At 63.5% G+C, this 57,671-nt stretch carries 42 protein-coding genes, 1 tRNA gene and 1 pseudogene (2 of these 44 only partly in view); 23 read left to right on the forward strand and 21 right to left on the reverse strand.

Annotated elements, in window-relative coordinates:
• From ACYG9Y_RS17910 to ACYG9Y_RS17945, 8 genes are all read left to right on the forward strand, one after another.
• On the forward strand, positions 1-371 hold the 3' portion of the coding sequence (locus ACYG9Y_RS17910; RefSeq protein WP_023692792.1) for a L,D-transpeptidase. Its footprint begins 439 nt before the window's first position; 371 of the gene's 810 nt are visible here — the last part of the coding sequence; its start codon lies off the left edge, out of view; the stop codon is at positions 369-371.
• A 292-nt stretch (positions 372-663) separates the two neighbouring features.
• Positions 664-864 (forward strand): hypothetical protein, encoded by a 201-nt coding sequence (locus ACYG9Y_RS17915; protein ID WP_023684556.1) that lies wholly within the window; start codon positions 664-666, stop codon positions 862-864.
• 808 nt (positions 865-1,672) lie between these two features.
• A complete protein-coding gene (locus ACYG9Y_RS17920; protein WP_460223137.1) occupies positions 1,673-2,608 on the forward strand; it encodes a helix-turn-helix domain-containing protein in 936 nt (311 codons plus the stop codon).
• A 233-nt stretch (positions 2,609-2,841) separates the two neighbouring features.
• Positions 2,842-3,261, forward strand: coding sequence for a hypothetical protein (locus ACYG9Y_RS17925; RefSeq protein WP_023738538.1), 420 nt, complete (start codon positions 2,842-2,844; stop codon positions 3,259-3,261).
• 1 nt (position 3,262) lies between these two features.
• Positions 3,263-8,212 (forward strand): YadA-like family protein, encoded by a 4,950-nt coding sequence (locus ACYG9Y_RS17930; protein WP_023738537.1) that lies wholly within the window; start codon positions 3,263-3,265, stop codon positions 8,210-8,212.
• Positions 8,213-8,221: 9 nt separating this feature from the next.
• A complete protein-coding gene (locus tag ACYG9Y_RS17935; protein ID WP_023670757.1) occupies positions 8,222-8,797 on the forward strand; it encodes an invasion associated locus B family protein in 576 nt (191 codons plus the stop codon).
• Between the two features lie 13 nt (positions 8,798-8,810).
• Positions 8,811-9,506 (forward strand): hypothetical protein, encoded by a 696-nt coding sequence (locus ACYG9Y_RS17940; protein ID WP_023727661.1) that lies wholly within the window; start codon positions 8,811-8,813, stop codon positions 9,504-9,506.
• The gene (locus tag ACYG9Y_RS17945) at positions 9,503-9,979 is read left to right on the forward strand and encodes a DUF4189 domain-containing protein (RefSeq protein ID WP_023687219.1); all 477 of its coding nucleotides are present in this window, start codon (positions 9,503-9,505) and stop codon (positions 9,977-9,979) included. The genes ACYG9Y_RS17940 and ACYG9Y_RS17945 overlap by 4 nt, the downstream gene beginning before the upstream one ends.
• A gap of 4 nt (positions 9,980-9,983) precedes the next feature.
• Here ACYG9Y_RS17945 and ACYG9Y_RS17950 read toward each other — a convergent pair whose 3' ends face one another.
• Both ACYG9Y_RS17950 and ACYG9Y_RS17955 read right to left on the reverse strand, forming a co-directional pair.
• On the reverse strand, positions 9,984-10,853 hold the full coding sequence (locus ACYG9Y_RS17950; protein WP_023705454.1) for an aldose 1-epimerase: 870 nt from the start codon (positions 10,851-10,853) through the stop codon (positions 9,984-9,986).
• A 70-nt stretch (positions 10,854-10,923) separates the two neighbouring features.
• Complete coding sequence (locus ACYG9Y_RS17955) at positions 10,924-12,468, reverse strand: helicase HerA-like C-terminal domain-containing protein (RefSeq protein WP_023715684.1); 1,545 nt, start codon at positions 12,466-12,468, stop codon at positions 10,924-10,926.
• A 348-nt stretch (positions 12,469-12,816) separates the two neighbouring features.
• Here ACYG9Y_RS17955 and ACYG9Y_RS17960 point away from each other — a divergent pair, with 348 nt between their 5' ends.
• From ACYG9Y_RS17960 to ACYG9Y_RS17970, 3 genes are all read left to right on the forward strand, one after another.
• The gene (locus ACYG9Y_RS17960) at positions 12,817-14,259 is read left to right on the forward strand and encodes a methylmalonyl-CoA mutase subunit beta (protein ID WP_023715685.1); all 1,443 of its coding nucleotides are present in this window, start codon (positions 12,817-12,819) and stop codon (positions 14,257-14,259) included.
• Complete coding sequence (gene scpA, locus ACYG9Y_RS17965) at positions 14,256-16,376, forward strand: methylmalonyl-CoA mutase (protein ID WP_023738536.1); 2,121 nt, start codon at positions 14,256-14,258, stop codon at positions 16,374-16,376. The genes ACYG9Y_RS17960 and scpA overlap by 4 nt, the downstream gene beginning before the upstream one ends.
• A 64-nt stretch (positions 16,377-16,440) precedes the next feature.
• Positions 16,441-16,677 carry an AbrB/MazE/SpoVT family DNA-binding domain-containing protein gene (locus ACYG9Y_RS17970; protein WP_023670750.1) on the forward strand — a complete coding sequence of 79 codons (237 nt, stop codon included), beginning with the start codon at positions 16,441-16,443 and terminating at the stop codon, positions 16,675-16,677.
• A 7-nt stretch (positions 16,678-16,684) separates the two neighbouring features.
• Here the strand turns inward: ACYG9Y_RS17970 and greA are convergent, their stop codons facing one another.
• Positions 16,685-17,158 (reverse strand): transcription elongation factor GreA, encoded by a 474-nt coding sequence (greA, locus tag ACYG9Y_RS17975; RefSeq protein ID WP_023738535.1) that lies wholly within the window; start codon positions 17,156-17,158, stop codon positions 16,685-16,687.
• A gap of 140 nt (positions 17,159-17,298) precedes the next feature.
• Here greA and ACYG9Y_RS17980 point away from each other — a divergent pair, with 140 nt between their 5' ends.
• Complete coding sequence (locus ACYG9Y_RS17980) at positions 17,299-18,654, forward strand: TIGR03808 family TAT-translocated repetitive protein (RefSeq protein ID WP_023738534.1); 1,356 nt, start codon at positions 17,299-17,301, stop codon at positions 18,652-18,654.
• Here ACYG9Y_RS17980 and ACYG9Y_RS17985 read toward each other — a convergent pair.
• Together ACYG9Y_RS17985 and ACYG9Y_RS17990 are read right to left on the reverse strand one after the other, a co-directional pair.
• Positions 18,647-19,651 carry an asparaginase gene (locus tag ACYG9Y_RS17985; RefSeq protein WP_023738533.1) on the reverse strand — a complete coding sequence of 335 codons (1,005 nt, stop codon included), beginning with the start codon at positions 19,649-19,651 and terminating at the stop codon, positions 18,647-18,649. The genes ACYG9Y_RS17980 and ACYG9Y_RS17985 overlap by 8 nt on opposite strands.
• Positions 19,652-19,678: 27 nt before the next feature.
• Positions 19,679-20,845, reverse strand: coding sequence for an acetyl-CoA acetyltransferase (locus tag ACYG9Y_RS17990; RefSeq protein ID WP_023738532.1), 1,167 nt, complete (start codon positions 20,843-20,845; stop codon positions 19,679-19,681).
• 189 nt (positions 20,846-21,034) lie between these two features.
• Between ACYG9Y_RS17990 and betI the strand changes: the two genes are divergently transcribed.
• Genes betI through betB form a run of 5 tightly spaced genes read left to right on the forward strand, consistent with a single transcriptional unit; the run spans position 21,035 to position 27,335 of the window.
• Positions 21,035-21,625, forward strand: a complete 591-nt coding sequence (gene betI, locus ACYG9Y_RS17995) for a choline-binding transcriptional repressor BetI (protein WP_023738531.1) — start codon at positions 21,035-21,037, stop codon at positions 21,623-21,625.
• Positions 21,626-21,633: 8 nt separating this feature from the next.
• Positions 21,634-23,163, forward strand: coding sequence for a choline-sulfatase (gene betC / locus ACYG9Y_RS18000; RefSeq protein ID WP_023738530.1), 1,530 nt, complete (start codon positions 21,634-21,636; stop codon positions 23,161-23,163).
• Positions 23,160-24,164 carry a threonine/serine dehydratase gene (locus tag ACYG9Y_RS18005; protein WP_023738529.1) on the forward strand — a complete coding sequence of 335 codons (1,005 nt, stop codon included), beginning with the start codon at positions 23,160-23,162 and terminating at the stop codon, positions 24,162-24,164. Before betC ends, ACYG9Y_RS18005 begins: the two co-directional genes overlap by 4 nt.
• Positions 24,165-24,167: 3 nt before the next feature.
• Positions 24,168-25,820, forward strand: a complete 1,653-nt coding sequence (gene betA, locus ACYG9Y_RS18010; protein WP_023687207.1) for a choline dehydrogenase — start codon at positions 24,168-24,170, stop codon at positions 25,818-25,820.
• Positions 25,821-25,871: 51 nt separating this feature from the next.
• Entirely contained in the window at positions 25,872-27,335 is a 1,464-nt protein-coding gene (betB, locus tag ACYG9Y_RS18015) for a betaine-aldehyde dehydrogenase (RefSeq protein ID WP_023709830.1), read from the forward strand.
• A gap of 73 nt (positions 27,336-27,408) precedes the next feature.
• On the opposite strand, the gene ACYG9Y_RS18020 is transcribed toward betB, so the two are convergent.
• Positions 27,409-29,646 (reverse strand): mannose-1-phosphate guanylyltransferase/mannose-6-phosphate isomerase, encoded by a 2,238-nt coding sequence (locus ACYG9Y_RS18020; protein WP_023732060.1) that lies wholly within the window; start codon positions 29,644-29,646, stop codon positions 27,409-27,411.
• Positions 29,647-29,657: 11 nt separating this feature from the next.
• Positions 29,658-31,178, reverse strand: coding sequence for a phosphomannomutase/phosphoglucomutase (locus ACYG9Y_RS18025; RefSeq protein WP_023738528.1), 1,521 nt, complete (start codon positions 31,176-31,178; stop codon positions 29,658-29,660).
• A 200-nt stretch (positions 31,179-31,378) separates the two neighbouring features.
• Between ACYG9Y_RS18025 and ACYG9Y_RS18030 the strand changes: the two genes are divergently transcribed.
• A tRNA-Pro gene (locus tag ACYG9Y_RS18030) sits at positions 31,379-31,455 on the forward strand.
• 168 nt (positions 31,456-31,623) lie between these two features.
• Positions 31,624-31,962, forward strand: a complete 339-nt coding sequence (locus tag ACYG9Y_RS18035; protein ID WP_023705463.1) for a hypothetical protein — start codon at positions 31,624-31,626, stop codon at positions 31,960-31,962.
• Between the two features lie 42 nt (positions 31,963-32,004).
• Here ACYG9Y_RS18035 and ACYG9Y_RS18040 read toward each other — a convergent pair whose 3' ends face one another.
• The 14 genes and pseudogenes from ACYG9Y_RS18040 to ACYG9Y_RS18105 all read right to left on the reverse strand — a co-directional run bounded on the left by ACYG9Y_RS18040 (position 32,005) and on the right by ACYG9Y_RS18105 (position 54,057).
• Positions 32,005-33,624 (reverse strand): ABC transporter ATP-binding protein, encoded by a 1,620-nt coding sequence (locus ACYG9Y_RS18040; protein WP_023738527.1) that lies wholly within the window; start codon positions 33,622-33,624, stop codon positions 32,005-32,007.
• A gap of 47 nt (positions 33,625-33,671) precedes the next feature.
• Positions 33,672-34,799, reverse strand: a complete 1,128-nt coding sequence (locus ACYG9Y_RS18045; RefSeq protein WP_023670736.1) for an ABC transporter permease — start codon at positions 34,797-34,799, stop codon at positions 33,672-33,674.
• 9 nt (positions 34,800-34,808) lie between these two features.
• Positions 34,809-35,732 (reverse strand): ABC transporter permease, encoded by a 924-nt coding sequence (locus tag ACYG9Y_RS18050; RefSeq protein WP_023738526.1) that lies wholly within the window; start codon positions 35,730-35,732, stop codon positions 34,809-34,811.
• Positions 35,733-36,158: 426 nt separating this feature from the next.
• Positions 36,159-37,526 (reverse strand): annotated as a pseudogene (locus tag ACYG9Y_RS18055) (peptide ABC transporter substrate-binding protein); the annotation flags it as partial.
• Between the two features lie 422 nt (positions 37,527-37,948).
• Complete coding sequence (gene bglA / locus ACYG9Y_RS18060) at positions 37,949-39,598, reverse strand: beta-galactosidase BglA (protein WP_023738525.1); 1,650 nt, start codon at positions 39,596-39,598, stop codon at positions 37,949-37,951.
• A complete protein-coding gene (gene glgX, locus ACYG9Y_RS18065) occupies positions 39,598-41,598 on the reverse strand; it encodes a glycogen debranching protein GlgX (protein WP_023738524.1) in 2,001 nt (666 codons plus the stop codon). Before glgX ends, bglA begins: the two co-directional genes overlap by 1 nt.
• A gap of 157 nt (positions 41,599-41,755) precedes the next feature.
• Positions 41,756-43,384: an alpha-D-glucose phosphate-specific phosphoglucomutase gene (locus tag ACYG9Y_RS18070; protein WP_023684576.1), complete on the reverse strand. Its 1,629-nt coding sequence runs from the start codon at positions 43,382-43,384 to the stop codon at positions 41,756-41,758.
• Positions 43,385-43,387: 3 nt separating this feature from the next.
• A complete protein-coding gene (glgA, locus tag ACYG9Y_RS18075; RefSeq protein ID WP_023692759.1) occupies positions 43,388-44,833 on the reverse strand; it encodes a glycogen synthase GlgA in 1,446 nt (481 codons plus the stop codon).
• 19 nt (positions 44,834-44,852) lie between these two features.
• Positions 44,853-46,118 carry a glucose-1-phosphate adenylyltransferase gene (glgC, locus tag ACYG9Y_RS18080; protein ID WP_023715696.1) on the reverse strand — a complete coding sequence of 422 codons (1,266 nt, stop codon included), beginning with the start codon at positions 46,116-46,118 and terminating at the stop codon, positions 44,853-44,855.
• An 83-nt stretch (positions 46,119-46,201) separates the two neighbouring features.
• Positions 46,202-48,415, reverse strand: coding sequence for a 1,4-alpha-glucan branching protein GlgB (gene glgB, locus ACYG9Y_RS18085; RefSeq protein WP_023738523.1), 2,214 nt, complete (start codon positions 48,413-48,415; stop codon positions 46,202-46,204).
• Positions 48,416-48,485: 70 nt separating this feature from the next.
• Positions 48,486-50,948: a glycogen/starch/alpha-glucan phosphorylase gene (locus ACYG9Y_RS18090; protein WP_023738522.1), complete on the reverse strand. Its 2,463-nt coding sequence runs from the start codon at positions 50,946-50,948 to the stop codon at positions 48,486-48,488.
• Between the two features lie 140 nt (positions 50,949-51,088).
• Entirely contained in the window at positions 51,089-51,871 is a 783-nt protein-coding gene (locus ACYG9Y_RS18095; RefSeq protein WP_023670726.1) for an ATP-binding cassette domain-containing protein, read from the reverse strand.
• Positions 51,868-52,929, reverse strand: coding sequence for an ABC transporter permease (locus ACYG9Y_RS18100; protein WP_023670725.1), 1,062 nt, complete (start codon positions 52,927-52,929; stop codon positions 51,868-51,870). The genes ACYG9Y_RS18095 and ACYG9Y_RS18100 overlap by 4 nt, the downstream gene beginning before the upstream one ends.
• 150 nt (positions 52,930-53,079) lie before the next feature.
• Complete coding sequence (locus ACYG9Y_RS18105) at positions 53,080-54,057, reverse strand: sugar ABC transporter substrate-binding protein (protein ID WP_084014307.1); 978 nt, start codon at positions 54,055-54,057, stop codon at positions 53,080-53,082.
• A 263-nt stretch (positions 54,058-54,320) separates the two neighbouring features.
• Here ACYG9Y_RS18105 and ACYG9Y_RS18110 point away from each other — a divergent pair, with 263 nt between their 5' ends.
• The 4 genes from ACYG9Y_RS18110 to ACYG9Y_RS18125 all read left to right on the forward strand — a co-directional run.
• Complete coding sequence (locus ACYG9Y_RS18110; RefSeq protein ID WP_023738520.1) at positions 54,321-55,547, forward strand: ROK family transcriptional regulator; 1,227 nt, start codon at positions 54,321-54,323, stop codon at positions 55,545-55,547.
• Positions 55,548-55,994 carry an RbsD/FucU family protein gene (locus ACYG9Y_RS18115; RefSeq protein WP_023738519.1) on the forward strand — a complete coding sequence of 149 codons (447 nt, stop codon included), beginning with the start codon at positions 55,548-55,550 and terminating at the stop codon, positions 55,992-55,994.
• Complete coding sequence (locus tag ACYG9Y_RS18120; RefSeq protein ID WP_023738518.1) at positions 55,991-56,914, forward strand: carbohydrate kinase family protein; 924 nt, start codon at positions 55,991-55,993, stop codon at positions 56,912-56,914. The genes ACYG9Y_RS18115 and ACYG9Y_RS18120 overlap by 4 nt, the downstream gene beginning before the upstream one ends.
• Positions 56,915-57,212: 298 nt before the next feature.
• Positions 57,213-57,671: the 5' portion of a DegT/DnrJ/EryC1/StrS family aminotransferase gene (locus tag ACYG9Y_RS18125; protein WP_023738517.1), read on the forward strand. Its footprint extends 684 nt past the window's final position; the window shows 459 of its 1,143 coding nt (coding positions 1-459); its start codon is at positions 57,213-57,215; its stop codon lies beyond the right edge, outside the window.

The following is a 57,671-nucleotide window of genomic DNA, read 5'->3' on the forward strand; positions in this document are numbered from 1 at the left end:
CGCCGCCCGATGAGATGGTCGCCCGCCAGCCTGAACTGGAAGAATACAGCGCCAAGAACGGCGGCATGCCCGGCGGCCTCAAGAACCCGCTCGGCGCCCGCGCGCTCTACCTGTTCCACGACAACGTCGACACGCTCTACCGCCTGCATGGCTCGCCGGAATGGAACTCGATCGGCAAATCCGTCTCGTCAGGCTGCGTGCGCCTGATAAATCAGGACATCATCGACCTCTACGACCGCGTGCCGTCGAAGAGCCCGGTCATCGTGACGTCCGACATCGGCCAGCCGATGGCGGCGAGCGCAAACCGCAGAGCCATCCCGATCGATGGTGGGGTGCCGGATGGCTCGGTCCTGCTCGGCCCGGTGACCTGATCGACTTCATCGATGTCATGAAGCGGCAGGTTCGCCGCTCCATGCGGCAAACCCCCGTCAGGATCCCGATAGCTTCACGCGAATGCCTGGGGTTCGCATCCAAGATATGCAATGCCGGCAACAGGAGGCCAAAAAAGACGTCCAGACGAACCATGGAGCCGCTGCAATCGGGGCGGCCATGCCCTGTCAATCTCGACGCTGCTGTGTTTCGTTACCGATTGATGTATATTAGACGGGAGTATGATTGCAGAGACATACATTTCATTAGATCATTGATGGCGGGGGAACGCCGATGGTGGGATTTGATTTCGATAGTCCGCCTGCCGACGGCGCCGAGGCCAACCTGTCGGCCGAATGCGAGCGCCAATTGCTGCCGCTCGTCCGCGGAATTGTCGAGGCGGCGGTTGCCGCCGGGTGGAGCCAGGAAGACGTTCTTCTGGCCATGGTCGAGCTGTCCTGGGATCTGTACGAGAAACGCCGAGGCGATCTTTAGCAGGCCTGCGTGAGCCGGATAATTCCGTAGCGCCGGCCAAGCCAGGCCATGTTTTTCTCGCGCGAACTTTTTTCTTCACTTACAATGTTTTTTCTATCCGCGGGATGCGCTACGCTGCCTTTGGGCAGGACTATGGCGGATACAACTTACCGTCCGGATTTCCGGGTCGGCTGTTTGCACGGCACGGAATTTCGATGGGCTGGCAAAGCGGCTGAGGCAAGGCTGAATGAAAAATGCGGGCGAGGTTCAGGAACGCAGCGCAGGCGCCGATCGGGTCGATCGGCACGCCCTCGACACAATCCCCGAAAATGCCAATCCCAGAAGAGCAACCATGCGGGGGAGCGGGATATGCTCTGTCCGCAGCCCTGGATCGCTCCTGGAGGGAAGCCATCGCCGAAGTCGCCTACCTCGCGGGATTTTCGGATCAAGGCCATTTGGCCACCGCCATGAAGAAGCACAAGGGAAAGAAGCCATGGTTCGGGCGATAACTGCTGCTGGATCGTCCGTGGCAATGACAGATAGTCGACCAGCTCTGTCAATGGCCGCGCGATCTATATTCGGAATACAACGCTGGATTGCGACGGCACACTATGCACAATAACTAGGCAAAATGGTAAGATAAGATCGGAAAATAGTCAGGTAGCCTTGGCTAAAAATTCAAACCTGTAAATTTATAGTCAAAATCCTGGTAAAATTTTCATTTGAGCTCAAATTCTTCTTTGCAATATAGAGCAGCATCTGTAGGATTCGAAGGAACGCCCAGGAGCAAACGTGAATTCTGGGCGCCTCGATACAGCACAGGATTGGATTGATCGGCGCAGCAGTGGCAGAGACGAAGATGCAACATAGAGGCAACGTCCAGGAAAGCGCCGGGACTGAGCGGCGGCGCGCGGATCGTCGCATCTTCGACGGAATTCCGGAAAGCGCGGGGCGCTACCTGGTCACGTTTCGAGGCGGCGCGGCTCATGTCGTTCATGGGCCGGGATCACACACATTCAAAGCGGCGGAACATTTCGCTTCGGTTCTGCTTACACCCTCACCAGGGATTGCGGCATCGCTGGGCAGCGACAAAGTCCACGAATACGACGGCGACGTCGGCATGATCATGATCGTCCCAGCCGACCTCGGCGGCAAGGTGACCCGGTCATCCACCACGGAAAGCGTAATCGTGGCGCTCACCCCCGAGAGTCTCTTCGAGCTGGCAACGCGTGAATTCGACACCGGCCATGCCGAGCTTCAGCCGCCGCCGTACGGGACCGTCGACTTCCAAGCGCTGCAACTCGCGCAGTTGCTGAAGGCGGAACTGACGGATCGGGAAACTCCAAACGAGTTCTATATCAATTCGTTGGTCACCATGTTCGGCGTCCATTTGCTTCGGAACTACGCAGGAGCGCGAAAGTTGCCACAAGCCCCAAAGGGCGGTCTGTCGAACCGCAGCGCCCGGCGGGTGCGCGAATTCCTGGAGGTAAATTTTTCCAGCAAAATCGCGGTGGCCGAGCTGGCCGCACTCTGTGGCCTTTCGCCGAGCCATTTCATCCTGGCATTCACCAAGACCTTTGGCGAGCCGCCGCACAAATACCTGCTGCGGCTGCGTCTCGATTTCGCCGAAAAACTTCTCATCGAGAGCGACCTGTCCATTGCGGAAGTCGCTCATCTCAGTGGATTCTCGGACCAGAGCCACCTGACGGTTACCATGTCCAGATACCGGAACAGAACCCCCAGGCAGGTGAAGCTGCAACGTTAACGACTGTTGCGGCGCGCATGATTGTCCGCGGCGATACCTCGATTGATCTTCAGTATAGTCGAAGGTTGTGTGGCAGAGCAGTCACAGTTGTCGCGCAGGGACCAAATACCGGATTTTCCTACAAAGATTCCGGATTATTCCAAAATACCTGCACCGCGAATGTGCTCATGGTCGCGATTGAAGTCATTTGGGGCGGGGGAGCAACCAGATGATACAGCATGTCGGATTGTCCCATGGACATTCAATTCGCGGAAATCGAGGTCTTCGCGCCTAAGGCCGAAGCGGCCTGGGCTGCACTGCAACGCCAATACGCCAGCCGGATCAGCGCTGCGGAACTCGACCATCTCCTGGCCTGTTTCGTGCTTGGACTGACCTCTCCGGCTTGTGGTGAAGGCGATCCGGGATTTCATTACGATCTCTGCCGCGCGCTGGTGGCGGTAAGCCTGCCGCCGGAACGGACGGAGGCTGCACTGCATACGGTTCCAGAGCCGACGCAGCCATGGGTCGCGAGCGCCTATCAGCTGATTGAAAAACAAGGCGCGAAGGTCGGTCTCTCGTTGCGGGAGAAGACGCGCAATTTCGAAGATTTTTTGGCCACCGAGGCGAATGGTGCGGCACATCAGAGCGCCTCGGCAATTGCAAGGAAAAACTAGCATGACCAAACGCGTCGAGGGGCGGAGAAGGATCGAACTTTCTTCAAGCTTTGTCGGAAACTGGATCGCGGGCGCGGCCGACAGCCGCTCGGTGCGGCGCCGCCTGATGGCGGTGCTGCGCATGGCTCACCGGGTTCTTGGATTCGGTCGCAAGAATATGGGTCTGGGAACATTGAGAAGCGGCACCAGCGTGCGTTCGGCTCTGGCCTGTGGCGTGAGCCCGGCCAGCGTGCTCGGCGGCCTGGCCGCGATCGCCGCGCTCGGCCTCGCCACACCGGCCCAGGCACAATATCAGGCTGGCGGCGGTTCGGCGACCGGCGGCAACGCCGTCGCCATCGGTAACGGCGCCGCGACGAATGGCAATAACAGCGTGGCTTTGGGCAGTTCCAACAGTGCAACGGGCGACGGCACGATCGCCATCGGCTATGCGATGGGTGTCAATGGCCTCAATTCCATAGGCATAGGTGTCTTCGCAGGCGCAACCGGCGTCAATGCCCTCGCCGTGGGCGGGAACGCCAAGGCCAACGGGGACGCAGCAAGCGCTATTGGCGTCAATTCGGTTGCAACCACAAGCGCGGCCGCTTTTGGCAATAATGCGCGTGCCGACGGAGTCAACTCGACCGCGATCGGCCCTGTTACCCGGGCGACCGGATTGCGCGCCACCGCGCTCGGGTTCGGGGCAACGGCATCCGGCGTGGATTCGATTGCCCAAGGTAACAGCGCCGTCGCAAGCAACCAGAATGCCGTCGCCATTGGATTCCAGGCGACCGCGACCAGCATCAACTCCATCAACATTGGCGGGCGCACCCTCGCGGGATCAGGCGCGCTCTCGCAGGGCGCCATCGCCCTTGGTACGGATGTCACGGCAAATCAGCAAAACACCGTTGCCATAGGCGTCCTGACCAAAGCGACCGGAACGAGCGCAACGGCGATGGGCAACACCGCCAGTGCCTGGGGCAACCAGTCCATCGCATTCGGCGTCGGCGCACTGGCGGGTGTTCAGGCCAACACCGCACTGCCCAACAGCATCGCGATCGGCACGAATTCGGTCTCTTCCGGCGCTTCTGCCGTCGCGCTCGGCACCGCCGCGAAAGCATCTTCCGCCGATGCCGTTGCGATGGGAAGCAACGCCAGTGCGTCGACCCAATACGGCGTCGCAATCGGCCTGAATGCGGCAGCCTCCGGTACAGGCGGAGCGATGGCACTTGGCCAAGGTACGATCTCGAGCGGTGTCAATTCCGTTGCCCTCGGCGTCCAGGCCAGTGCCACCGGGGCAGGCGCCAATGCCTTGGGCACCTTGTCCGTTGCTTCGGGAGGCAATTCCACAGCCCTCGGCACCAGTTCCACGGCCAGCAACAACTATGCGACAGCCGCAGGCTGGGGATCTGTCGCCAGCGGCGCCGATTCCGCTGCCGTAGGACGTGAGGCCGTCGCGTCGGCGCTTGACGCAACGGCGATGGGGTACATATCCAAGGCCTCGGGCCAATACAGCACCGCAGTCGGCGCCAACGCAAACGCCACCGCCACGTCCAGCACGGCGATCGGCCAGAACGCGTTTGCAACCGGCGTTCAAGCATCCGCTTTCGGCGTAGGAGCGAATGCCGGCGCCCAGAATGCGGTTGCGCTGGGCGCCCTCTCCACCGCCAGCGCCACGAGCGCCATCGCCGTGGGCAACAACGCCAAGGCGGATTCGGCCGAAGCGGTCGCCATGGGCACCAATGCGGTGGCAACCGGCGGCAAGGCCGTCTCCATCGGTTCGGGCAACACGGCTTACGGCAACGGCGCGGTCTCCATCGGCGATCCGAGCTATGCCAGCGGCACCGGCGCCTTCACCGGCGGCGCCAACAACATCGCCAACAGCGACGGCACGGCAACCGCCACAGCCGCAAACCAGGCCGCAGGCGCGGTTGCCATCGGCAACAACAACAAGGCCGTCGGGCAAGGCTCCGTGGCGCTGGGCAATGGCTCGACGGCGGGTGCAGCCGGCCTTGCCGGCAATGTCGCGCTGGGCAACGGCGCGACGGCGACGGCAAGCTCCGGCGACGTAGCGCTCGGTTCGGGCTCGGTGACCGCGACGGCGGTCGGCACCAGCGGCGCGACGATCGGCGGCACGGCCTACAGCTTCGCCGGCACGACGCCGACGAGCACTGTCAGCGTCGGCGCGCTCGGCGCGGAGCGGACCATCACCAATGTCGCGGCGGGCCGGCTCAGCAATTCGTCGACCGACGCCATCAATGGCTCGCAGCTCTTCGCCACCAACCAGCAGGTGACGCAGAACACGACGGCCATCGCCGCCAACACCGCCGACATCACCAATCTCGGCAACACGATCAACAGCATCAGCACCGGTGGCGGCATCAAGTATTTCCACGCCAATTCGACGGCGGCGGACTCGTCCGCAACGGGCACGGACTCCGTTGCTATCGGACCAGTCGCGACCGCGACGGGGACAAACGCCATCGCGGCCGGCACCAATTCGAGCGCCTCCGACGCCAACGCCTCGGCCTTCGGCAGCGGCGCCGTCGCATCGGCGCTTGACGCAACGGCGATGGGATACATCTCCAAGGCCTCGGGCCAATACAGCACCGCCGTCGGTGCCAACGCCAATGCCACAGCCATGTCCAGCACCGCGATCGGCCAGAACGCGTTTGCAACCGCCTTTCAAGCGACCGCTCTCGGCGTAGGAGCGAATGCCGGCGCCCAGAATGCAATCGCGCTGGGCGCCCTCGCCAACGCCAGCAACGCCGGCGACGTGGCGCTCGGCTCGGGCTCGGTAACCGCCGCGGCGGTCGGCACCGCCGGCACGACGATCGGCGGCGTCGCCTACAACTTCGCCGGCACGACGCCGGCAAGCACCGTCAGCGTCGGCGCGGTCGGCGCGGAACGCACCATCACCAATGTCGCGGCGGGCCGGCTCAGCAATTCGTCGACCGACGCGATCAACGGCTCGCAGCTCTTCGCCACCAACCAGCAGGTGACGCAGAATACGACCGACATCGCCGCCAACACCGCCGACATCACCAATCTCGGCAACACGATCAACAGCATCAGCACGGGCGGCGGCATCAAGTATTTCCACGCCAATTCGACGCTGGCGGATTCGCAGGCGCTGGGGACGGATTCCGTTGCCATCGGCCCGAATGCTGTGGCCAACAATGCCGGCGACGTGGCGATCGGCGCGAATGCGGTGTCGACCGCGACCACGGCGGTCGGCGGCACCACGATCGGCGGCGTTGCCTACACCTTCGCCGGCGCGACGCCCGCGGGTGCATTCTCGGTCGGCTCGGTGGGCGCCGAACGCCAGATCCAGAACGTCGCGGCCGGGCAGTTGAGCAACTCCTCGACCGATGCGGTCAACGGCTCGCAGCTGTTTGCGACCAACCAGCAGGTGACGCAGAACACCACCGATATCGCTGCCAATACTGCTGACATCACCAATCTCGGCAATTCGATCAGCAATATTACCGGCGACACCTCGCTGGCCTACACCGACGCCAATGGCGACGGCATCCGCTATGTGCGCACCAACGACAGGACGCTTGCCGTCGCGGACTCCTTCGCGCAAGGGATCGGCTCTTCCGCCCTGGGCTACCAGGCGACCGCGAGCGCCGACAATGCGCTGGCGCTCGGCCGCGACACCCAGGCCAGCGTCATCGGCGGCGTGGCGCTCGGCGCCGGCTCGGTTTCGGATCGGGCGGTCGCACCCGTATCGGGATCGATCCTCTCGGGCACCGGCCTCATTCCCTACAACACCGCGGACATGAGCCTGCTCGGCGCCGTCTCGGTCGGCACCTCCACCTCCTATCGCCAGATCATCAACGTGGCCGACGGCACGCAGGACCAGGACGCGGTCACGCTTCGCCAGTTGAAGGGCGCGCTGAGCTCGTTCGCGGTGACGGGGAGCCTGTACTTCCACGCCAATTCGACGGCCGCGGATTCGCTTGCGGTCGGCGTCGATTCGGTTGCGGTCGGTCCGCGCACCACCGTCAATGGCGATAATGGCATCGGCATCGGCAATGGCGCCATCGTGCAGCAGACGGCGCCGGGAGGCATCGCGATCGGCCAGAATTCGACGGTCAACCAGGCCGACAGCATCGCCCTCGGCACCAACGCGACCACCAACGGAGCGCAGGCGGTGGCGCTCGGCGCCGGCGCAAAGGCCAACGAGCCGGGCAGCGTCGCGCTCGGCGCGGGCTCGACGACGGCGGCGGCGGTCGCCACCACCGGCACCACGATCAACGGCGTTGCCTATACCTTCGCCGGAACAGCTCCGACCAGCACGGTCAGCGTCGGCACCGTCGGCAACGAGCGCACCGTCACCAATGTCGCGGCGGGCCGGATCAGCGGCACCTCCACCGACGCCATCAACGGCAGCCAGCTCTTCGCCACCAACCAGGCGGTCGAAGCCATGCAGGGTAGCGTCGGCGACCTGAATCAGTTCGCCGTCCAGTACGACAAGGACGGGAACGGCAACAAGTCCAACTCGATTACCCTTGCCGGCGGCGACCCGAACACGCCGGTGGTCATCCACAATGTCGGGCCGGGCGTTGCCAACACCGATGCGGTCAATGTTCAGCAGTTCAACAGCGGGTTAGCACTCAACCTAGACAATTCGAAGAACTACACCAACCAGGTGGCGGCCACCACGCTGCAGCAAGCCAATGCGTATGCGGACTCCAAACTCAGCCAGCTCAACATGGACATGGGAGAGGTCAGGGGCGAGGCGCGCCAGGCTGCGGCAATCGGCTTGGCGGCCGGCTCGCTGCGCTACGACGATCGTCCCGGCAAGCTGAGCGTGGCCGCCGGCGGAGGCTATTGGCGCGGTGAAGGCGCCCTGGCCTTCGGCGCCGGCTACACCAGCGAGGAAGGACGTGTTCGAGCGAACCTGTCCGGTACGACGGCAGGCGGACACTGGGGTGTCGGCGCGGGCGTCAGCCTTACGCTGAACTAGAGCCCGGCCATGATCAGGCAGGCAGTCCTTGCTGTCGCGATATCCATGACGTCAATGCTCCTGTCCGGCCCGTTAGCGGCCGGGCAGGAAGCAATCCCTTCCGGCTACAGGGTAAAACCTTCCGACGTAGCGATCCCTGCGGATGCGAAGCTTGGCGAATATCAACGGACCACCCGTCCGTTCGAGAACTGGACGCTGATCTGCGACGAGAACCTGAAGGCGCGCCAAAAGGTCTGCAATGTCACCCAGATCATCGAGGACCAGGCAGGACAGGTTGCGTTCAGCTGGTCGCTTGCCGCCACCAAGGAAGGCAACCCCTACATGATCTTGCGCGCCCCGCCGATCGCCAAGAGCGACGCTCCTGTCTCGCTGACATTCGAGGGGCGCAAGGAGCCGATAAAAATTCAACTCGACGGATGCAATCAGGCCGTCTGCGTCGGCATGCTGCCGGTTGGTCCGATCATGCGCGAACAGATTTCGAAGGCCGCGGCATCCGTCATCTCCTTCCCGACCACGGATGGCAGGACGATCAACGTAACCGCGACCCTCAAGGGCTTGGCCGCGGCCGTTGCGGCGATCAATTGACGAGGCAATCGCGATGAACCAGCAATCGATCCATGACCGGATAATGTCCCGCAACCAGGGAAAGGATGCTGTCCGGGTCGGCATCGAAGACCGGAGCAGACCGCAACGAAACCGCGCGAGGACCGCTGTCTTCTCGTTGCTCGCCATTGCCGTCGTCGCCACGGCCGGCTTCGCGGCCATGCGCTACGACCTGCTCCACAATTTATTGCCGCAGCCGGCGGTCGCGGAGACCAACCAGCCCAATCCGGCCCTGGCCGAGACGCCATTTCTGCAACACGCCAAAGAGGCAGGCTTGCAGTCTTGTTCCAACATTTTCCCAGCCCTTGGGCAGATGCTGACGACCGGCACGACGTACAGCGTCCAGTCGATCTGGAACAACGAGGCCCCCGACAAACACCTCGTGGAAGCCTTGGTCGGCATGAACTACGCTACACAGGGCTACAGCGGCCCGGCGGCAGGCCTGGTGTTCGCGGCACCCACCGCATCCGTTTGCGAAGGTACGATGGTCAGGGTGGCGCCATTCGCGGCCAATTGCGCCGATGTTCCGGCCCTGCTTCCGAAAGACAGCAAGCTCGCCAACAATCTTGGACAAATCAGCGTCTATGAACTGGCCAATGGAGGGGGCAACGCGATGCTGCTGCCAACCGGCAACAGCTGCGTCGTCATTTCCGTGGCCTCGGCAGCAGGTAAACAAGGAGGCGTACAATGAGGGTGAATTCCGCCATTGCGGCGATCGGCATGCTGTTGCTTTGCGCCGGGCGGCTGGGCGCGGCGGACCTAGCCCCGGCGGCGGACGTGCCCGAGCCGCCGGCCCAGGAGGAGAGAGGCATCTGGGCGGCGATCGCCTATTCGAGCCCCGACGAGAAGCACGGCTTCTTTTGGGGCGCCGACAAGCGGCAGGAGGCGATGGACATCGCGCTGAAGCATTGCCAGAACGCCGGCGGCGGCAGCTGCGCCGTGGTCAGCGTATTCCGCAACCATCGCCATTGGGACGATGACGACAATACCGGCTTTCCCTACAAGCATTGCGGCGCCCTCGCCGTAGGCGAGAAGCCGGAAGGGCGGCTGACCAGTTGGGGCGCCGAGACGGCGCAAACACGCCGGGATGCCGAAGACCTGACACTGCAGGCGTGCGAGCGGAACGGACAAAAATGCAAGATCCGCGAGTGGGTGTGCACATGACGCATCAGAGCGAAGCAGCGGAACGCCAATCGAGGCGCATGTTTGCACTCAGCGTAGCGCCGTGCTCAAGCGGGGTCAGCCCTTTGCCGTGATGCGCATCGACGGTATGCGACACCGGCTCGAAGCAGAAGAAATCGGCATCCTGCGACGGCGAATAGAGGATGAAGACGTCGAGCAATGGCGAGGCGGTGAGCGAGATGGCGATCCTGTCCTCGGGCCGGGTGATCCTGGCGCGGCGGTCCCAGCCGTCGAAGGCGTTGTTGACCCAGCTTCGCGGCAACAGGGAGGCGTTCGAGAAATTCCACGCGGGGTAATCGGCCACCGGCGCCACGCCGACCGGCAGATGATGCTTGTCCTCCAGCCAGACCCGCGCCGCCTTCGCCTCGAGCGTCGTTCCGGCGCTGCGCGGGAACCACGGATGAAAGCCGAGCCCGTAAGGCAGGCGAATGCCGGTGCGATTCTCCACCGTGAGCGTGGCATCCAAGGCCCCGTCATGCAGCGCATAGGCGACCCGCGCCGTATATCGGTAGGGGCCGATTTCACCGGCGTCGAGGACCAGTTCTGCCTCGGTGGCGCTGTGGCTGGCAATCCGCCACTCCCTCTGGAAGCCGTCGCCATGGATTGGAAAGGCCTCCCCCGGCACGTTCGGCTCGATCGCATGGAAGCGGCCGTCGAAGGCGAAACCGCCGCCTGAGATGCGGTTCGACCAGGGAACCAGAAGCTGGCAGCCGGAGGCGCCGGTGCCATCGTCGGGGCGGAGCAGCGGCACCGTTGCCCCGCAGACCAGTGCGTCGAAGCGGGCGATCGCTGCGCCCTTTTGCGGCGCCAGGACCAGACGGGCGCGGTCGTCGCGCAGTTCCAGGAGGCCGGCCATCCCTACCAACCGCCGTCAATAGCGATATTTTGGCCGCTGATCATGTCCGAGGCGGGCTGGCTGACACTTTTCATCGCCCCCTGGACAGGCTGCCCAGAATCCCGCGCACGATCGCGCGGCCGACCGACGAGCCGACCGAACGCACCACCGCCTTGATCGCGGCCTCGGCCACGGTCTGGCGATTGGAGGGCCGGGGCGCCGGGGCGCGGCGACCGCCTGATTGCTGTGGCGGCGGATCGTCATTGCCGAAGCCCGGAATGGTCCAGCGCGAGCGCCCGCTGTCGGCCTGCTGCGCCTGCTCGTCCTGCGCATCCTTGGCTTTCTTCTGCAGCATCTCGAAGGCCGATTCGCGGTCGATGGTCTGGTCGTACTGGCCCGCGACCGGGCTCTGGTCGATCAGCTTGCGGCGCTCGTCCGCCGTGATCGGGCCAAGCCTGGACGACGGCGGCCGGATCAATGTCCGCTGCACCATGGACGGCACGCCCTTGACCTCCAGCGTCGAGACCAGCGCCTCGCCGGTGCCGAGCTGGGTGATGGCGGTGGCGCAGTCGAAATCGGGATTGGGCCGGAAGGTGTCGGCGGCGGTCTTGACCGCCTGCTGCTCACGCGGCGTATAGGCGCGCAGCGCGTGCTGCACACGGTTGCCGAGCTGGGCGAGAACCTTTTCAGGGATATCCAAGGGGTTCTGCGTGACGAAATAGACGCCGACGCCTTTCGAGCGGATCAAGCGAACCACCTGCTCGACGCGGTCGATCAGCACCTTCGGCGCTTCGTCGAAAAGCAGATGCGCCTCGTCGAAGAAGAACACCAGCTTCGGCCTGTCGGGATCGCCGACCTCGGGCAATTCCTCGAACAGTTCCGACATCAGCCAGAGCAGGAAGGTGGCGTAGAGCCTGGGGTTCATCATCAATCTGTCGGCGGCAAGCACGCTGATGGCGCCACGACCGTCGCGAGTGGTGCGCATGATGTCGGCAATGCGCAAGGCCGGTTCGCCGAAGAAATGCGCCGCACCCTGCTGTTCCAGCACCAGAAGCGTGCGCTGGATTGCGCCGACCGACGGCTTGGTGACATTGCCGTAGCGCGAGCTGATCTCGTCGGCGCGCGCTGCGATGTTGGCCAGCAGTGCTTGCAGATCCTTCATGTCGAGCAGCAGCAGGCCATCCTCATCGGCGATGCGGAAGGCGATGTTCATGATGCCTTCCTGCGCTTCGGAGAGGTTCATCAGCCGCGACAGAAGCAGCGGCCCCATTTCCGAGACGGTGGCGCGGATCGGATGGCCCTGCTCGCCGAACAGGTCCCAGAAGATGACCGGGAATTCCTGGAAGTCGTAAGGGTCGAGCTTGACCTGCTCGGCCCGCTTGACCAGGAAATCCTGCGCCTTGCCCATCATGGCAATGCCGGACAGGTCGCCCTTGATATCGGCGCAGAACACAGGCACGCCGGCATTGGAAAACCCCTCGGCCAGGATCTGCAGGCTGACTGTCTTGCCGGTGCCGGTGGCGCCGGTGATCAGGCCATGGCGGTTCCCATATTGCAGCAAGAGCTGTTCGGCGCGCTGATAGCTGTCGTCGGGCTTGCGGCTGGCGCCGAGGAAAATGCTGGTGTCGTCAGCCATATGGCCATGTCTCCGCAAACCGATGTGTTAAAAGCCTGTGGCCGTGCCGCAGGGTATAGTCAGGCCGTTGCGCAGCGACAATGCTATTCTCCAATTGGGTTATCCATCCAGTTGGCTATTCATCCAGATTGGGCCAATCGTCTAAATTGAACCAATCCTCCAAATCGGTTTTTGGAACTTGCGGATTTTGCCGCTGTTTGGCAATCGTTCATGGTTCGTCCACGCAGGCTGCCCTATGTCAGGGAAGCGAATCCCAACCGCGCAAGCGCATTGCATTGCGATATCTGGCAGGGAACCGTAGACTGGACGGCTGACGCTGGTGCGGCCGCATAAAAACGAGGAACATGGATGGGCGCCGGAGCCTTGACCAGGAGCATCGAACCCGCTGACGTCGAGCGCCAGCGTTGGCTGGCCTTGGCCGAAAAGGCGCTCGCCGGCGCCTCCTTCGAGGAAAAACTGGTCTCGCATACCGACGATCAGATTCGCATCGAACCGCTCTACGATCGCGCCGCCGGCGCCGAGCCGCTTGTGCGCGCCAACCCCAAATTGCCCTGGATCGTCAGCCAGCGCATTGACGATCCCGATATCGGCCGCGCCAAGGCGCAGGCCCTGGACGATGTGGCACAAGGCGCCACGGGATTGTCGCTTGTCTTCGAGGGTGCTCCGAATGCGTTCGGCTATGGCCTGCCAAGGACGGCGCAGGCGCTGGAAACGGTGCTGGATGGCGTACCGCTCAACCGCACGCAGATCCGCATCGACGCCCATCCCTGGAGCCGTGCCGTCGCCGACTGGCTGGTGGCGTTCCTGAGCAAGCGCCGCTCCGACCCGGCAAAGCTGAACCTCTCCTTCGGCATCGACCCGGCGGCAATCTTTGCCGGAACCGGCCGGCTGCGCATGTCGATCGAGGCGTTGCAGGCATCGATGCCGCAATCGCTGGCGCATTTCTTCTCGCTGGGCGTGCCGGGTGTGCTGCTGGAGGCCGACGGGCGGGTGTTCCACAATGCCGGCGCCACGGAAGCGCAGGAACTCGGCACCATGCTCGCTTCCGCCGTGTCATACCTCAGGATGTTCGAGGATGCGCGCCAGCCGCTTGTCTATGCCGCTCCCCATATCGGATTTGCGCTGAGCGTCGACCAGGACCAGTTCCTGTCGATGGCCAAGGTCCGGGCCTTGCGCAGGCTGTGGGCGCGCATCCAGGAAACCTGTTCCATCCCGGCATCGACAGCCAACATCCATGCCGAGACGTCGTTCCGCATGATGACGGCGGCGGATCCCGAAACCAACATCCTGCGCACCACCATCGCCAGCTTTGCAGCGGCAGCAGGCGGCGCGGAATCGATCTCCATCCTGCCACACACCATCGCCCTCGGGCTGCCGGCCGGCTTTGCCCGCCGCATCGCCCGCAATGCGCAGTTGATCATGGCCAATGAAAGCCATATCGACCATGTCGCCGACCCAGCATTTGGGTCGGGCGCAGTCGAGGCGCTGACCCTGGGCCTGTGCGAAGCGGCGTGGGAAGAGTTCCAGCGGATCGAAGCGGAAGGCGGCGTTCTGGCAAGCCTGCAGCAAGGGCATATCCAGAAGCGCGTCAAGGCAGCATCCGAGCGCCGCGCCGAGGCCTACCGGTCGGGTGAACGGGCAATCATCGGCACCACGCTTTACCCGCTGAAAAACGATGCCCCGGTCGAGACGCTGGCGGCTGAGCGGCGGCCGCCTTTCACAGAGGGCGTGGCGGTGTGCGAGGCGCTGTTTCCGGTCCGCATCGACCAGGCAATCGGAGCCGCACAGTGATCCCGGATTTCAGCCACATTGGCTGGTCGGCGCCACGGCGCGCGCCGGTCGAGGTCAAGGGCCAGCGGCTGACGCCGGAAGGCATCGCCGTCAAGCATCTCTACAGCCAGGGTGATCTCAAGGGGCTGCCGCATCTCGACACCTATCCGGGAATGCCGCCCTTCGTGCGCGGTCCCTACCCGACCATGTATGTCCAGCAGCCGTGGACAATCCGGCAATATGCCGGCTTCTCGACTGCCGAGGAATCCAACGCCTTCTACCGGCGCAATCTCGCCGCCGGCCAAAAGGGCCTTTCGGTCGCTTTCGATCTGCCCACCCATCGCGGCTATGACAGCGACCATCCGCGTGTATCAGGCGATGTCGGCATGGCGGGCGTGGCCATCGATTCCATCCTCGACATGCGGCAATTGTTCGACGGCATCCCGCTCGACGAAATGACGGTGTCGATGACCATGAATGGCGCGGTGCTGCCGATCATGGCGCTCTATATCGTTGCGGCCGAAGAACAGGGCGTCGCGCAGAAGGATCTCGCCGGCACCATTCAGAACGACATTCTGAAAGAGTTCATGGTCCGCAACACCTACATCTATCCGCCGAAGCCCTCGATGCGGATCGTGTCTGACATCTTCTCCTATACCTCCCAGCACATGCCGAAGTTCAATTCGATCTCGATCTCCGGCTATCACATGCAGGAGGCCGGCGCGACCGCGGACCTGGAGCTCGCCTACACCATCGCCGACGGCATCGAATATGCCCGCGCCGGCGTCGCCGCCGGGCTCGATATAGACCGTTTCGCCCCGCGGCTTTCCTTTTTCTGGGCGGTCGGCATGAACTTCTTCATGGAGATCGCCAAGCTCCGCGCGGCGCGCCTGTTGTGGGCGACCCTGATGCAGAAGAATTTTGCACCGAAGGATGAACGCTCGCTGTCGCTGCGCACCCATTGCCAGACCTCCGGCTGGTCGCTGACGGCGCAGGACCCCTACAACAACATCACCCGCACCATGATCGAGGCGATGGCGGCGACGCAGGGACATACCCAGTCGCTGCACACCAACTCGTTCGACGAGGCGATGGCGCTGCCGACCGACCACTCCGCGCGCATCGCCCGCAACACGCAGCTGATCCTGCAGAAGGAATCCGGCACCACCCGCATCATCGATCCGTGGGGCGGCTCGGCCTATATTGAACGGCTGACGCATGATCTGGCGGCGCGTGCGCTCGCCCACATCGAAGAGGTCGAGGCGCTTGGCGGCATGGCGGCGGCAACCGAACAGGGCATTCCAAAACTGCGCATCGAGGAAGCGGCGGCGCGCACGCAGGCGCGTATCGATTCCGGCGAGCAGATACTGGTTGGCGTAAACGCGCATCGCCCCGAGAACAACATCGAGGTCGACGTGCTGAAGATCGACAATGCCGAGGTCAAGGCCCGGCAATTGTCGAAGCTGCAGAACCTGAAAGGCACGCGCAATGTCGGCGCGGTCGAGAGCGCGCTCGATGCGCTGACCCGCGCTGCGCAGGGTAACGAAAACCTGCTGGAATTTGCCATCCGCGCCGCGCGCGCCAATGCCACGGTCGGCGAGATCTCGCTGGCGCTCGAAAAGGTCTTTGGCCGTCACGTCGCCTCGGTGCAAACGATCTCCGGCGTTTATCGCAATGCGCTTGGCGACAATCTGACGGTCAACCGATTGCTGGAGAAGCTCGAAGCTTTCGAGAAGAAGTCCGGCGGCAAGCCGCGCATCCTGGTCGCAAAGATGGGACAGGACGGCCACGACCGTGGCCAGAAGGTGATCGCCACGGCCTTCGCCGATCTCGGCTTCGACGTCACGGTCGGCGCGATGTTCCAGACACCCGAGGAGATCGCCGGGCTGGCGGTGGCGCAGGACGTCCATATCATCGGCGCCTCGTCGCTGGCGGCGGGGCACCTGACACTGATCCCCGAACTACGCGACGCGCTGAAGAAGCTCGGCCGCAGCGACATGCTGATCGTCGCCGGCGGCGTCATCCCGCCGCAGGATTACGGCGCAGTGCTGGAAGCTGGCGCCGCGGAGATCTTCCCGCCAGGCACGGTTATTCCGGAGGCTGCGGATCGGTTGCTGGACCGGCTGCTGGCGAGCTGATTGAAACAGTTGCACTGCTTATCAAAGTTGCATTACAATATCGGGCGCAACCTATGGTATAGCTATGAACACCATCATTCACGGACTTGAGGACGGATCGGGCGTTGTAATCCTGCCGCGGGAAACGCTCGACAGCTTGGGCCTGCAAGTGGGCGATGAACTCCAGATCATCGAAACCGACGACGGCATCATCCTAAGGCCGGTGCCGTGTGACGACGTCGAACGGCAAATGCGTGCTGCTCGCGATGTCATGGACAAGTATGAGCCCGCGTTGCGAAAGCTGGCTGTGCAAATAGGGTGAGCTGGCGTCAGGCTTCCGACAGCTTGACGATTTCCCATTCCTTGCCGTTGACGCTTGCGACGTCGCCGACCTTCTTGCCGAACAGCGCCACGGCCATTGGCGAGACGTGTGAGATGCTGCCCTTTGAGGGGTCGGCCTCGTCCTCGCCGACGATCTTCCAGTGCACTTTCTTGCCGTCGTCGCCTTCCAGCGTGACACCCATGCCGAAGCGCACCTGATCGCTGCCCGGTTCCGGCACGGAAAGCTCGGCGCTTTCGCGGCGCGCTGTCCAGTAGCGCAGGTCGCGCGAGACAACGGCAATGCGCTCGCGATCGGCTTTTCGCTCGGCTTTCGCCAAGATGTCGCGCAGATCGGCCAGATTGTCCTCGATCATCGCCAGGCCGCGCTCCGTCACCAGATTGCGGTGTTGGCTGATCGGCCGCTCGCCGATGCCGGCAATGGCGTTTTCGCTGTCTTCCTCGCGGGTGAAAGCCCTGCTCATCGGATAAACTTAGGCCCGCTTCGGCGACTGTACAAGCCACTTGGCGGACCCGGTCATTTGGTCGGTCTATCGCCGAGCGGAGACCTATGCGGCTGGCCCAATTCCTGCGAAGAACCATTTCATCGCAGGGATCTGTGCCGATGTTGAACAGACGAACGCTTCTCAAGGGGACTGTCGGCTTTGCGGTGCTCGGCGTTTCGCTGGACAACGCCTTGGCGAAGACGGCAGCGCTTGGCTCGATCAATGCCGCCGAGCTTGGCGTGGAGCCGGACGCACCGGACGACCAGAGCAAGGCCTTCGCCACGATGCTAGCCGAGGCAAGCCAGCGCAATGCGCCGGTGTTCCTGCCGCCGGGCACTTATGTCGTGTCCAACCTGACCCTGCCCGCCCGCGTCAGGCTTTCGGGCGTGCCGGGCGCCTCGCGCATCCTCTATGGCGGCAATGGCCATTTGCTGACGGCCGGACAGGCCGAGCTAATAGAGTTCACCGCATTGGTCTTCGACGGCGCCAACGGCGGGTTGGCCGACGATGCGCAAGGCCTGCTCGACCTGCGCCGCGTCGCCCATCTCGTCATCGACAATTGCACGATCACCGGCAGCGGCAAGCATGGGCTGGCGCTGGAGCATGCGTCGGGCCGCATCGAGCGGTCCGAGATTTCGGGGGCTGCGGACGCCGGCATCTACTCCGTCGAGGCCGCTGGCCTGGCGATATCCGACAACACCGTATCCGACTGTGGCAATGGCGGCATTCTTGTGCATCGCTGGCAGCAGGCCGAGGACGGCACGATCGTCAGCGGCAACCGCGTGCAGCGGATCGGCGCGCGCGGCGGCGGCACCGGGCAGAACGGCAATGGCATCAACGCCTTCCGTGCCGGCAATGTCTCGGTCACCGGCAACATCGTCTCGGACTGCGCCTTCTCGGCGATCCGCGCCAACAGTTCCAGCAATCTGCAGATGACCGGCAACACCTGCTCGCGGTCGGGCGAAACCGCGCTCTATTCCGAATTCTCCTTCGAAGGCGCCATCATCGGCAACAACATCGTCGATGGTGCCGCTAACGGCATCTCGATCGTCAATTTCAACGACGGCGGCCGTATGGGTGTCTGCTCAAACAACATCGTGCGCAACCTCTCGACCACCGGCCCCTACCCCGCCGACGCGCCGGGCTTCGGCGTCGGTATCAGCGTCGAGGCCGACACCACCGTCTCGGGCAATGTCATCGAGAACGCGCCGCTCTACGGCATGCAGATCGGCTGGGGCGCTTATATGCGCAATGTTGTGGCGACGGGAAACATCATCCGTCAGGCCGGAACCGGCATCGCCGTCACTGTGGTAGAAGGCGCTGGAAACGCCATCATTTCCGACAACGTCATCGACGGCGCCAAGAACGGCGCCATCATCGGCCAGCGCTGGGCCGAACGGGCGACCGGCGACCTCGCGCGGTCGAGCGATAGCGGCTATGCGCACCTGACGGTCGAGCGAAACAGGGTCAGCTGAGCGTCGTCGTCGGCCGCAGCGAGCCGACCTTGGCGCCGATGCGGCTTTCTATCGGCGGATTGGTCTGTTCCAGAAGGTTGGCCGCCAGCACGGCGTCGGCGCTGAGAAGTTTTGCCAGCACAGCAGCAATCATCACCTCGGCGGCGCGGCCGGCGCCGTCATCACATTTTAGCGCGATGCCGAGGCCAAGCTCCGGGACGGCGGCGCAATAGACGCCCTCGGCGCCCGTCTTGACGAAGATGCGGCCGGGCGCGGCCTGCATCAGCGCCACATCGGCCTTGCCGGTGCCGGCGACCAGGAAAGGCTCGGCCATGCAGGCAGACAGCAGGCGTTTGGCCGCCTTGGCACGCTCAGGGCCAAAGCTCCTGCCCGTCGCCATGCGGGCAAAGCCAAGGGCAAGACTTTTCAGCGGCACGGCATAGGTGGGGATCGAGCAGCCATCGGTTGCCCGGTGATCCGCATCGTGGGCAGCGCCGGTCACCGCCTGCATGGCATCGCGCACCATCTCCTGCAAACCATGGCCTGCCTTGACGTAGCCTTGGTGGGCAATCCCTGAGTGCACGCAGGTGCAGAGAAATCCGGAATGCTTGCCCGAGCAATTGTTGTGCAGTGCGTTCGGCGAGACGCCTGTGCGGGCCAGTGCGATCGTCGCGTCGTGGCTCGACGGCCAATGCGCGCCGCATTCCAGCGCCGACTTGTCGAGGTCGGCCTTGGCCAGCATCGCCTGCGCCAGTTCGACATGCGCGGGTTCGCCTGAATGTGAAGCGCAGGCCAGCGCCAGTTCGCGGTCGCCGAAGCCATAGGCATCGGCGGCACCCGTTTCGACCAGCGGCAGCGCCTGGATCGCCTTGACCGCCGAGCGCGGAAACACCGGCCGCGCCGTATCGCCGATCTCCAGGACAGGCTTGCCGTCACCGTCAAAGATTGCGACAGCGCCGCGATGGGCGCTCTCGACGATCGCGCCGCGCAAGACTTCGACCAGAACCGGATTTGTCATCACCACCCCGAAAAATACGGGCCGCTTCTACCTGATCCGGTCGAGGATGGAAACGTAGTTGGCGACGGCAGCGCCACCCATGTTGAAGATGCCGCCAAGCGTTGCGTCCGGCACCTGGATGCCGCCTGCCTCGCCGGTCAACTGCATGGCGGTCAGCACATGCATCGACACACCGGTGGCGCCGATCGGATGGCCCTTGGCCTTCAGCCCGCCCGAAGGATTGACCGGCAGCCTGCCGTCCTTTGCCGTCGTGCCATCTAGCGCCAGCCTGGCGCCCTCGCCCGGCTTGGCCAGGCCCATCGCCTCATATTCGATCAGCTCGGCAATGGTGAAGCAGTCATGCGTCTCGATGAAGGAGAGGTCGTCGAGCGTCACGCCGGCCTTCTTCAAAGCCTGGTTCCAGGCCTGCTCGCAGCCTTCGAAGGACAGGATGTCGCGCTTCGACATCGGCAGGAAATCCTGAACATGCTCGTTGGCGCGGAACGCGACGGCGCGGCGCATCTTCAGCGCCGTCGAGGTGTCGGTGAGCACAAGAGCGGCGGCGCCATCGGAAACCAGGGAGCAGTCGGTGCGCTTCAGCGGACCGGCCACAAAGGGGTTCTTCTCGCTTTCCTGGCGGCAGAATTCGTAGCCGAAATCCTTGCGCATCTGCGCGTACGGATTGTCGACGCCGTTCTTGTGGTTCTTGGCGGCGATCATCGCCAGCGCATCCGACTGGTCGCCATAACGCTGGAAATAGGCCTGTGCGATCTTGCCGAAGACGCCGGCAAAACCGGCCGGCGTGTCGCCCTCTTCCGGCAGATAGGAAGCCTTGAGCAGGTTCTTGCCGATCTCGGGGCCGGGCGTCGTCGTCATCTGCTCGGCACCGACCACCAGCACGATGCGGGCGGCATTGGCGTCGATGGCGCGGATGCCTTGGCGGACCGCTGCCGAACCCGTGGCGCAGGCGTTCTCGACCCGCGTCGCCGGCTTGAAGCGCAGCCGGTCATCGGCCTGCAGCACCAGGCTGGCGGTAAAATCCTGAGGGGAGAAGCCGGCGTTGAAATGGCCGAGCACGATCTCGTCGACCTCGTCCGGGCCAATGCCGGCATGGTCGAGCGCGTCGACCGCGACCTTTGTGATCAGGCCCTCGAGCGTCTCGCCTTCAAGCTTGCCGAAGCGCGAATGCGCCCAGCCGACGATGCATCCGGTCATGGCAACCTCCGTTCGCCGCAAGCCTAACATGTCATAGCGCGGCATCAGCCTCTAATATTGTTCAACAGTGAACCGTTTTCCAGTCCAAGGGATGGGCCAGAGCGACACGATCGGTTGATCCGAGCGCGAGTTTTTTATTGATTGATCCGTCAATAAAAAATAATCTCTGTTTTGATCTGGATCTCCCCAATGCCGAAAGTCGGAATGGAACCGTTGCGCCGCAAGGCGCTCATCGACGCGACGATCTCGGCGATCGGCGAGCGCGGCTCGCTTGATGTGACCATGTCGGAGATCGCCGGCCGTGCCGGTGTATCCTCAGCCCTCGCCCATCATTATTTCGGCGCCAAGGACGAGCTCCTTCTGGCGACGATGCGGCACATACTGGCCGAGCTGACCATCGACATGCGGCGCGCCCTGCAATCGGCCGGCTCGCCGCGCGAACGCGTCTCGGCGGTTGTGGCCGTCAACTTCTCCGACATCCAGTTCCGACCGGAAACCATTGCCGCCTGGCTCGCCTTTTATGTCGAGGCCCAGAAATCATCGGCCTTGCGCCGGCTGCTCAGGGTCTATGCGCGGCGACTACAGTCCAACCTGATGAGCGGACTGATCGGCATACTGCCGCGCGACGAAGCCGACCGCGCGGCGGAAGCGGTCGCGGCGATGATCGACGGGCTGTACATCAGGCGCGCGCTGAAGGACGGCGTGCCGGATGCTCAAACCGCGATCGCGCTGGTCGAAGATTATCTCGAAATCAAACTCGGCGGGCGACAGACACAGTGACAGCCTCAGTGATATCAAGGCGACCCAACATCCTGATCGTCATGGTCGATCAGCTCAACGGCACGCTGTTTGCGGACGGGCCGGCGGACTTCCTGTATGCGCCGCACCTCAAGGCGCTGGCCGCGCGTGCCGCGCGCTTCCAGAACAACTACACGGCCTCGCCGCTTTGCGCGCCGGGCCGCGCCGCCTTCATGAGCGGGCAATTGCCGTCGCGCACCCAGGTCTATGACAACGCCGCCGAGTTCGCTTCCTCGATCCCGACCTATGCGCATCATCTGCGCAGCGCCGGCTACTACACCTGCCTGTCGGGCAAGATGCATTTCGTCGGGCCGGACCAGTTGCACGGTTTCGAGGAGCGGCTGACCACCGACATCTATCCCGCCGATTTCGGCTGGACGCCGGATTACCGCAAGCCTGGCGAGCGCATCGACTGGTGGTATCACAATCTGGGTTCGGTGACAGGCGCCGGCATCGCCGAGATCACCAACCAGATGGAGTATGACGACGAGGTCGCCTTCCACGCGGTGCAAAAACTCTACGATCTTGCCCGCACCTCCGAGGACGAGGCCAGCCGGCCCTGGTGCCTGACGGTTTCCTTCACCCACCCGCACGACCCCTATGTCGCACGGCGGCAATATTGGGGATTCTATGAAGACTGTCCGGCGCTTGAGCCGGAGGTGGGATTCATCCCCTATGCCCATCAGGACCCGCATTCGCAACGGCTTTACCGGGCCAGCGACTACGACAGTTTCAACATCACGCCGGAGCAGATCCGCCGCTCGCGGCGCGGCTACTACGCCAACATCTCCTATCTCGACGACAAGGTCGGCGAGCTGATGTCGGTGCTGGAACGTACGCGCATGCTGGACGACACGGTCATCCTGTTCTGCTCCGACCATGGCGATATGCTTGGCGAGCGCGGCCTGTGGTTCAAGATGAACTTTTTCGAGGGCTCGGCACGGGTGCCGCTGATGATCGCCGGCAAGGGCGTTGCCGCGGGGCTGATCGACGCGCCGGTTTCCAATCTCGACGTGACGCCGACATTGTGCGATCTCGCCGGCATCGACATCTCGGCGATCGCGCCGTGGACCGACGGCCAGTCGCTGCTGCCGCTGCTCGAGGGCACGAAACGCGATGCTCCAGTTCTGATGGAGTATGCCGCCGAAGGCTCCAACGCGCCGTTGGTGGCGATCCGCGACGGCCGCTATAAATTCATCCATTGCGAGATCGATCCGCCGCTTCTGTTCGATCTCGAAGCCGATCCGCAAGAACTCACCAATCTTGCCACCGATCCGACGCATGCCGATCTGGTGGCGGCCTTCACGGGAGCCGTACGAGCGCGCTGGGACATGGCCGCCTTCGACGCCGCCGTGCGTACCAGCCAGGCGCGGCGCTGGGTGGTCTATCCGGCGCTACGCAACGGCACGCATTACCCCTGGGAGTTCCAACCGCTGCAGAAGGCGTCGGAACGCTACATGCGCAACCACATGAACCTCGACAATCTCGAGGAACAGAAACGCTTTCCGCGAGGCGAATGATGACAATTGTCCCCTCCCTCGAGCACCTCAGACAGGCCTATGCCGTGACGTCGAAGGCGACGCAGATCACGCCGTTGCTGGAATCGACAGCCTTGGCCAAGGAGACGGGTGCGGCCCGCGTCTTTATCAAGCCGGAATCACTGCAATGGGCCGGCTCGTTCAAGGTGCGCGGGGCCTATTGGCGGTTGAAGCGGCTGTCGCCGGACGAGGCCATAAAAGGCGTCGTCGCCTACTCCTCCGGCAATTTCGCGCAAGGGTTGGCGGCTGCCGGCCAGGCGCTCGGCATTCCCGTCACCATCGTCATGCCGATCGACGCGCCGGCCGCCAAGCGCGATGCGACCACAGGCTATGGCGCGCGCGTCGTGCTGACCGATCATGGCGAGCGCGCCCGTGAAGAGGTCGCAGCCGCCAAGGCCTGCGAGATTGCCGAGACCGAAGGGCTGGCGTTGCTGCATCCATTCGACGATCCGGAGATCGTTGCCGGCCAGGCCGGCGCCGGGCTCGAAGCGCTCGAACAATTCGAGGCAAAGGACGCCAGTGCCGACCTTCTGTTCTGCTCGGTCGGCGGCGGCGGACTGATCGGCGGCATGTCGCTCGCCTTCCACTATCTGTCGCCGGCAACCGAGATCATCGGCGTCGAGCCGGAAGGCTTCAACGGCATGGGTGCATCGCTAGCGCATGGCGCCATCGAGACCATGCCGATCGCGCCGAAATCGATTTGCGACGGGCTGATGTCGCGGCGGCCGGGCGACGCGCCGTTCGCGGCGGTCAAGACCGCTGGCGTGCGCGGCATCACCGTCGACGACCAATCGGTTAGGCGAGCGATGAAGATCGCCTTCGAGCGGATGAAGCTGGTGCTCGAGCCGTCAGGCGCCGCCTCTCTGGCGGCGCTGCTCGGCGGCAAGGTGGATGTGACGGGTAAAACGGTCCTGGTCATGGCTACCGGCGGCAATGTCTCGCTCGCCGATTTTATTTCGCATATGAACGATGGGCGCATGTGAACCATGCTTGAAGCAGACTTCGTCATCATCGGCTCCGGCTCGGCCGGCTCGGCCATGGCCTACCGGCTGTCGGAAGACGGCAAGCATTCGGTGATCGTCATCGAGTTCGGCGGCACCGATATCGGGCCGCTGATCCAGATGCCGTCGGCGCTGTCGATCCCGCTCAACATGAGCCTTTACGACTGGGGCTTTGCCAGCGAACCAGAGCCGCATCTCGGCGGCCGCGTGCTGGCGACGCCACGCGGCAAGGTGATCGGCGGCTCGTCCTCGATCAACGGCATGGTATATGTCAGGGGCCACGCACGCGACTTCGACCACTGGGCCGAACAGGGGGCGGCCGGCTGGGGCTTCGCCGACGTGCTGCCCTATTTCAAGCGCATGGAGGACAGTGACGGGGGCGAGGACGGCTGGCGCGGCCACGGCGGCCCGCTGCACGTCCAGCGTGGCCCGCGCAAGAATCCGCTCTACGGCGCCTTTGTCGAGGCCGGCCGCCAAGCCGGGTTCGAACTGACCGACGACTACAATGGTTCGAAGCAGGAAGGCTTCGGGCCGATGGAGCAGACCATACGCGGCGGCCGCCGCTGGTCGGCCGCATCAGCCTATCTGAAGCCGGCGCTCAAGCGGCAAAATGTCAGCGTGATCAAAGGCTTCGCCCGTCGTGTGATCATCGAGAATCAGCGCGCTGTCGGCGTCGAGATCGAAGCTCACAAACAGATTCAGGTCGTTAAGGCGCGACGTGAGGTGATCGTTGCCGCGTCATCGATCAATTCGCCCAAGATCCTGATGCTATCCGGTATCGGCCCGGCCGCGCATCTCAAGGAGAACGGCATCCAGGTCGTGGCCGACCGGCCCGGTGTCGGCCGCAATCTGCAGGATCATATGGAGCTCTACATCCAGCAGGAATCGACCCAGCCGATCACGCTGAATTCGGTTCTCAACCCATTCTCCAAGGCTCTGATCGGGGCGCAGTGGCTGTTCTTCAAGACCGGCCTCGGTGCCACCAACCATTTCGAGGCCGCGGCCTTCGTGCGCTCGCAGGCCGGCGTCGACTACCCCGACATCCAGTATCACTTCATCCCGGCTGCGGTGCGCTATGACGGCAAGGCGGCGGCGAGGGCCCATGGCTTCCAGGCCCATGTCGGGCCGATGCGGTCGAAGTCGCGCGGCTCGGTGACGCTGCGCTCTCCCGACCCGAAAGCGACGCCGGTCATCCGCTTCAACTACATGTCGCATCCAGACGACTGGACCGAGTTCCGCCACTGCATCCGGCTGACCCGCGAGATCTTCCGCCAGAAGGCTTTTGACGGCTTTCGCGGCAAGGAAATCTCGCCGGGTTCGCACGTCCAGTCGGACGAGGATCTCGACGCCTTCATCCGCGATCATGCCGAGAGTGCCTACCACCCGTGCGGCACCTGCAAGATGGGCCGCGCCGACGACATCATGAGCGTGGTCGATCCGGAGTGCCGGGTAATCGGCGTCGACGGCCTGCGCGTCGCCGACTCCTCGATCTTCCCGCGCGTCACCAATGGCAATCTCAACGCGCCCTCGATCATGACCGGCGAAAAGGCCTCCGACCACATTCTCGGCCGCACGCCGCTGGCGCCATCCAACCAGGAACCCTGGATCAATCCGCGCTGGCAGGTGGCGGATCGATAGGGCATTGTCCGGCGGACTGCTCCGCAATAGCGAATACATCTGGAGAACAGCATGCGCGCCCAGCCAACGGCATCGCACTATGTCAACGGCCGCTACATCGAGGACGAAGGCGGCGCGCCGCTGCCGGTGATCTATCCGGCGACCGGTGAGGTCATCGCCACTTTGCATTCGGCGACTCCGAACGTGCTGGAGCTCGCCATCGAAGCCGCGCGGGCCGCACAACCGGCCTGGGCGCGGATGAAGCCGGTCGAGCGTGGCCGCATCCTGCGCCGCGCCGCCGACATTTTGCGCGCGCGCAACGCCGATCTGGCGCGGATCGAGACGCTCGACACGGGCAAAGCGATCCAGGAGACGCTGGTGGCGGATGCACTATCGGCCGCCGACTGCCTCGAATATTTCGGCGGCGCGGTTGCCGCCTTCAACGGCGAGGCGATCGATCTTGGTGGACCTTTTGCCTATACGCGCCGCGAGGCGCTCGGTGTGTGCGTCGGCATCGGCGCCTGGAACTATCCGATCCAGATCGCCGGCTGGAAATCCGCCCCGGCGCTCGCCATGGGCAACGCCATGGTATTCAAGCCTTCGGAGAACACGCCGCTGTCGGCGCTGGCGCTGGCCGAGATCTACTCAGAGGCGGGCCTGCCCGACGGGCTGTTCAACGTCGTGCAAGGCTATGGCGAAGTCGGCGCCGGCCTCGTCGGCCATGATGTCGTTGCCAAGGTTTCGGTGACCGGCTCGGTGCCGACCGGCCGCAAGGTGCTGTCGCTCGCCGGTTCGAAGATGAAGCATGCGACGATGGAACTCGGCGGCAAGTCGCCGCTGATCGTGTTCGACGATGCCGATCTCGAAAACGCCATCGGCGGCGCCATGCTCGGCAATTTCTATTCGAGCGGGCAGATCTGCTCCAACGGCACGCGTGTTTTCGTACAAAGCGGCATCCATGACCGCTTCGTCGACCGGCTGGTCGAGCGGACGAAAAAGATCCGCATCGGCGATCCGCTCGATCCTGAGACGCAGATGGGGCCGCTGGTCAACAAGGCGCAGCAGGAGAAGGTCGTTTCCTACATCGCGGCCGGCAGGCAGGATGGAGCAACGCTCGCCTGCGGTGGCAACGTGCCGTCGCTGCAAGGGTTCGATGGCGGCTTCTTTGTAGAACCAACCGTGTTCACCGGTGTCACCGATAAGATGCGCATTGCGCGCGAGGAGATTTTCGGGCCGGTGATGAGCGTGCTGAAGTTCGACGGCGAGGACGAGGTGATCGACCGCGCCAACGACACCGAATTCGGCCTCGCCGCCGGCGTCTTCACCCGCGACCTGCAGCGCGCTCATAGGGTGATCGCCGAACTGCAGGCCGGCACCTGCTGGATAAACGCCTACAATCTGACGCCGGTGGAAATTCCGTTTGGCGGGGTGAAGCAATCCGGCATCGGGCGCGAGAACTCGCTGGCGGCTTTAGCGCTCTATTCGCAGCTGAAGGCGGTGTATGTCGAGACCGGGGATGTAGCGAGCCCGTATTGAGGGGTTGGCGCGAGGCACCCCCCTCTGCCCTGCACGGCAGAGGGGGGTGCCTCGCACCGGCCTCTCAACAACCTCACCCCTTCTGCGCTGTCCCATCAAGATACTGCGTCAGCGCGCAGACCAGATGATAGAAGATGCTGGCCGGCACGTCCGATGCCAAGGAGCGGCCGCGTTCGTCGATGCGGTCGATCCACAGGCCGAGCGGCGCCGGGTCGATGTGCCAGCGGAATAGCCGGCCGACGCGCGCCTCGATTTCGGGCTTGAGGTCGGGACCACCCGAGCCATCCAGCGCAATCGCCGCCTTGATCGCTTCGGCCTGTGGCCAGCTCCGCGACACAAGGTCGAGCGGCAGGCCCTGTCTGGAGACCGCGCCGTAGGCAAGGCCGGTGGCGCGGTTGAGGCCGTTGGCGATGGCCGAGGCGTAGAGCTTGCGGGCAAAATTGCTCAACTCGCCCTGGCCGCTGCGGGCGACGAAATCGGTGAGCAGCGAGGCCCATTCGAAATGATGGCCGGGCTCGGTCCATGTGCCCTTCTCGCCGGCGGCCGGCTTCCACCCGGCGTCGAAATATTCGCCCAGCGTCCAGCTCTCGGCATCGAAGAAATGACTGCGGAAAAGGTCGATGATGCGCGCGGCGCGGCGCAGATAGGTGCGGTCGCCGGTCGCCTTATACCAGGCGAGGAAGGCCTCGAGCAGATGCATATGCGGGTTGGAGCGCCGCTCGCCCTCGCCGTCCGACGTCTCGAGGAAGCCGGTCATGCGGCTGTCCTCGAGATGCGCGTCGAGGAACACGAAGGTCTCCTGGCCCAGCCGCAGCGCATCCGGATTGCCGCACATATGCGCATGCGCCAGCGCCAGCAGCACGCAGGAATGGTCGTAGGCATCCTCGGTTGGGTCGGCGACGGAGCCGTCGACATTGAGCGTGCGCACCCAGCCGCCTCTCTCGGTGCGGCCCTTGCCGGCCATGAAGGCGATGCCGTGGCTAATCAACCGGTCCGCCGGACCGTCCCAGCCGCGTGCCCTGGCGACCGCAAAGGCATAGACCTGTCTGGCCGTCGTGCGCATACGCTTGGGCTTCAACAGCGGATTGCCATCGAAACCCAGCGCCTCGTGGAAGCCGCCATGACGCTCATCGACGCCTGAAGTTGACCACAGCGGCAAGGTCTCCTCGAACAGCCAGTGATGCACGCGCCGACGCCAGGCGCCGCTCTCGATGACGCGGTCGTGTGCCGGCGTAAACCTGGTTTCCAGCCGTCCCGATTTCTCCAGCTGCTCGACGATCTTCTTGACGTGCTGGCTGTGGCTGACCGGTGCGACGAAGGTGGCGTCCGCCGTCGAGACGATCGCGACGTCCTTCATGCCGATAGCCGACAAAAGCCGGCCGTCGCTTCTGATGTAGGAGTTCTCGCAATCGATGGCGACAACATCGCCGACGACGACATTGCCATTGGCATCAGCAGGGCCGACATCGAGCAGCGACTGCCAGGAGCCGAGGTCGTTCCAGCGAAAGCCGGCCGGTACCATGACGATGTCCTTGGCCCGCTCCATGATGGCGTAGTCGATCGAGTTCGACGGGATGGCGGCGTAGAGGTCGAGCGGCATATAGAGGCCGGACAGATCCGAAGTCGCTGCCTTGTAGGCCGCTTGGGTGGCCTGCCAGATGTCGGGCTGGAAGGCCGCAAATGCATCGCGCATGGCGCTGGCGCGAAACAGGAAAATGCCGGTGTTCCAGTAGAAGGTGCCCGCACTGAGATAGCTCTGCGCGGTGGCGAGGTCGGGCTTTTCGACGAAGCGCGACACGTCGAAGACGCCGCCGCTTTCGGCTGCGACTTCGATATACCCATAGCCGGTCTCGGGCTGCGTCGGCTTGATGCCGAACACCACCAGACGGCCGGAAAGGGCTGCCAGGCTGCCAGCCTCGACGCTCTGCCAGAACTGCTTGGGCGTGGCGATTTCATGGTCTGACGGCACCACCAGCACCAGGCTGTCGCCGAACTCCGACAATGTGCGCAACGCGGCCAGCGCCACGGCGGCAGCCGTGTTGCGCCCGGTCGGCTCGAACAGCGGGCCACCGCCGGCGAGGTCGAGGCCGGCAAGGTCGGCATGGACACGCTCGGCATGGCGCTCGGCGGCGATCAGGAAGATCGGCGTCTCACCTTCCGGCCGCGCCGTCAGCCGGCGCAAGGTCTTGGCCAGCATCGAGCCGTCGCCGGAGAGATCGTGGAACTGTTTCGGGTTGTCCTGGCGCGACAGCGGCCACAGGCGCGAGCCGACACCGCCGCTCATGACAAAACTGACGATGCGCTCGCTCATGAAAGGTCCAATCAGAACGTCTGGTTGTAAGCGCCGACTTCGGGGCTGCGGCGCAGCACGGCGTCGACCGCCTCGAACATCTGCCGGCGGCGGTCGGACGATACCGGGCTTTCGACAACCACGACAAGCTCCGGCTTGTTCGACGACGCCCGTACCAGGCCCCAGGTGCCATCTTCGGCCACGATGCGCACGCCGTTGACGGTGATCAGGTCAGCGATCTTCTGGCCGGCAAAAGCCTTGCCGGCGCGCTGCATCGCCTGGAAGTCCGCCACCACCTGATCGACCACGCCGTATTTCACGTCATCGGCGCAATGCGGCGACATGGTCGGCGTGCCGAAGGTCAGCGGCAGCGCGCGATAGAGATCGGCCATCGAACTTGTGGGGTTGCGGACGAGCATCTCACATATGGCTATTGCCGTGATGAGACCGTCATCATAGCCGCGGCCGATCGGCGGATTGAAGAAGAAATGGCCCGACTTCTCGAAGCCGGCGACGGCGCCAAGCTCGGCGACGCGGCGCTTGATATAGGAATGGCCGGTCTTCCAATAATCGGTGACGGCGCCATTGGCTTGGAGCACGCTGTCAGTGTTGAACAGGCCGGTCGACTTGACGTCGACGACGAAGGTCGAGCCGGGATATTGGGTTGATATGTCCCGCGCGAGCATGACGCCGACCTTGTCGGCAAAAATCTCGTTGCCCTCATTGTCGACCACGCCGCAACGGTCGCCGTCGCCATCGAAACCCAGGCCGACATGGGCACCTGTTTCCAGCACTTTGTCCCTGATGGCATGCAGCATCTGCATGTCTTCCGGGTTCGGGTTATAGCGCGGAAAACTGTGGTCGAGCTCGACATCGAGCGGGATCACCTCGCAACCGATGCGCTCCAGCGCCTGTGGCGCGAAGGCGCCGGCAGTGCCGTTGCCGCAAGCGGCCACAACCCTGAGCTTGCGCGCGATGTGCTTGCCGCCGACCAGATCGTCGAGATAGGTCTCGCGAAAACCGGCGACGAATTCGTAAGAGCCGCCGCCGGCAAGATCGAAGTCGCTCGACAGCACGATCTGTTTCAGTGCGCTCATCTCCTCCGGTCCGAAGGTGAGCGGCCTCGCCGCACCCATCTTGACTCCGGTCCAGCCATTCTCGTTGTGCGACGCCGTGACCATGGCGACGGATGGCACGTCGAGCGCGAATTGGGCGAAATAGGCCATGGGCGACAGCGCCAGGCCAATGTCTTTCACCTTTGCGCCCGCAGCCATCAGGCCGGAAACCAGCGCCAGCTTGATGGCAAGCGAATAGGAACGGAAATCATGCCCGGTGACGATGTCGGGACCCGCGCCAAGACGGCGGATCAAAGTGCCCAGGCCCATGCCCAACGCTTGGACGCCGATCAGGTTCAGGTCCGGCGGTTGCGTCGAACCGGCATGGCCAAACCACCAGCGCGCGTCGTATTCGCGAAAGCCGGACGCCTTGATCAGCGCTTCGGTTTCGAATTCGAAGCTGTTGGGCCGGGCGTCGCCTACGATTTTCAGGGGCAAGGCAGCAAAGCTCCAGATGGCGAAAACACGATCTATCGAGGCTGCGACTTAGCACACAAGGCTTTAAGCCGGGTTTATCCCGGGAGGGAAAGCCAAGCTTTGCGGCAATGCCCGACGAAAGCCAACGAAATGCGACAGAAGCGCTGCCATTGCCGCTTGCAGGAACGGTATGCGGCAGCTATAAGCCCGCGGTCTGGTCACGGAGTGTAGCGCAGCCTGGTAGCGCACCTCGTTCGGGACGAGGGGGTCGCAGGTTCAAATCCTGCCACTCCGACCAGAAAAAACAGACACTTAGGTGTTTGTTCTCCCGACCCACAAGATAGCTTGATGCAAACCGCCCGCGTCGGCGTCGCTGTCAGCATGGTGTTTTGACGCGACAACCTTCCGCGCTACCTCGATAATAGGAATGCCGCCGAGACAGCGGCCGGAACGAGGTTTGCGGAAGATGAATTTGTTGATTTCAAGCCGGCTGTCAGCGCTGCTCGCTTTGTCCCTGGCGGCAGGCTGCTCATCGCTGGGCAGCGCGGTGAACCCGGCGAAATACGACAGCATGACATGCGCCGAGCTCAACACCGCCGTAGGCGATACCGCGCGCGACATCTCGCAAACCGCCATCACCCGCGGCAAGGTCGCCAACACCAGCGTGCCGAACTGGCTGCTCGGCGGGGCACGCGTCAAGAGCGCCGTCGCCAACCGCGAGACGGCCAGGATCGAACGGCTGAAAGAGCGCGAGGCGGCCATTGTCGCCACGAGGACCAGCCGATGCCCCAGGTCAGCGGGCTGAGCGATTCGGCCCTGCCCTGTTGATTAACCTCACGCGACTATCTCAAGCACTCAACCGGAACCGGGTCACATCGATCGCCGCAGCCATCAGCGTCTGGGTGTAGGCGGCCTGCGGGTTGCTGAAGATCTCTTCCGTCGGGCCTTCCTCGACGATCTTGCCCTGCCTCATGACGATGATGTAGTCGGCCATGGCGCGCACCACGGAGAGATCGTGGCTGATGAAGAGGTAGGACAGTTCGTGGTCGGCCTGCAGCTTGCGCAGCAATTCGACGATCTGCTTCTGCACCGAGCGGTCGAGCGCCGAAGTCGGCTCGTCCAGCACCACCAGTTTGGGCTTCAGGATCACGGCACGCGCGATGGCGATGCGCTGGCGCTGGCCGCCGGAGAATTCGTGCGGGTAGCGGTTGCGTGCGTTGGGGTCGAGGCCGACCTCGAGCAAGGCCTCGACGGCGCGCTGATCGCGTTGCTTACCTGACAGGTTCGGCTCATGCACCAGAAGCCCTTCGGTGATGATCTGGCCGACGGTCATGCGCGGCGACAGCGAGCCGAACGGATCCTGGAAGACGAGTTGCATCTCACGTCGCAGCGGCCGCATCGCCTGGCGGTCGGCGGTGGAGATGTCGCGGTCGCCGAAGCGGATGACACCGTCGCTGGGCAACAGGCGCAGAAGTGCGCGGCCGAGCGTCGATTTTCCCGAACCGGATTCGCCGACTATACCGATGGTCTGGTTGCGCTTCAGCCGGATCGAAATGTGATCGACGGCGCGTAGCAGCAGCGGTTCGCCGGCAAGGAAGCCGCCGCCGATCTTGAAGGTCACTTCGACATTGCGGCCCTCCAGCAGCACAGGAGCGCTGGACGGCGGCGCCGCCTTGGTGCCGGTCGGTTCGGCGGCCAGCAGCATTTTGGTATAGGCATGCTGCGGGTTGGCGAAAAGTGCTTCCGCCTCGCCTTCCTCGACCACCTCGCCATAGCGCATGACATAGACGCGGTCGGCAAAGCGCCGGACGATGCCGAGATCGTGGGTGATAAAGACGATGGCCATGCCGAGCTTGCGCTGCAGTTCGGCGAGCAGCACCAGGATCTGCGCCTGGATGGTGACGTCGAGCGCCGTCGTCGGCTCGTCGGCGATCAGGATGTCGGGGTCGTTGGCCAATGCCATGGCGATCATGACGCGCTGGCGCTGGCCACCCGACATTTCGTGCGGATAGGATTTCATCCGCCGCTCGGGATCGGGGATATGCACCAGCCTGAGCAACTTGAGCGCCTCGTTCCGTGCCTCGGCTGCGTTCAGCCCGCGGTGTTTGCGGATCGGTTCGATAAGCTGGTTGCCGATCGAATAGAGCGGATCGAGCGAGGTCATCGGCTCCTGGAAGATCATGCTGACCTTGGCGCCGCGCACCTTGTTGAGGTCGGGCTTGCTCATGGTCAAAAGGTTGCGGCCGCGATAATCGACGTGACCCGTCGCCTCGCCGTTGGACGCCAGCAGGCTCATCGCCGCCATCATGGTCTGGCTCTTGCCGGATCCGGATTCGCCGACCACGGCAACGGTTTCACCTGCCTTGACGTGGATGTTGATGCCCTTGACCGCTTCGACCGCGCCGTCGAGCGTGCGGAAGCGGACGCGAAGGTCCTTGACGCTGAGGATCGTTTCGGGCGTTTCCATCGCAACGGTCCCCATCTTATCGGTCCCCATCTTTATCGGTCCCATCTTCATCGGTCTCTCGGATCGAGCGCGTCGCGCAGGCCGTCGCCGACGAAGTTCAGTGCAAACAGCGTCGACACGAGGAAGAAGGCGGGGAACAAAAGCAGCCAGTTGGCGGTGCCGATGTTCTTGGCGCCGACGGAGATGAGCACGCCCCAGCTGGTCATCGGTTCCTGCACGCCAAGGCCGAGGAAGGACAGGAAACTTTCCAGGATGATGACCTGCGGCACCAGCAGCGTCATGTAGATCACCACTGGTCCGAGCAGATTGGGGATGACATGGCGCAGCAGGATGCCGCGCTGGCCGACGCCCATGGCTTCGGCCGCCTGGACATACTCCTGCCGCCGGATCGACAGCGCCTGGCCGCGCACGATGCGCGCCATGTCGAGCCACAGCACCGCCCCGACCGCCAGGAACATCAGCACGAAATTGCGGCCGAAGAACACCACCAGCATGATGACAAAGAAAATGAAGGGCAAGGAATAGAGCACGTCGACGATGCGCATCATCACCTCGTCGATCTTGCCGCCGGAAAAGCCGGCCGCCGCCCCGTAGAGGACGCCGATGACCACGGCGACAATGCCAGCAAGCAGGCCGATGGCCAGCGAGATGCGCCCTGCCATCAGCGTTCGCGAGAGAAGATCGCGACCGGTGTTGTCGGTGCCGAACAGGAAGTACTGCTGTTTGACCGACGCAGTCATAGTCAATTCGAGCCCGTCGGCCGATTTGCTCTCTATCTTGGTATCGTCGAAGGCATCGGAGCGGTCAAGATAGCGGATGTTGCGGTCGTCGATCGGTTTGGTCGAGGTGACGGTGACGGTGACGCGACTGCCGTCCAGTTTCCACTCCTTGATGTCGACGCGCATGCGCTTGATGGCATCCTTGAGCGCCGTCTCGATCATGTCGGGCTTCGGATAGGCTGAAAAGCTTGGCGGCGTGCGCACATAGTCGGCATAGATGGTGGTGTACTGATGCGGCACGAACCAGGGGCCGAAGATGCTGATGACGCCAATGAAGGCCAGGTAATAGAGGCTGAACATGGCGGCGCGGTTGGCTTTGAGGCGCGCCCATGCGTCGCCCCAGAGCGAGCGGCCGACGACGGCCGGCGGAGCGGCGGCGGCTGTGATGTCAGTCATAGCGCACCCTCAGTCATAGCGTACCCTCGGGTCGACGACCGCGTACATGACGTCGACGATCAGGTTGAAGACGATGGTGAAGAGCGCGATCACCACCACGGTCCCCATCACCAGCGTGTAGTCGCGGTTGAGCGCGGCATCGACGAAATAGCGGCCGACACCGGGAATGGAGAAGATGGTCTCGACGATGACCGAACCGGTGAGCAGCGCCGCGGCTGCGGGGCCGGTGAAGGAAACGATCGGCAGGATGGCGCCGCGCAGCGCGTGCTTGACCACCACCGACCAGTCGGAGAGGCCGAGCGCACGCGCCGTTCGGATATGATGCGAACGCAAGCTCTCGATCATCGACCCGCGCATCAGGCGGGCAACGATGGCGATCTGCGGCAAGGCCAGCGTCAGCACCGGGCCGATCTTGTTGATTAATGCGCCATCACCCCAGCCGCCGATCGGCAACAGCTTCCAGGTCAATCCGAACACCAGCTGAATCACAGGAGCGATGACGAAGGTGGGGATAGTGCTGCCGGCGGTCGCCAGCGCAATCACCGCATAGTCGCCAAGCTTGTTCTGGTTGAGCGCGGCGATGGTGCCGAGCACCGAACCAAGCAGCAGCGCCAGGATCAGCGCCGAGGTGCCGAGCTGGACCGATATCGGCAGCCCCTTGGCAAACAGTTCGGTGACGGTGAAGTCAGGCAAATTGTAGCTCGGCCCGAAATTGCCGCGCAGAAGATTGCCGAGATAGTGGGCATATTGCAGCCAGAGCGGATCGTCGAGGCCGAACTGTGCTTCCAGATTGGCCCTGATCTCGGGACTGAGGCCCCGCTCCTGATTGAAGGGGCCGCCCGGTGCGACGCGTATCAGGAAGAACGCCATGGTCACGATGACGAACAGCGTCGGAATGGCAGTCAGAAGCCGCCGTAAGATGTATCGCAGCATCGGCGCCCCGCTTCGGCCAGAGCGACATACGTCCATGCGGACGCATTGCCACGCTCCGGCGCCAAATCTTCGCACCGGGCTTGCCGAAAATCGACCACGACTTTCGGACCGGTGCGATGACCGACCAGTCCGCCGCGCCCAAATGGGGCGCGGCGGTCCAGTCAAGGATGATTATCAGTCCTTGGAGACGAAGCGGGACGGATGGATGTCCATCACATTGTCATCGAAGCCATGCAGCTTCGAGGAGACGATATCGTGGAAGCTGTAGTAGAGAAGCGGAATGTTGCCGACGTCATCGACAAGGATGCGCTCGGCCTCAGTGAGGTCCTTCATGCGCTCTTCCGGCTTGCCGCCGGCAGCCGCGGCCTTGTCCATGGCCGCCTCATATGCCGGGCTGACGTAGTTCGAATAGTTGTTGCCGCTGGCCTTGCGGGTGATGCCGAGGAAGGTCTCGGGATCCTTGTAGTCGGCGATCCAGGCGGCACGCGCCACGTCGTAGTTGCCCTTCTGCTCGAGGAAGGAATAGTGGGTCTTGGTATCGGTGTTGAGCAGCGTGATCTCGACGCCAAGCGGCTTCAACTGTTCCTGGATGGCAACCGCGGTGTTCTTGTGGTTTTCCGAGGTGTTGTAGCGGATCTCCATCTTCAGCGGATGCTCGGGCGTATAGCCGAGTTTCTCAAGGATCTTCTTGGCGGCGTCCTCGCGGTCGATCTGCGGCATGTCGGCGTATTTGGCCATTGCCGGCGTGTAGCCGGCGATGCCCGGAGGCACCATCGAATAGCCAGGCAGCATGGAATTCTGCCAGACCTTTTCGGCCAGGAAGTCGCGGTCGATAGCCATCGAGATGGCGTTGCGCAGCTCGACATTGTCCCAGGGCGCCTTGTCGGTCTTGATCGCGTAATAATAGGTGCCGAGATACGGTCCGACGCGGACCTGATCGCCGAACTTGGTCTTGAGGTCAGCGAGCTGTTCGGTCGGCAGGTCGCCGTAGCTGTCGAGTTCGCCGGCCTCGAAGCGCTTCATCGCCGAAGAGCGGTCTTCGGTCGGGATGTAGTTGACGACGTCCATCTTGACGGTCGCGGCATCCCAGAATTTCGGATTCTTGACCAGCTTCATGTGGTCGTTGGGAATCCACTCGGCCAATGTATAGGCGCCGTTCGAAACGAGATTGCCCGCCTTGATCCAGTCGGCGCCGAGCTTGTCGATCGAGGCCTTGTTGACCGGGTAGGTAGCCTGGTGGGTCAGCATCTCCAGGAAGTATGGCGTCGGCGCCTTCAGCGTCACTTCCAGGGTGTTGGCGTCGATCGCCTTGACGCCCATGTCCTCGGGCTTGCCTTTCTTGGTGTTGACTTCCTCGGCGTTCTTCACGGGATAGAGCATGGAAGCGTATTCGGCGGCGGTCGCCGGATCCTCCAGCCTACGGAAGGAATAGACGAAGTCGTCCGCCGTCACCGGGCTGCCATCCGACCACAAGCCGTCCTTGCGCAGCTTGAAGGTGTAGACGGTGCCGTCATCAGATACCGTCCAGCTTTCGGCGGCGCCCGGGATGAGGTTCGTCTTCTGATCGTGCATGACCAGTCCCTGGAACAGGTCGCGTATGATATCGGCTTCGTAGACGGTCGAGGTCTTGTGCGGATCGACCGTCTCCGCTTCGGCGGCGCTGCCTCTGTTATAGACGGTCTCGGCAAGGGCCGGCGTCAGGAACGTGCCTGCGGCAAAGGTCATGGTCGCGGCGACAAGCGTCGCCTTCAGCATATTTTTCAGCATGAAGTCTCTCCCTGTGGCGCTGCCCATCGGCTGCGCCTTACGAGTGTTGACGCCCCGGAACCGATTTCTGGCCCCTTCGAGCGCGCCGCCGGTTCCCGTTCCGGCAGCTGGTGGCAGGAGACTAGACAGACGGAAATATTATTTCAACCGAGTCTTGCTTGACGCTAAGTGAGCATCCTCACCTTAAACCAGCCATAGCTAATCTATATTACAAGGTCCAATTGGGTGCAGCTTGTGGTTGTCCTGTAATTTTGGGTTTTGCCCTCAGCAGTTGTCATTAGCGCAACCATCTGGAAACATTCCAGGAATGCAGTTCGTGGCCAAGCTCAACGAAAGTACCTAAGAAGCCCGAAAATGGAAAACGTGGCGCCGGTGACGTTGCGCGGATCACTCGGCACGGTTGCATACGGACACGATCCTTTTTGAAGCCGGACGGCGTCCCTGAAAGATCAGCCTATCTTGCCGACAAACCAGCCCAGGGCCGGCAGCGACAGCCCCTCCTCCTGCAGGACGGCACCGCCACCCAGAGCGATCGCCTCGACAGGCTGGAGATCCGGCGGCAGTCGCCAGTCGGCCGGGTTGTCGGCGAAATTGAAGACGCAGAGCAATGTCTCGTCCTCGCCCTGCCGGATGAAGGCAAGAACATCGCCCTCGGTATCGAGAAAGCGGATCGGGCCCTTGACCAGCGCCAGGTGCGCCTTGCGCAAGGCGAGCATCGTCCGGTAGCCAGCGAGCACGGACTTGTCGTCGGCGTTCTGGATATCGACCGCCCGAGCGCGGTGGCTTTCCGGCACCGGCAGCCAGGGTTTTCCCGAGGAAAAACCGGCATTGTCGGCGCCCGCTTCCCAGACCATCGGTGTGCGGCAGCCGTCCCTGCCCTTTACCCCCGGCCAGAAACGGATGCCGACGGGATCGCGCAGATCCTCGAAGGTCAGTTCCGCCTCCTCCAGCCCAAGCTCTTCGCCTTGGTAGAGACAGATCGAGCCCCGCAGGCAGGAGAGCAAAGCGATAGCGAATGTCGCCACCGCATCTGGATCGCCGCCCGGCCGCGTCCAGCGGCTGACATGGCGCACGACATCGTGGTTGGAGAACGCCCAGCAGACCCAGCCGTCGGCGACAGCTGCCTCGAAGGCCTCGACGCAGCCGCGCACATGGGCGGCTGAGAATTGCTGACCGAGCAGGTCGAAGGTGTAGCACATGTTGAGCTTGTCGCCGCCGGATGTGTAGGCGGCCAGCGTCTGCAGCGAGCGGCCTTCGTCGCCGACCTCGCCGACACTGGCGCGGCCGTCATATTCGTCGAGCAAAGGGCGGAAGCGCCTGAGGAAATCGAGGTTTTCCGGTTGCGTCTTGTCGAACAGGTGCTCCTGGAAGAGATAGGTGTTGGTTTCGCCGTTGGTGCCGGCGACGCTCGACGCCAGCGGCGGGTTGCTGCGCAGCCAGCGGTCGTGGACATAGTAGTTGACCGTATCCAGGCGGAAGCCGTCGACGCCGCGCTCGAGCCAGAACCGCACCGTCTGCAACAACGCGTCTTGGACCTCAGGATTGTGGAAGTTGAGGTCCGGCTGCGAGGCGAGGAAATTGTGCATGTAGTATTGCCGGCGGGTCGCGTCCCACTCCCAGGCCGGGCCGCCGAAGACCGACAGCCAGTTGTTAGGCGCGTTGCCGTCCGGCCTGGTGTCGGCCCAGACATACCAGTCAGCCTTGGGATTATCCTTGCTGGCACGGCTCTCTACAAACCATTCGTGCTTGTCGGAGGAGTGCGACAACACCTGATCGATGATCACCTTCAGGCCGAGCCTGTGCGCCTCGGCAACCAGCGCGTCAAAGTCGTCGAGCGTGCCGAACATCGGATCGACCGCCTGATAGTCGGAGACGTCGTAGCCCATATCGGCCATTGGCGATTTGAAGAAGGGCGACAGCCAGACGGCGTCGACGCCGAGCGAGGCGACGTGCGCCAGCCGTGAGGTGATGCCTGAGAGGTCGCCGCTGCCGTCGCCGGTGGTGTCCTGGAAGGAGCGAGGATAGATCTGGTAGATGACGCAGCCGCGCCACCAGTCGGCGCTCTGTTCGGGTCCCGGCTGGGCATTGTCGTCGGCCATCACGGACCCTTCCTGGCGCGGGCCTTTGCGGTCCGGCGCTCGATCATGAAACTGACACTGCGGCCGGGCAGCGGCCACGCGAGGTCGACCGCTTGCGCTTCAACAGCCGGCTGCCATTCAAATCCTTGCCGCGCGGGCAGCGTGAAGACGCATTGGCGGCGATCGCCATTGACGATCACAGCCAGGCGGCCTTCCCCGCCATCGCCGAGCAGCATGACGAGGCGATGGCGCGAGCCATCGTTCCAGTCGGCTTCGCCGAGCGGCGCGCCGGTCTCGGTCAGCCACGCGACGTCGGGCACATCAGAACCGTCCGGCGGCTCTCCGGTCAGGAAGCGCGTATCGGAAAGCGCCGGCACCGCGCCGCGCAGAGCTGCGAGCGCCGACACATGGGCTTCCAGCCCGACGTCGCGCCCGGCCCAGTCGAGCCAGGTGATGGCGTTGTCCTGCGCATAGGCGTTGTTGTTGCCCCCTTGCGTGCGGCCGAATTCATCGCCCGCCGTCAGCATGATGGTGCCGCGCGAGGCAAACAGAGTGGCGAGCAGCGCGAAGCGATCATGGGAACGGGCCTCGGCAATCGCCTTGTCCGAGGTTTCGCCCTCGACGCCGTTGTTCCAGGACAGGTTCTCATTGTGGCCGTCGCGGTTCTTCTCGCCATTGGCCTGGTTGTGTTTGGCTTCATAGGCGACGATATCGGCCAGCGTCATGCCATCGTGTGCGGCGATGAAGTTGACCGTGCGGCTGGCGGATTGGCCCTCCCTGCCGAACACATCGGAGGAGCCGGCGAGCCTTGTCGCCAGCGCACCGACCGCGCCGGCATCGCCGCGCCAGAAGCGCCTGACGTCGTCGCGGTAGCGGTCGTTCCATTCGAGGTAAGGCGGCCGGAAATTGCCGAGCTGATAGCCATTCGGGCCGATGTCCCACGGCTCGGCAATCAGCACCCTGTCGGCAAGCATGGGATCGGTTGCGATGGTCTCGAGCAACGGAGCCGCCGGATCGAATACGCCAGCGACGCGGCCGAGGACCGGCGTCAGGTCGAAGCGGAAACCGTCGACGCCGGCATGGCGGACGAAATGGCGCAGCGTGTCGAGTACCATGTCGCGAACGACCGGATGGTCGCAGGCAATGGTATTGCCGGTGCCGGTATCGTTGGCCAACCTGCCGTCCGGCTCGCTGCGGTAGTAGGCTTGATTGTCGAGGCCGCGCAGCGACAGCGTCGGCCCGAGCCGGTCACTTTCGCCGGTATGATTGAAGACGAGATCGAGGATGGTGCCAATGCCAACCCTGCGCAGCACCCCCACAGTATCGCGCAACTCGGCGAGGCCGCCCGGCGCCAGCCGCGGATCGAGCGCCATGAAGGTGACTGGGTTGTAGCCCCATGCGTTGCTGAGGCCGAGCGGCGGTAGATGGCGCTCATCGATCCATGCCGTCACGGGCATTAGCTCAACGGCGGAGACGCCGATCTTTCTGAGGTGATCGAGGATGGCCGGATGCGCAAGTGCCGCAATGGTGCCGCGCTGCGCTTGGGGCACGTCCGGATGCAGTCTGGTGAAGGAACGGACATTGAGTTCGTAGATCAGACCGCCCGGCTGGAACAAAGGCGCCTTGGCCGGCAGCGGCTTGGGTAGCGCGCGGGCGACGGTCTTCGGCATCAGCGGCGCGGTATCGGTGCCTTCGTTGCGCCGGGCGGCAAGCCGCCAATGATGCTGGTAGGGCCGGTCTATCTCGACAGCGTAGGGATCGGTGAGCAGCTTGTCGGGATCGAACCACAGCCCGCGCTCCGGCGCATATTCGCCGTCGGCGCGAAAGCCGTAGCGCGTACCCGCGGCAAGGCCGGCGACGAACAGCGCATGGACGCCTTCGCTTTCCGGCTGGAGTTCGAGCCGGTCGATTTCGCGGGCGCCGGTGTCGTCGAAGATCGACACCCACAGGCGCCGCGCGGACGACGACCAGGCGGCGAAGCGGATGCCTTCGGGAGTGACCGTTGCGCCGAGCTGGGTCATCGGCGCATCCTCCACCCTCCCCCTTGTGGGGAGGGTCGCGAACGAAGTGAGCGGGGTGGGGGTCGGCGCGGGGAAAGCGCTTTACGAGCACCCCCAACCCGATCCGCTGCGCGGATCGACCCTCCCCACAAGGGGGAGGGTAAAGACGTCACCACCCTCAAGTAATCACGCTCGGCTTGTTGCGCCCGGTGTGGCTCTTGATCCCGGCGATATCATCGGCAGCCGCGATCAGGTCAGCGAGCGCCTCTTGCGTGTCGAGATCATGCCGCGCTCTGTCCGGCTCGTAGCGCTCGATGTAGACGCGCAGCGTAGCACCCGACGTGCCGGTGCCGGACAAACGAAACACGACACGCGAGCCGCCTTCGAACAGGATGCGGATGCCCTGGTTCTTGCTCACCGAACCGTCGACGGGATCGTGATAGGCGAAGTCGTCAGCATTGGCGATCTTCAGGCCGCGCACGCTGGTGCCGGGCAGCGAAGCGAGCTTGGCGCGCAACTCGTCGACCAGGGCGTTGGCGCGCTCGGTTTCGACCTCCTCATAGTCATGACGTGAATAGTAATTGCGGCCGTAGGTCGCCCAATGTTCGGTGACGACGTCCTTGCAGCTTTCGCCGCGCACGGCCAGGATGTTCAGCCACAACAGCACCGCCCACAGCCCGTCCTTTTCACGGACATGGTTCGAGCCGGTGCCGGCGCTTTCCTCGCCGCAGATCGTTGCCATGCCGGCATCGAGCAGATTGCCGAAGAACTTCCAACCGGTCGGCGTTTCGTAGATGCCGATGCCGAGCTGTTCGGCGACGCGGTCGGCAGCGCCGCTGGTCGGCATCGAGCGGGCGATGCCTTTGAGGCCGTCCTTGTAGCCCGGCGCCAATTGCGCATTGGCGGCAAGCATCGCCACCGAATCCGACGGGGTGACGAAAATGCCCTTGCCGATGATGAGATTGCGGTCACCGTCGCCGTCGGAAGCGGCGCCGAAATCGGGCGCATCCGGTCCCATCATCTCGTCATAGAGATGCTTGGCGTGGACCAGGTTCGGATCCGGGTGATGGCCGCCAAAATCCGGCAGCGGCTTGTAGTTGCGGCAGGTGCCATTCTCCGCGCCGAGCCGGCGCTCGAGGATTTCCTTGGCATACGGGCCGGTGACCGCATGCATGGCGTCGAAGCGCATGCGGAAGCCGTATTTGAAATTGGCGCGGATGGCGTCGAAGTCGAACAGGCTCTCCATCAATTCGGCATAGTCGGTGACCGGGTCGATAATCTCGACCGCCATGCCGCCGGCGGTCACCGTGCCGATCTTGTCGATGTCGATCTGGTCGATGTCGGCGGTCTTGAAGCTCGAAATCGTCTTGGTCTTTTCGAAGATCGCGTCGGTCAGCTTTTCCGGCGCCGGGCCGCCATTGCCGGCATTGTACTTGATGCCGAAATCCTCGTGCGGGCCGCCCGGATTGTGACTGGCCGACAGGATGATGCCGCCGAAGGTCTTGTATTTGCGGATGACATGCGACGCCGCCGGCGTCGACAATATGCCGCCCTGCCCGACCATCACCTTGCCGAAGCCGTTGGCCGCCGCCATGGCGATGGCCTTCTGGATGACCTCGCGGTTGTAGAAGCGGCCGTCGCCGCCGATCACCAGCGTCTTGCCCTCAAAGCCCTCCAGCGCGTCGAAGATCGACTGGATGAAGTTCTCGGCATAGTGCTCCTGCTGAAAGACAGGCACCTTCTTGCGCAGGCCGGACGTGCCGGGTTTCTGGTCGAGATAGGGTTTGGTGGCGACGGTCCGGATCATGCTTCAGGCAACCCTTTTCGAAAGCAGCAGGCGGTAGAGTTCAACGTATTTGTCGGCGCTCTTGTCCCAGGAGACATCGGCCTTCATGCCCTGGCGCTGGATCTGTTCCCAGACGGCCGGGCTCGAATGCGCATCGACCAGCCGGCGGATGGCGTGCAGCATGGCGCCGCCACTATTGGGCGCGAACTGGAAGCCGGTGGCGACACCGGCCGAGATCGCTGCTTCATTGGCGTCGATGATGGTGTCGGCAAGGCCGCCGGTGCGGGCGACGACCGGCACGCAGCCATAGCGTAGGCCGTAAAGCTGGGTCAGCCCGCAAGGCTCGAAGCGCGACGGGATGACGATGGCGTCGCAGCCGCCCTGCATGGTGTGGGAAAGCCCCTCGTCATAGCCGACGACGACGCCGACACGGCCGCGATGGCGGGCGGTGGCAGCCAGCAGCGCGCCTTCCAGGCCGGCGTCGCCTGAGCCGAGGATCGCCAGCCGCGCGCCGGTGGCGACGACGCCGTCGACCACAGCCGCCAGTATGTCCATGCCCTTCTGCCAGGTCAGCCGGCTGACGACGCAGACGATCGGACTGTCGTCGCGCTCGAGGCTGAAGCGGTCCTCGACAACCGCCCGGTTGGGAAGCCGAGCCTTGAGCGTCGCGGCGGAGTAGGCCGACACCAGATGCTTGTCGGTCTCCGGGTTCCAGATGTCGGTGTCGATGCCGTTGACGATGCCGTAGAGGTCGGAAGAGCGCATGTTGATCAGGCCGTCGAGGCCCATGCCGAATTCCGGCGAGCGGATTTCCTGGGCATAGGTGGGGCTCACCGTGGTGATCGCCCAGGCCGCCTGCAGGCCGGCCTTGAGGAAGCCGACGCCGCCATAGTATTCTACGCCGTCGAGCGCCATCGCCGCGGCCGGCAAGCCGAGCTCGCCAAAAATGCCGGCGCCGAACTGACCCTGGAAGGCAAGGTTGTGAACCGTGATCAGCGACGGCACGCCGACCGCCTTGCCGTAGCGCATATAGGCCAGCGTCATCGCCGACTGCCAGTCATGGGCGTGGACGAGATCCGGCTGGTAGCCGGAAATGGCGCCGCCGGCGATATCGCCACCGACCTGGCTCAGCGCAGCAAAACGCCGCCAGTTGTCGGGCCAATCGGCGCCGGCCGCATTGCCGTAAGGGCCGCCGGGACGGTCGTAGAGATGCGGCGCGTCGAGCACGAACAGGTCGAGCCCGGCGATCTTGACGGCATGGACCGAAGCCTTGCCGCCCTGCAGCAGCGGGTATTGGTAGACAGCCTTCTTTTTCTTGAAGGCGTCCATCACCTGGGGAAAGCCGGGGATGAGCGTGCGCATGGTCACGCCCTTGGCGGCCAGCGCGATCGGCAATGCACCGGTCACATCGGCAAGTCCGCCGGTCTTGATCAGCGGGAATATCTCGGGCGTGACCGACAGAACCTGCATGCGTTTATGGTACCCCGTCTTACAGCTTCAGCTTGTCGATCATGTCCTGCGTGACCAGGCAGATGCCCTTTTCCGAAACCCGGAAACGCTTGGCGTCGAGAACAGGGTCTTCGCCAACCACCAGCCCTTCCGGTATCCTTACACCGTGGTCGATGACGACGCGCTTCAACTTTGCGTTCCGGCCGACATGAACGTCGGGCAGCATGACGACCTCTTCCAGCGTCGAATAGGAGTTGATGCGCGCGCCGGTGAAGATCAGGCTGCGCTTCAGCGAAGCACCCGAGACGATGCAATCGCCTGAGACCAGCGAGGAGACGGCCGAACCGCGCCGGCCATCCTCGTCATGCACGAACTTTGCCGGCGGCTTCAATTCGGCATAGGTCCAGATCGGCCAGTCGCGGTCGTAGAGGTCGAGTTCGGGAGTGATGTCGGTCAGGTCGATATTGGCTTCCCAGTAGGCGTCGACCGTGCCGACATCGCGCCAATAGGCCTCGTTCTCGGCCGTCGAGCGCACGCAGGATTTGGCGAAACGGTGCGCGATCGCCTTACCGTGCTGTACGATGTAGGGGATGATGTCCTTGCCGAAGTCGCGGCTTGAACCCGGCTCGGCGGCATCGCGGCGCAGCTGCTCCATCAGGAACTTGGTCTTGAAGACATAGATGCCCATCGAAGCCAGCGCGAATTCCGGCTTGTCGGGAATGCCGGGCGGGTCGGCGGGCTTTTCGACGAAGGCGATGATGTTGTCCTTGCCGTCGACATGCATGACACCGAAGCCGGTCGCTTCCAAGCGCGGCACTTCAAGGCAACCGACAGTGACGTCGGCATTGGCGTCGACGTGCTGACGCAGCATCAGCTCGTAGTCCATCTTGTAGATGTGGTCGCCGGCGAGGATGACCATGTATTCGGGGCCATAGGCTTCGATAATATCGATGTTCTGGTAGACGGCGTCGGCGGTGCCTTCATACCACTGCGTTTCCGAGACACGCTGGCTGGCCGGCAGGATGTCGAAGCTTTCGTTTCGCTCCGGCCGCAGGAAGTTCCAGCCGCGCTGCAGGTGGCGGATCAGCGAATGCGCCTTGTACTGGGTGGCGACACCGAGGCGGCGGATGCCGGAATTCAGCGCATTGGACAGCGCGAAATCGATGATGCGCGTCTTGCCGCCGAAATAGACAGCCGGCTTGGCCCTGCGGTCGGTCAATTCCTTGAGCCGGCTGCCGCGGCCGCCGGCCAGCACATAGGCCATGGCATCGCGCGCCAGCGGCTGGGTTCTCTTCAAGTCTGCCATTTTTACCCTCCCAAATTACCAGTCTGGAGCATCGCCCGGTCCGCAACGAGTCGACGGACCTAATCCGTAACGAGTTGACGGACCTAGTCCGCAACGAGTTCAAGCATGATCGTCGACAGCGGCGGCAAAAGCATCGTTGCCGAAATGCCTCCTCCTTCCGCCCTGGCTTCGACCACACCGCCATTGCCCTTGCCCGAACCACCGTAGTCCGAAGCGTCGGTGTTGATGATTTCGCGCCATTTGCCGACCTTGGGCAATGGCACGCGATAATTGTCGCGCGGCACTGGCGTGAAGTTGGAAATGACGGCGATCGGGTTGCCGCCGGGCGCGTTGCGCAGCCAGGCGAAGACCGAGTTTTCCTTGTCGTCGACGATCAGCCAGGAGAAGCCGTCCGGCTCGCAGTCGCGCGCATGTAGCGCCGGGCGCGAGCGATACAGATAGTTGAGATCGCGCACCGTCTGCCAGACGCCGCGATGCGGGTGGAAGTCGAGCAGGTTCCAGTCGAGCGCACGCGCCTCGCTCCACTCGCGGCGCTGGGCGAATTCCTGGCCCATGAACAACAGCTTCTTGCCGGGATACCCCCACATGAAGGCATAGAAGGCGCGCAAAGTCGCGAACTTCTGCCAGTCGTCGCCGGCCATCTTGCCGAGCAGCGTGCCCTTGCCGTGCACGACCTCGTCATGGGACAGCGGCAGCACGAAATTCTCGGAGAAGGCGTAGGTAAGGCCGAAGGTCAGGTCGTTGTGGTGATGTTTGCGGAAGATCGGCTCCTTGGCGAAATACTCCAGCGTGTCGTGCATAAAGCCCATGTTCCATTTGAAGCCGAAGCCCAGCCCGCCTTCATGCACCGGCGCCGAGACCTTCGGCCATGAGGTCGATTCCTCGGCGATGGTCATCACGCCGGGATGGTGGCCGTAGACCTCCTTGTTCATCTTCTGCAGGAAGGACACCGCTTCGAGGTTTTCGCGGCCGCCCTTCTCGTTGGGGATCCACTCGCCGGCCTTGCGCGAATAATCGAGGTAGAGCATCGAGGCCACTGCATCCACGCGCAAACCGTCGACATGGTATTTCTCGGCCCAGAACAGCGCATTGTTGACCAGGAACGACACCACCTCGCGGCGGCCGAAATTGTAGATCGCGGTGTTCCAGTCGGGATGAAAACCCTTGCGCGGGTCGGCATGCTCATAAAGTGCTGTGCCGTCGAAATTGGCCAGGCCATGCGCGTCGACCGGGAAATGCGCCGGCACCCAGTCGAGGATGACGCCGACGCCGGCGCGGTGCGCACCGTCGACGAAACGGGCGAAGCCGTCGGGGTCGCCGAAGCGCGCCGAGGGGGCATAAAGTCCGGTTGTCTGATAACCCCATGACGGGTCATAGGGATGTTCGGAGATCGGCAGGAACTCGATGTGGGTGAAGCCGGTCTCGACAGCATAGGGGATCAGCTGGTTGGCGAGTTCGTCCCATGACAGGAAGCTGCCATCATCGTGCTGCTGCCACGAACCGGCATGGACCTCGTAGATCGATATGGCTTCGCGCCGGGGATCGGCCTTTCGCCAGTAAGCGCGATGCGCCTCGTCGCCCCATTCATGCGCCGGCGGCACCGCCGTCACTGAGGCTGTGGCCGGGCGCAATTCCGACTTGAAGGCGAACGGATCGGCCTTGAGCGGCAGGCGCACGCCGTCCGGGGCAATGATCTCGTATTTATAGGGGTGGCCGGCGCCGATATCGGGAATGAACAGCTCCCAGATGCCGGTGTCGCGGCGGTCGCGCATCGTATGGCGGCGGCCGTCCCATTCGTTGAAGTCGCCGACCACGGAGACGCGCCTTGCATTGGGCGCCCAGACCGCGAAATGGACGCCCGACGCGCCTTCATGGTCGAGGAGATGGGCGCCGAGCTTGTCGAACAGCCTGAGGTGCGACCCTTGCGCGATATAGTAGTCGTCCATCGGGCCGAGCACCGGGCCGAAGGAATAGGGATCGGTCAGCCACCAGTCGCCGCCGGCATTTTTGGCGTGATAGCGCAGCGGCTGACGCTTCTTGATCGACAGTCTGCCTTCGAAGAAACCGGCGTCGTCGCGCCGCGTGAGTTCGCCGGCGTTCTTGCCGGCCAGCGTGTATGCGGTGACGAACTCGGCATTGGGGACGAAGCAGCGGGCAACCAGGCTCTTGCCGGCATCATGCACGCCCAGGATTGCAAAAGGATCGCCATGCGTGCCTGCAACAATTGCGGCGACATCGCCGGCTGACGCCAGCCCGTCCGACCCGCTCGTCGTCGCGGTCGCGCGCGGTTTCTTCATCAGGCGGTGTCCCTCCCTGGGAACCAGTTCTTGTGCACAAGACCCATTGTCGTGGCCTCATGCAATCATATCAGGCGGGCACGTTCCAGATTTCTTTCGCATATTGGCGGATCGTGCGATCGGAAGAGAACCAGCCGACGCGGGCAACGTTGCGGATAGCGCGCGCGTACCAATCGGGGCTGTTGCGCCAGACGGCGTCGACATCGCGCTGGGCGGCGGCATAGGCGTCGAAATCCGCCGCCACCATGAACCAGTCGCTGTTGTAGAGACCGTCGACCAGCTCGCGGTAGCGATCCGGCTGGTCGGGCGAGAACACGCCCGACGATACTGCGGCAACAGCCTGCGCCAATTCAGGGGAGACCTCGATCACGGCGCGCGGGTTGTAGCCATTGCTGCGCCGCTCGGCGACTTCCGCCGTGCTCAGGCCGAAGATGAAGATGTTGTCGTCGCCGACGCATTCCCTGATCTCGACATTGGCGCCGTCGAGCGTGCCTATGGTCAAGGCGCCGTTCAGCGCGAACTTCATGTTGCCGGTGCCCGACGCCTCCATGCCGGCAGTCGAAATCTGCTCGGACAGGTCGGCGGCCGGCATCATCACCTCGGCCAGGCTGACATTGTAGTTCGGCACGAACACCACTTTCAGCAGGCCGCGCACCGACGGGTCGCTGTTGATGACCTTGGCAACGTCGTTGGCCAGTTTGATGATCAGCTTGGCATTGTGGTAGCTGGGCGCCGCTTTGCCGCCGAAGAATTTGACGCGCGGCATCCAGTCCTGTTCGGGATGCGAGCGGATCTGGTCGTAGAGCGCGATCGCTTCCAGAATGTTGAGCAGCTGGCGCTTGTATTCGTGGATGCGCTTGACCTGGATGTCGAACAGCGCCGACGGGTCGAGCTTGATGCCGAGCCGGTCGGCGACCAGATTGGCGAGCTTGATCTTGTTGGAGCGCTTGACGGCGGCGAACTTGTCGCGGAAGGCGGCGTCACCGGCAAAGGCTTCGAGCCCCTTGATGGCGTCGATGTCGTCGAGGAAACGGTCCCCGATCGCCGCGCGGGCGAGCGCGGTGAGGCCTGGATTGCACTGGATCAGCCAGCGGCGTGGCGTGATTCCGTTGGTCTTGTTGTTGATGCGATCGGGATAGAGCTTGTGGAGATCGGCAAACACCGTCTCCTTCATCAGCTCGGTGTGCAACGCCGACACGCCATTGATCGAGTGCGAGCCGACAAAGGCCAGGTTACCCATGCGCACGCGGCGGTCGCCATTTTCCTGGATCAGCGAGATGCGGCTGATCTGCTCATTGGAAAACTGGTTGGTGGCGCGGGCCTCAAGCAAAACCTGCGCATTGATGGCGTAGACGATCTGCATATGGCGCGGCAAAAGCCGTTCGAACAGCGGCACCGGCCAGCTTTCCAGCGCCTCCGGTAGCAGCGTGTGATTGGTGTAGCCGAAGGTGCGCTTGGTAATATCCCAGGCCTGGTCGAAATCCATGCCATGGACGTCCATCAGCAGGCGCATCAGCTCCGGCACGGCGATCGCCGGATGGGTGTCGTTGAGATGGATCGCCGCCTTGTCGGGCAGCGAGGCGAGATCGCCATACTGGCTGAGATGGCGCTGGACGATGTCCTGCAGCGACGCGGTGGAGAAGAAATATTCCTGCCGCAGCCGCAGTTCCTGGCCGGCCTTGTGGGAATCGGCGGGGTAAAGCACGCGCGACAAGGCATCGGCCTTGTTGCTTTCGGCCAGCGCGCCGATGTGGTCGCCGGCGTTGAACTTGTCGAGCAGGATCGGATCGACCGGCATGCCGGACCAAAGCCGCAGCGTGTTGACGCGGTTGGCGCGCCAGCCGACCACCGGGGTGTCGTAGGCGACGGCCTGGACATGCTCGGTCGGCTTCCAGACGTGACGCTCGAGCCGGCCATCCTTGGAGGTGATCGATTCCACCGAGCCGCCGAAGCCGACCTCGAAGGCACGCTCCCGCCGCTCGAACTCCCAGGGGTTGCCGTGGTCGAGCCAGGTTTCGGGCAGTTCGACCTGCCAGCCGTCATGGATCTCCTGGCGGAACATACCGTTGGCGTAGCGAATGCCGTAGCCGTGGGCCGGAATGTCGACGGTCGCCATGCTTTCCATGAAGCAGGCGGCGAGCCGGCCAAGACCGCCATTGCCGAGCGCCGCATCCGGTTCGAGCCCGGCGATGAGGTCCAGGTCGACGCCCAGCGACTTGAGCGCTTCTCGCATATTGTCCATCAGGCCGAGATTGGAGAAGGCATCGCGCATCAGCCGGCCGATGAGGAATTCGAGCGACAGGTAATAGACGCGCTTTTCCTGCTGGGCGTAGGCCTCCTGCGTCGCCTGCATCCAGTGATCGACGATGCGGTCGCGCACGACCTTGATCGAGGCGGTCAGCCAATCATATTGCGTAGCAACGGACGTGCCTTTGCCGACCCGGTATTTGAGAGCCAGCAAGACTTCGTCGGCCAGCGTCTTGGGATCGGGTATTTCGAGATCGGGGGCTTTGGCTGTCATTGTTCGCGTCATACTGCCTCTCGTGATCGTGCTGCGATCATACCGGCTTTCGCTCTCAGTCCCAGCCTATCCTAGTGCATCGCAACATACGTTCAATCGATTTAGACCCGCATGCCGCCAGTTCCCCTGCGGCAATTTATCCGTCGAGCGGATCAGGCAGCGAGTGCAGCCTCCGGCGGAACCTTCGCTCCCGTCATGAAGGCGACGGCGTCGGACATGGTATATTGCTTGGGATCGATGACGCAGAGACGGCGGCCGAGCCGATGGATATGAATGCGGTCGGCAACCTCGAAGACATGCGGCATGTTGTGCGAGATCAGCACGATCGGCAGGCCTCGTTTCTTGACGTCGAGGATCAGTTCCAGCACGCGGCGGCTCTCCTTGACGCCGAGTGCCGCGGTCGGCTCGTCCATGATCACCACGCGGCTGCCGAAAGCAGCGGCGCGCGCCACCGCAACGCCCTGACGCTGGCCGCCCGACAGCGTTTCCACCGCCTGGCTGATGTTCTGGATGGTCATCAGGCCAAGCTCGGTCAGCTTGTCGCGGGCGCGCTTTTCCATTGCCGGCCGGTCCAGCATGCGAAGCCAGTCGCCGAGGAAGCCGGGTTTGCGGATCTCGCGGCCGAGGAACATGTTGTCGGCGATCGACAGGGCCGGCGACAAAGCCAGGTTTTGGTAGACCGTCTCGATGCCCGCCTCGCGCGCCTCCATGGGCGATTTAAAAGCGACAGCCTTGCCTTCAAGACGGATCTCGCCTTCGTCGGGCACGGCGGCGCCGGAAATCGCCTTGATCAGCGATGATTTGCCGGCGCCATTGTCTCCGATGACGGCCAGGATTTCGCCGGGGTAGAGGTCGAAGTCGGCATTGTCGAGGGCGGTGACACGGCCATAGCGCTTGATCAGGCCGCGCGCGGTGAGGATGGGTTCCACGGTCATGCCGAAACCTTTCTGATCCATTGGTCGATCGCCACGGCGCCGATGATCAGCACACCGGTGAGCAGCACCTTCCATTGCGGATCGGCGCCCAGCATGTTGAGGCCCATCGAGACGACGCCGACGATCATCGCGCCGAAAAGCGTGCCCAGAATTGAGCCGCGCCCGCCGAACAGTGAAATGCCGCCGATCACCGTCGCGGTTATCGCCTGCAGGTTGTAGTCGGTGACGGCGGCTGACGGCGAGATCGAGCCGTTGCGGCCGATGGAAACCCAGGCAGCGAAAGCGGCGATCAACCCGGCAAGGGTGTAGACCGTCATCAACACCTTCTTGGTCTGGATACCAGACAGCTTCGCCGCCTCCTGATCATCGCCAACGGCGTAGACATGGCGGCCCCAGGCGGTGTGATTGAGCACGTACCAGAGGATCAAAACGAGCACGACCGTGGCGATGACGCCCAGTGTGAGCACCGCCGTGCCGATCTTGAAACTCAGGGCAAAGAGATGCAGCAGCGGCGCCTGGGCGTCGACGTCGGTATCGCGGATCGTCTCATTAGCCGAATAGATGAAGTTCGTCGCCATGACGATGTTCCAGGTGCCGAGCGTGACGATGAACGGCGGCAGCTTCATGTAGGCGACCAGCAAACCGTTGAGCAGGCCGCAGGCTGCGCCGGCGGCAAGCCCGATGGGCACTGCGAGCACGGCCGGCATGCCGTAGCTGACCGCGCAATTGCCCATGATCACGGCTGAAATCACCATGATCACGCCGATCGACAGGTCGATGCCGGCGGTCAGGATGACCAGTGTCTGCGCGGCACCGAGGATGCCGACGATGGCGATCTGCTGCAGGATCAGCGTCAGCGTATAGGATGAGAAGAAACGCCCGCCAATGGCGATGCCGAAAATTACGATCGACAGGACCAGCACAATCAGCGGCACCGCCGCCGGCGTGGAGTGCAGGAAATGCTGGATGCGCTTGACGGCCGATTTGTGCTCGTCAAAGGCGGCAACGCTTGTGTCGCTGCTCGAGAGAACCTTCTCGAATTCCTGTGCTTGAGCCATGTTTCCTCCCCTGGGCTTCAGCTCCATGCCGATACCCGCTCGCGCCTGTCCGGTCTGCTGCCGGGATTATTCGCGTGACGCATCGTCCACCCGAAGCGGCCGGGGATCAAGCCCCCGGCCGTCAGCTTGCCGCTGGCTGTCAGGCAGCCATCAGCCCCAGCACTTGGCGAGGCCTTCCTTGGTGTCGATCGACTTCACGCCATTGGCCGGCTTGTCGGTGACGAGGTTGACGCCGGTGTCGAAGAAGTTCTTGCCTTCGGTCGGCTTCGGCTTGGCGCCGTCCTTGGCGAAGGCGGCGATCGCCTCGATGCCGAGTGCCGCCATCTGCAGCGGGTATTGCTGCGAGGTGGCGCCAATGACGCCTTCGGTCACCGACTTCACGCCGGGGCAGCCGCCATCGACCGAGACGATCAGCACCTGGCTTTCGAGACCGACCGCCTTGAGCGCCTGGTAGGCGCCGACAGCGGCGGGCTCGTTGATGGTGTGGATGACGGTGATGGAGTTGTCCTTCTGCAGAAGGTTTTCCATCGCCTTGCGGCCGCCTTCTTCATTGCCGTTGGTGACGTCGTGGCCGACGATGCGGGCATCGTCCTCATCGCCGATCTTGTTGGGATCCTTCACGTCGATGCCGAAGCCCATCATGAAGCCCTGGTCGCGCAGCACATCCACGGTCGGCTGTGAGGGGGTCAGGTCGAGGAAACCGATCTTGGCGTCCTTGGCCTTGTCGCCGAGGGTCGCGGCTGCCCAGGCGCCGATCAGCTTGCCGGCTTCCAGATTGTCCGTCGCGAAGGTCGCGTCGGCGGCATCGATCGGGTCCAGCGGGGTATCGAGCGCGATCACCAGCAGGCCGGCGTCACGCGCCTTCTTCACCGTCGGCACGATGCCCTTGGTGTCGGACGCGGTGATCAGGATGCCCTTGGCGCCGTCGGCGATGCAGCTTTCGACCGCCGCCACCTGGCTCTCGCTGTCGCCGTCGATCTTGCCGGCATAGGTCTTGAGGTCGACGCCAAGTTCCTTGGCCTTGGCGGTCGCGCCCTCCTTCATCTTGACGAAGAAGGGGTTGGTGTCGGTCTTGGTGATCAGGCAGGCGCCGACGCCGGCGGCCGATGCTGTCGAAGCAAACGCCATCAGGCCGAGGCCTGCCGCGGCGAACACGGTGGACTTCAATAATGCTTTGGTCACGATCTTCCTCCCATGGAACTATGCGGATGCCGCCAACCGGCATCTCGAGCGCATCCACTGAAGTTCTCCCAGTGTGGACGCGCCCTCAAATGACACCAGCGGGAGCCGCCTGTCAATAATTAAATCACTCTTATTTATTATTGACAGCTTTGCGTGGTTCACTCATTCTGCCGCAAAAGCAGTAAGAATAAACCAAGGGAGGAACAAGGGTGGAGACCGGCATTGCGAGGCACGGTTCGCCCGAGGCGGCCGCCAGCCGTCTCCACCGTGGCACCAACCAGAGCGGCATGCGCGACCACAATGAGCGGCTGGTGCTGTCGTTGGTTCGCCAGCATGGCAGCCTGGCCAAATCAGACATTGCGCGCATGACCGGGCTTTCAGCGCAGACCGTCTCGGTCATCATGCGCGAACTGGAGGAGGACAGCCTGCTGCTGCGCCAGGCGCCGTTGCGCGGCAAGATCGGCCAGCCCTCCATCCCGATGGCGCTGAACCCCGAAGGCGCCTTCTTCATCGGCCTCAAGATCGGCCGCCGCAGCGCCGAACTGGTGCTGATCGATTTCCTCGGAACTGTGCGTTCCATGCTGCAGCATTCCTATCGCTATCCGGCGCCGCGCGAGACGGTTGAGTTCGTCACCGAAGGCATGAAGACGATGCGCGCCGAACTGACACCTGCGCAGGACAAGCGCATTGCCGGGCTCGGCATCGCCATGCCGTTCGAACTGTGGAACTGGGCCGACACGGCAGGTGCGCCGCGCGATATCATGGACGAATGGCGCCACCGCGACATCCGCGCCGACATCCAGTCGCAATGCGAATTCCCGGTCTATTTGCAGAACGACGCGACGTCGGCCTGCGGCGCCGAACTGGTGTTCGGCCAGACCGGCGGCGCGCGCGACTTCGTCTATTTCTACATCGGCGCCTTTGCCGGCGGCGGCATCGTGCTCAATGGCCGGCTTTTTGGCGGACCGACAGGCAATGCCGGGGCGCTGGGTTCGATGCCGGTGCCGGGACCAGACGGCAAGCCGACGCAGCTCATCGACGTCGCCTCGATCGCCATGCTGGAAAAGGCGCTTAACGCACGCGGCGTCGAGGCTTCGCATCTGTGGACGTCGCCTGAGGATTGGGGCGAGATCGGTCACGAGCTCGACGACTGGATCGCCAATGCCGCTCAGGCGCTGGCCTATGCCATCGTATCGGCGTCATCGGTGATCGATTTCGAGGCCGCGGTGATCGACGGCTGGATGCCGCTCGCTGTCCGGCGCCGGCTCGTCGATGCGATCAGGCAGGCGATCGGTACGATCGATGGCGAAGGGCTGAAGCTTCCGGTGGTGCGCGAAGGCACCGTCGGCATCCATGCCCGCGCGCTGGGCGGCGCCAGCCTGCCGCTGTCCGAACGCTTCCTCATCGGTTCGACCACCATTTCCCGGAGCACCTGAATGCTGATCGGTATTCCGTCGCTGCTCGGTCCGGAGCTTCTGGCGACATTGCGCGCCATGGGCCATGGCGACGAGATCGCGCTTGTCGACGGCAACTACCCAGCGGAGGAGCAGGCAAACCGGCTGGTGCGCGCCGACGGTCTTCACCTCATACCGGTGCTTGACGCCATTTTGAGCGTTCTGCCGGTGGATGATTTCGTGCCGGAAGCGCTGTTTCGTGCCTCGGTCAAAGGCGATCCCTCGGTCGCCGATCCGGTCCACCATGAAATCGAAACGATCTGCACCAGGCGCGCGCCGGGCCGCAAGGTGGTTGCGCTGGCGGGCGCCGACTTCTATGCACGCGTCCGGTCGGCATATGCGATCGTCGCGACCAGCGAACCCCGGCTCTACGCCAACATCATCATCCGCAAGGGCGTGATCTATCCGCCGGAGAACAAGAAATCATGATCCTCTGCTGCGGCGAAGCCCTGATCGACATGCTGCCGCGCACCACGACACAGGGCGAGCCGGCCTTTGCGCCCTATGTCGGCGGCGCGGTGTTCAACACGGCGATCGCGCTTGGCCGCCTCGGCGCGCCCGCCGGCTTCTTTTCCGGCCTGTCGTCGGATCTGTTCGGCGGCCAGTTCCGCGAGGCGCTCGGCGCAAGCAAGGTCAGCTCCACCTATGCGCACACCTCCCCTCGCCCGACCACGCTCGCCTTCGTGCGGCTCACCAACGGCCAGGCGACCTACACTTTCTACGACGAAAACACCGCCGGGCGCATGCTGACGACAGAGGATCTGCCGAAACTGGGCGCCGAGATCGAAGCCATGCTGTTTGGCGCCATCAGCCTGATTTCGGATCCGGCGGGTGCTGCCTACGAAGAATTCATGAAACGCGAGCACCAACGCCGCGTCATGATGCTCGACCCCAACATCCGGCCGAACTTCATCCCCGACAAAGCCAAGCACCTCCGGCGCATCCGCTCGATGATGGCGATGGCCGACATCGTGAAGCTATCGGATGAGGATCTGCACTGGTTCGGCGAGGCCGGCTCGCATGAGGACGTCATCGGCAACTGGCTGGATCGCGGCCCGAAGCTGATCGTCGTTACCCACGGCAGCGAAGGTGCCGTCGGCTACAGCAGGGAACACAAGGTCACGGTGATGCCGCATAAGGTGGAGGTGGTCGACACGGTCGGCGCCGGCGACACTTTCAATGCCGGCATTCTGGCCTCGCTGCACGAGCAAGGCCTGCTCACCAAGGCCGGGATCGGCGGCCTTTCGGAGGACGCCATCCGTCAGGCGCTGGCGCTCGGCGCCAAAGCGGCGGCGGTGACCGTGTCGCGGGCCGGCGCCAACCCGCCCTGGCGGCACGAAATCGCCTGATCCACGCTTAGTCCGCCGCCAGCCGCTGCAAGCAGCCGATCACTTTATGTTTCCGCGAGCCGGAAAGACGCACTGAATCAGCCGGATTAATAGGCGGCGAAGCCCGGATTTCCGCCATCTTGCGGCAATGCAGGGAAAGCCTGAAGTAACAGGCTGCGACACCTAGACAACCCGTCCCGCGGCCGGTCCGGCTTTCTAGACCGGCCCAACTCTGGTACCAGCGGCCCGGTTAAGTTGTTGTTTCTGTGCGTGTCATTGTCCCCGGGGCAGCCCGCACCACACCGTTTTTGAGGCCGACATGCAGTTCATCGATCTTGGCGCGCAGCGCGAACGTATCCGCGACCGGCTGAAGGCCGCGATCGACAATGTCGTCGAGGAAGGCCGCTATATCCTCGGACCGCAAGTCACCGAATTCGAAAACAAGCTCGCAGCCTATATCGGCACCAAGCATGTCGTGGCCTGCGCCAACGGCACCGACGCGCTGCTGTTGCCGCTGTTTGCCGCCGGTATCGGCCCCGGCGACGCGGTGTTCGTGCCGAGCTTCACCTTTGCCGCGACGGCGGAAGTGGTGGCGCTTGCCAAGGCCGAACCGGTTTTCGTCGATGTGGACGCCGAGACCTACAACATCGACATCGCCAGCCTCGAGGCGGCGATCGCCATGATCAAGAAGGAAGGCCGGCTGAAGCCGAAGGCGATTGTTCCCGTCGACCTGTTCGGGCTTGCCGCCGACTACGAGGCGATCATGGCGATTGCCAAG

The organism is Mesorhizobium sp. W050 (assembly GCF_054719535.1).

Bases quoted from the DNA above. Each gene is read 5' to 3' on its own strand.
- ACYG9Y_RS17915 (WP_023684556.1), top strand. From the start codon at position 664: ATGGTGGGATTTGATTTCGATAGTCCGCCTGCCGACGGCGCCGAGGCC.
- ACYG9Y_RS17925 (WP_023738538.1), top strand. From the start codon at position 2,842: ATGGACATTCAATTCGCGGAAATCGAGGTCTTCGCGCCTAAGGCCGAA.
- ACYG9Y_RS17930 (WP_023738537.1), top strand. From the start codon at position 3,263: ATGACCAAACGCGTCGAGGGGCGGAGAAGGATCGAACTTTCTTCAAGC.
- ACYG9Y_RS17935 (WP_023670757.1), top strand. From the start codon at position 8,222: ATGATCAGGCAGGCAGTCCTTGCTGTCGCGATATCCATGACGTCAATG.
- ACYG9Y_RS17940 (WP_023727661.1), top strand. From the start codon at position 8,811: ATGAACCAGCAATCGATCCATGACCGGATAATGTCCCGCAACCAGGGA.
- ACYG9Y_RS17945 (WP_023687219.1), top strand. From the start codon at position 9,503: ATGAGGGTGAATTCCGCCATTGCGGCGATCGGCATGCTGTTGCTTTGC.
- ACYG9Y_RS17950 (WP_023705454.1), bottom strand. From the start codon at position 10,853: ATGGCCGGCCTCCTGGAACTGCGCGACGACCGCGCCCGTCTGGTCCTG.
- ACYG9Y_RS17955 (WP_023715684.1), bottom strand. From the start codon at position 12,468: ATGGCTGACGACACCAGCATTTTCCTCGGCGCCAGCCGCAAGCCCGAC.
- ACYG9Y_RS17960 (WP_023715685.1), top strand. From the start codon at position 12,817: ATGGGCGCCGGAGCCTTGACCAGGAGCATCGAACCCGCTGACGTCGAG.
- ACYG9Y_RS17970 (WP_023670750.1), top strand. From the start codon at position 16,441: ATGAACACCATCATTCACGGACTTGAGGACGGATCGGGCGTTGTAATC.
- greA (WP_023738535.1), bottom strand. From the start codon at position 17,158: ATGAGCAGGGCTTTCACCCGCGAGGAAGACAGCGAAAACGCCATTGCC.
- ACYG9Y_RS17980 (WP_023738534.1), top strand. From the start codon at position 17,299: ATGTTGAACAGACGAACGCTTCTCAAGGGGACTGTCGGCTTTGCGGTG.
- ACYG9Y_RS17985 (WP_023738533.1), bottom strand. From the start codon at position 19,651: ATGACAAATCCGGTTCTGGTCGAAGTCTTGCGCGGCGCGATCGTCGAG.
- ACYG9Y_RS17990 (WP_023738532.1), bottom strand. From the start codon at position 20,845: ATGACCGGATGCATCGTCGGCTGGGCGCATTCGCGCTTCGGCAAGCTT.
- betI (WP_023738531.1), top strand. From the start codon at position 21,035: ATGCCGAAAGTCGGAATGGAACCGTTGCGCCGCAAGGCGCTCATCGAC.
- ACYG9Y_RS18005 (WP_023738529.1), top strand. From the start codon at position 23,160: ATGATGACAATTGTCCCCTCCCTCGAGCACCTCAGACAGGCCTATGCC.
- betA (WP_023687207.1), top strand. From the start codon at position 24,168: ATGCTTGAAGCAGACTTCGTCATCATCGGCTCCGGCTCGGCCGGCTCG.
- betB (WP_023709830.1), top strand. From the start codon at position 25,872: ATGCGCGCCCAGCCAACGGCATCGCACTATGTCAACGGCCGCTACATC.
- ACYG9Y_RS18020 (WP_023732060.1), bottom strand. From the start codon at position 29,646: ATGAGCGAGCGCATCGTCAGTTTTGTCATGAGCGGCGGTGTCGGCTCG.
- ACYG9Y_RS18035 (WP_023705463.1), top strand. From the start codon at position 31,624: ATGAATTTGTTGATTTCAAGCCGGCTGTCAGCGCTGCTCGCTTTGTCC.
- ACYG9Y_RS18040 (WP_023738527.1), bottom strand. From the start codon at position 33,624: ATGGAAACGCCCGAAACGATCCTCAGCGTCAAGGACCTTCGCGTCCGC.
- ACYG9Y_RS18045 (WP_023670736.1), bottom strand. From the start codon at position 34,799: ATGACTGACATCACAGCCGCCGCCGCTCCGCCGGCCGTCGTCGGCCGC.
- ACYG9Y_RS18050 (WP_023738526.1), bottom strand. From the start codon at position 35,732: ATGCTGCGATACATCTTACGGCGGCTTCTGACTGCCATTCCGACGCTG.
- bglA (WP_023738525.1), bottom strand. From the start codon at position 39,598: ATGGCCGACGACAATGCCCAGCCGGGACCCGAACAGAGCGCCGACTGG.
- glgX (WP_023738524.1), bottom strand. From the start codon at position 41,598: ATGACCCAGCTCGGCGCAACGGTCACTCCCGAAGGCATCCGCTTCGCC.
- ACYG9Y_RS18070 (WP_023684576.1), bottom strand. From the start codon at position 43,384: ATGATCCGGACCGTCGCCACCAAACCCTATCTCGACCAGAAACCCGGC.
- glgA (WP_023692759.1), bottom strand. From the start codon at position 44,833: ATGCAGGTTCTGTCGGTCACGCCCGAGATATTCCCGCTGATCAAGACC.
- glgC (WP_023715696.1), bottom strand. From the start codon at position 46,118: ATGGCAGACTTGAAGAGAACCCAGCCGCTGGCGCGCGATGCCATGGCC.
- glgB (WP_023738523.1), bottom strand. From the start codon at position 48,415: ATGAAGAAACCGCGCGCGACCGCGACGACGAGCGGGTCGGACGGGCTG.
- ACYG9Y_RS18090 (WP_023738522.1), bottom strand. From the start codon at position 50,948: ATGACGCGAACAATGACAGCCAAAGCCCCCGATCTCGAAATACCCGAT.
- ACYG9Y_RS18095 (WP_023670726.1), bottom strand. From the start codon at position 51,871: ATGACCGTGGAACCCATCCTCACCGCGCGCGGCCTGATCAAGCGCTAT.
- ACYG9Y_RS18100 (WP_023670725.1), bottom strand. From the start codon at position 52,929: ATGGCTCAAGCACAGGAATTCGAGAAGGTTCTCTCGAGCAGCGACACA.
- ACYG9Y_RS18105 (WP_084014307.1), bottom strand. From the start codon at position 54,057: ATGGCGTTTGCTTCGACAGCATCGGCCGCCGGCGTCGGCGCCTGCCTG.
- ACYG9Y_RS18115 (WP_023738519.1), top strand. From the start codon at position 55,548: ATGCTGATCGGTATTCCGTCGCTGCTCGGTCCGGAGCTTCTGGCGACA.
- ACYG9Y_RS18120 (WP_023738518.1), top strand. From the start codon at position 55,991: ATGATCCTCTGCTGCGGCGAAGCCCTGATCGACATGCTGCCGCGCACC.